51 protein-coding genes, 1 tRNA gene and 1 pseudogene (1 of these 53 running past the window's edge) are annotated in these 57,450 nt (G+C 64.2%); 34 read left to right on the top strand and 19 right to left on the bottom strand.

Annotated features, from left to right (window positions below; translation table 11 throughout):
* Positions 1-172 precede the first annotated feature (172 nt).
* On the bottom strand, positions 173-955 hold the full coding sequence (locus tag H1B27_RS12870) for a transporter substrate-binding domain-containing protein (protein WP_061881684.1): 783 nt from the start codon (positions 953-955) through the stop codon (positions 173-175).
* A 119-nt stretch (positions 956-1,074) separates the two neighbouring features.
* On the opposite strand from H1B27_RS12870, the gene H1B27_RS12865 reads away from it, so the two are divergent.
* Positions 1,075-1,572, top strand: coding sequence for a DUF1993 domain-containing protein (locus tag H1B27_RS12865; protein WP_061881683.1), 498 nt, complete (start codon positions 1,075-1,077; stop codon positions 1,570-1,572).
* A 283-nt stretch (positions 1,573-1,855) separates the two neighbouring features.
* On the opposite strand, the gene H1B27_RS12860 is transcribed toward H1B27_RS12865, so the two are convergent.
* The 6 genes from H1B27_RS12860 to H1B27_RS12835 all read right to left on the bottom strand — a co-directional run bounded on the left by H1B27_RS12860 (position 1,856) and on the right by H1B27_RS12835 (position 7,963).
* Entirely contained in the window at positions 1,856-2,335 is a 480-nt protein-coding gene (locus H1B27_RS12860; protein ID WP_061881682.1) for a hypothetical protein, read from the bottom strand.
* A gap of 169 nt (positions 2,336-2,504) precedes the next feature.
* Complete coding sequence (locus H1B27_RS12855) at positions 2,505-3,494, bottom strand: hydroxyacid dehydrogenase (RefSeq protein ID WP_197966303.1); 990 nt, start codon at positions 3,492-3,494, stop codon at positions 2,505-2,507.
* Between the two features lie 33 nt (positions 3,495-3,527).
* On the bottom strand, positions 3,528-4,628 hold the full coding sequence (locus tag H1B27_RS12850; RefSeq protein WP_197966302.1) for an ABC transporter ATP-binding protein: 1,101 nt from the start codon (positions 4,626-4,628) through the stop codon (positions 3,528-3,530).
* 20 nt (positions 4,629-4,648) lie between these two features.
* On the bottom strand, positions 4,649-5,560 hold the full coding sequence (locus H1B27_RS12845) for a carbohydrate ABC transporter permease (protein WP_197966301.1): 912 nt from the start codon (positions 5,558-5,560) through the stop codon (positions 4,649-4,651).
* The gene (locus H1B27_RS12840; RefSeq protein WP_061881678.1) at positions 5,560-6,498 is read right to left on the bottom strand and encodes a carbohydrate ABC transporter permease; all 939 of its coding nucleotides are present in this window, start codon (positions 6,496-6,498) and stop codon (positions 5,560-5,562) included. Before H1B27_RS12840 ends, H1B27_RS12845 begins: the two co-directional genes overlap by 1 nt.
* 124 nt (positions 6,499-6,622) lie before the next feature.
* On the bottom strand, positions 6,623-7,963 hold the full coding sequence (locus H1B27_RS12835; protein WP_194393933.1) for an ABC transporter substrate-binding protein: 1,341 nt from the start codon (positions 7,961-7,963) through the stop codon (positions 6,623-6,625).
* A 480-nt stretch (positions 7,964-8,443) separates the two neighbouring features.
* Here H1B27_RS12835 and H1B27_RS12830 point away from each other — a divergent pair, with 480 nt between their 5' ends.
* Both H1B27_RS12830 and H1B27_RS12825 read left to right on the top strand, forming a co-directional pair.
* On the top strand, positions 8,444-9,229 hold the full coding sequence (locus H1B27_RS12830) for a Spy/CpxP family protein refolding chaperone (protein WP_197966300.1): 786 nt from the start codon (positions 8,444-8,446) through the stop codon (positions 9,227-9,229).
* Positions 9,230-9,340: 111 nt separating this feature from the next.
* Positions 9,341-9,718, top strand: a complete 378-nt coding sequence (locus H1B27_RS12825) for a response regulator (protein WP_061881675.1) — start codon at positions 9,341-9,343, stop codon at positions 9,716-9,718.
* Between the two features lie 44 nt (positions 9,719-9,762).
* On the opposite strand, the gene H1B27_RS12820 is transcribed toward H1B27_RS12825, so the two are convergent.
* Entirely contained in the window at positions 9,763-9,966 is a 204-nt protein-coding gene (locus tag H1B27_RS12820) for a hypothetical protein (protein ID WP_061881674.1), read from the bottom strand.
* A gap of 146 nt (positions 9,967-10,112) precedes the next feature.
* Entirely contained in the window at positions 10,113-11,084 is a 972-nt protein-coding gene (glk, locus tag H1B27_RS12815) for a glucokinase (RefSeq protein WP_197966299.1), read from the bottom strand.
* A gap of 267 nt (positions 11,085-11,351) precedes the next feature.
* Here glk and pncA point away from each other — a divergent pair, with 267 nt between their 5' ends.
* From pncA to H1B27_RS12745, 14 genes are all read left to right on the top strand, one after another.
* On the top strand, positions 11,352-11,978 hold the full coding sequence (gene pncA, locus H1B27_RS12810; RefSeq protein ID WP_197966298.1) for a bifunctional nicotinamidase/pyrazinamidase: 627 nt from the start codon (positions 11,352-11,354) through the stop codon (positions 11,976-11,978).
* A 16-nt stretch (positions 11,979-11,994) separates the two neighbouring features.
* Positions 11,995-13,110: an alpha/beta fold hydrolase gene (locus H1B27_RS12805; RefSeq protein ID WP_197966297.1), complete on the top strand. Its 1,116-nt coding sequence runs from the start codon at positions 11,995-11,997 to the stop codon at positions 13,108-13,110.
* A 150-nt stretch (positions 13,111-13,260) separates the two neighbouring features.
* On the top strand, positions 13,261-15,294 hold the full coding sequence (locus H1B27_RS12800) for an NAD(+) synthase (RefSeq protein WP_061881670.1): 2,034 nt from the start codon (positions 13,261-13,263) through the stop codon (positions 15,292-15,294).
* Between the two features lie 36 nt (positions 15,295-15,330).
* Positions 15,331-15,714: a GrlR family regulatory protein gene (locus H1B27_RS12795; RefSeq protein WP_061881669.1), complete on the top strand. Its 384-nt coding sequence runs from the start codon at positions 15,331-15,333 to the stop codon at positions 15,712-15,714.
* A 107-nt stretch (positions 15,715-15,821) separates the two neighbouring features.
* Complete coding sequence (locus tag H1B27_RS12790) at positions 15,822-17,045, top strand: DUF1236 domain-containing protein (protein ID WP_197966296.1); 1,224 nt, start codon at positions 15,822-15,824, stop codon at positions 17,043-17,045.
* 452 nt (positions 17,046-17,497) lie between these two features.
* Complete coding sequence (locus H1B27_RS12785; protein ID WP_197966295.1) at positions 17,498-18,313, top strand: sugar phosphate isomerase/epimerase family protein; 816 nt, start codon at positions 17,498-17,500, stop codon at positions 18,311-18,313.
* A gap of 29 nt (positions 18,314-18,342) precedes the next feature.
* The gene (locus H1B27_RS12780) at positions 18,343-19,980 is read left to right on the top strand and encodes an ABC transporter substrate-binding protein (protein ID WP_061881667.1); all 1,638 of its coding nucleotides are present in this window, start codon (positions 18,343-18,345) and stop codon (positions 19,978-19,980) included.
* 1 nt (position 19,981) lies between these two features.
* Positions 19,982-20,965, top strand: coding sequence for an ABC transporter ATP-binding protein (locus tag H1B27_RS12775; protein ID WP_197966294.1), 984 nt, complete (start codon positions 19,982-19,984; stop codon positions 20,963-20,965).
* Positions 20,962-21,948, top strand: a complete 987-nt coding sequence (locus H1B27_RS12770) for an ABC transporter ATP-binding protein (protein WP_197966293.1) — start codon at positions 20,962-20,964, stop codon at positions 21,946-21,948. The genes H1B27_RS12775 and H1B27_RS12770 overlap by 4 nt, the downstream gene beginning before the upstream one ends.
* Entirely contained in the window at positions 21,948-22,877 is a 930-nt protein-coding gene (locus tag H1B27_RS12765; protein WP_197966292.1) for an ABC transporter permease, read from the top strand. Before H1B27_RS12770 ends, H1B27_RS12765 begins: the two co-directional genes overlap by 1 nt.
* A complete protein-coding gene (locus H1B27_RS12760; protein WP_197966291.1) occupies positions 22,874-23,731 on the top strand; it encodes an ABC transporter permease in 858 nt (285 codons plus the stop codon). Before H1B27_RS12765 ends, H1B27_RS12760 begins: the two co-directional genes overlap by 4 nt.
* A 360-nt stretch (positions 23,732-24,091) precedes the next feature.
* The gene (gene ilvD / locus H1B27_RS12755) at positions 24,092-25,942 is read left to right on the top strand and encodes a dihydroxy-acid dehydratase (RefSeq protein ID WP_197966290.1); all 1,851 of its coding nucleotides are present in this window, start codon (positions 24,092-24,094) and stop codon (positions 25,940-25,942) included.
* A 221-nt stretch (positions 25,943-26,163) separates the two neighbouring features.
* A complete protein-coding gene (locus H1B27_RS12750) occupies positions 26,164-26,487 on the top strand; it encodes a hypothetical protein (RefSeq protein ID WP_061881852.1) in 324 nt (107 codons plus the stop codon).
* Between the two features lie 532 nt (positions 26,488-27,019).
* Positions 27,020-27,109 (top strand) — tRNA-Ser (locus tag H1B27_RS12745).
* A 706-nt stretch (positions 27,110-27,815) separates the two neighbouring features.
* On the opposite strand, the gene H1B27_RS12740 is transcribed toward H1B27_RS12745, so the two are convergent.
* The gene (locus H1B27_RS12740; RefSeq protein WP_197966289.1) at positions 27,816-28,424 is read right to left on the bottom strand and encodes a sll1863 family stress response protein; all 609 of its coding nucleotides are present in this window, start codon (positions 28,422-28,424) and stop codon (positions 27,816-27,818) included.
* A gap of 416 nt (positions 28,425-28,840) precedes the next feature.
* Between H1B27_RS12740 and H1B27_RS12735 the strand changes: the two genes are divergently transcribed.
* From H1B27_RS12735 to H1B27_RS12720, 4 genes are all read left to right on the top strand, one after another.
* Positions 28,841-30,874 carry a VTT domain-containing protein gene (locus H1B27_RS12735; protein WP_197966288.1) on the top strand — a complete coding sequence of 678 codons (2,034 nt, stop codon included), beginning with the start codon at positions 28,841-28,843 and terminating at the stop codon, positions 30,872-30,874.
* Positions 30,874-31,548, top strand: a complete 675-nt coding sequence (locus H1B27_RS12730) for an endonuclease/exonuclease/phosphatase family protein (protein WP_061881642.1) — start codon at positions 30,874-30,876, stop codon at positions 31,546-31,548. Before H1B27_RS12735 ends, H1B27_RS12730 begins: the two co-directional genes overlap by 1 nt.
* Before the next feature lie 227 nt (positions 31,549-31,775).
* Positions 31,776-31,967: a hypothetical protein gene (locus H1B27_RS12725; RefSeq protein WP_061881641.1), complete on the top strand. Its 192-nt coding sequence runs from the start codon at positions 31,776-31,778 to the stop codon at positions 31,965-31,967.
* A gap of 370 nt (positions 31,968-32,337) precedes the next feature.
* A complete protein-coding gene (locus tag H1B27_RS12720; RefSeq protein ID WP_061881851.1) occupies positions 32,338-32,655 on the top strand; it encodes a DUF1476 domain-containing protein in 318 nt (105 codons plus the stop codon).
* Between the two features lie 17 nt (positions 32,656-32,672).
* Here H1B27_RS12720 and H1B27_RS12715 read toward each other — a convergent pair whose 3' ends face one another.
* A complete protein-coding gene (locus H1B27_RS12715) occupies positions 32,673-33,146 on the bottom strand; it encodes a GNAT family N-acetyltransferase (RefSeq protein ID WP_197966287.1) in 474 nt (157 codons plus the stop codon).
* A gap of 47 nt (positions 33,147-33,193) precedes the next feature.
* Positions 33,194-33,772: a TIGR00645 family protein gene (locus tag H1B27_RS12710; RefSeq protein WP_061881639.1), complete on the bottom strand. Its 579-nt coding sequence runs from the start codon at positions 33,770-33,772 to the stop codon at positions 33,194-33,196.
* Positions 33,773-33,987: 215 nt separating this feature from the next.
* On the opposite strand from H1B27_RS12710, the gene H1B27_RS12705 reads away from it, so the two are divergent.
* Positions 33,988-34,224, top strand: coding sequence for a hypothetical protein (locus tag H1B27_RS12705; RefSeq protein WP_210343316.1), 237 nt, complete (start codon positions 33,988-33,990; stop codon positions 34,222-34,224).
* Positions 34,225-34,257: 33 nt separating this feature from the next.
* Here H1B27_RS12705 and H1B27_RS40785 read toward each other — a convergent pair whose 3' ends face one another.
* On the bottom strand, positions 34,258-34,386 hold the full coding sequence (locus H1B27_RS40785) for a hypothetical protein (RefSeq protein WP_283808240.1): 129 nt from the start codon (positions 34,384-34,386) through the stop codon (positions 34,258-34,260).
* A gap of 790 nt (positions 34,387-35,176) precedes the next feature.
* On the opposite strand from H1B27_RS40785, the gene H1B27_RS12700 reads away from it, so the two are divergent.
* A complete protein-coding gene (locus H1B27_RS12700; RefSeq protein ID WP_061881637.1) occupies positions 35,177-36,100 on the top strand; it encodes a septal ring lytic transglycosylase RlpA family protein in 924 nt (307 codons plus the stop codon).
* On the opposite strand, the gene H1B27_RS12695 is transcribed toward H1B27_RS12700, so the two are convergent.
* On the bottom strand, positions 36,094-37,050 hold the full coding sequence (locus tag H1B27_RS12695; RefSeq protein WP_061881636.1) for an alpha/beta fold hydrolase: 957 nt from the start codon (positions 37,048-37,050) through the stop codon (positions 36,094-36,096). The two genes, H1B27_RS12700 and H1B27_RS12695, sit on opposite strands and share 7 nt — an antisense overlap.
* Before the next feature lie 154 nt (positions 37,051-37,204).
* Between H1B27_RS12695 and H1B27_RS12690 the strand changes: the two genes are divergently transcribed.
* From H1B27_RS12690 to H1B27_RS12650, 9 genes and pseudogenes are all read left to right on the top strand, one after another.
* Entirely contained in the window at positions 37,205-38,467 is a 1,263-nt protein-coding gene (locus H1B27_RS12690) for a D-alanyl-D-alanine carboxypeptidase family protein (RefSeq protein WP_197966285.1), read from the top strand.
* 2 nt (positions 38,468-38,469) lie between these two features.
* Positions 38,470-39,156 carry a dTMP kinase gene (gene tmk, locus H1B27_RS12685; RefSeq protein WP_131868692.1) on the top strand — a complete coding sequence of 229 codons (687 nt, stop codon included), beginning with the start codon at positions 38,470-38,472 and terminating at the stop codon, positions 39,154-39,156.
* Entirely contained in the window at positions 39,153-40,199 is a 1,047-nt protein-coding gene (locus H1B27_RS12680; RefSeq protein ID WP_197966284.1) for a DNA polymerase III subunit delta', read from the top strand. Before tmk ends, H1B27_RS12680 begins: the two co-directional genes overlap by 4 nt.
* A 109-nt stretch (positions 40,200-40,308) precedes the next feature.
* On the top strand, positions 40,309-42,309 hold the full coding sequence (metG, locus tag H1B27_RS12675; RefSeq protein ID WP_197966283.1) for a methionine--tRNA ligase: 2,001 nt from the start codon (positions 40,309-40,311) through the stop codon (positions 42,307-42,309).
* 13 nt (positions 42,310-42,322) lie between these two features.
* Positions 42,323-43,099, top strand: a complete 777-nt coding sequence (locus H1B27_RS12670; RefSeq protein WP_197966282.1) for a TatD family hydrolase — start codon at positions 42,323-42,325, stop codon at positions 43,097-43,099.
* A 13-nt stretch (positions 43,100-43,112) separates the two neighbouring features.
* Positions 43,113-43,823, top strand: a pseudogene (locus H1B27_RS12665) (MBL fold metallo-hydrolase); the annotation flags it as partial.
* Between the two features lie 138 nt (positions 43,824-43,961).
* Complete coding sequence (locus H1B27_RS12660; RefSeq protein ID WP_197966281.1) at positions 43,962-44,555, top strand: TRAP transporter small permease; 594 nt, start codon at positions 43,962-43,964, stop codon at positions 44,553-44,555.
* Between the two features lie 2 nt (positions 44,556-44,557).
* Positions 44,558-45,871 carry a TRAP transporter large permease gene (locus tag H1B27_RS12655; protein WP_197966280.1) on the top strand — a complete coding sequence of 438 codons (1,314 nt, stop codon included), beginning with the start codon at positions 44,558-44,560 and terminating at the stop codon, positions 45,869-45,871.
* A 39-nt stretch (positions 45,872-45,910) separates the two neighbouring features.
* On the top strand, positions 45,911-46,888 hold the full coding sequence (locus H1B27_RS12650; RefSeq protein ID WP_061881628.1) for a TRAP transporter substrate-binding protein: 978 nt from the start codon (positions 45,911-45,913) through the stop codon (positions 46,886-46,888).
* 59 nt (positions 46,889-46,947) lie between these two features.
* On the opposite strand, the gene H1B27_RS12645 is transcribed toward H1B27_RS12650, so the two are convergent.
* The 5 genes from H1B27_RS12645 to H1B27_RS12625 form a co-directional block, all read right to left on the bottom strand.
* Positions 46,948-48,609 carry an acyl-CoA synthetase gene (locus tag H1B27_RS12645; protein ID WP_197966279.1) on the bottom strand — a complete coding sequence of 554 codons (1,662 nt, stop codon included), beginning with the start codon at positions 48,607-48,609 and terminating at the stop codon, positions 46,948-46,950.
* A gap of 21 nt (positions 48,610-48,630) precedes the next feature.
* Complete coding sequence (locus tag H1B27_RS12640) at positions 48,631-50,520, bottom strand: TRAP transporter large permease (RefSeq protein ID WP_197966278.1); 1,890 nt, start codon at positions 50,518-50,520, stop codon at positions 48,631-48,633.
* A gap of 15 nt (positions 50,521-50,535) precedes the next feature.
* On the bottom strand, positions 50,536-51,567 hold the full coding sequence (locus tag H1B27_RS12635; protein WP_197966277.1) for a TRAP transporter substrate-binding protein: 1,032 nt from the start codon (positions 51,565-51,567) through the stop codon (positions 50,536-50,538).
* Between the two features lie 522 nt (positions 51,568-52,089).
* Positions 52,090-52,650 (bottom strand): hypothetical protein, encoded by a 561-nt coding sequence (locus H1B27_RS12630; protein WP_061881624.1) that lies wholly within the window; start codon positions 52,648-52,650, stop codon positions 52,090-52,092.
* A gap of 21 nt (positions 52,651-52,671) precedes the next feature.
* Positions 52,672-54,468 (bottom strand): caspase family protein, encoded by a 1,797-nt coding sequence (locus tag H1B27_RS12625; RefSeq protein ID WP_197966276.1) that lies wholly within the window; start codon positions 54,466-54,468, stop codon positions 52,672-52,674.
* A gap of 187 nt (positions 54,469-54,655) precedes the next feature.
* Here H1B27_RS12625 and H1B27_RS40995 point away from each other — a divergent pair, with 187 nt between their 5' ends.
* Positions 54,656-55,369, top strand: coding sequence for a methyltransferase family protein (locus tag H1B27_RS40995; protein ID WP_082822142.1), 714 nt, complete (start codon positions 54,656-54,658; stop codon positions 55,367-55,369).
* A gap of 410 nt (positions 55,370-55,779) precedes the next feature.
* On the top strand, positions 55,780-57,450 hold the 5' portion of the coding sequence (locus H1B27_RS12615) for a caspase family protein (RefSeq protein ID WP_197966275.1). Its footprint extends 213 nt past the window's final position; 1,671 of the gene's 1,884 nt are visible here — the first part of the coding sequence; the start codon lies at positions 55,780-55,782; the stop codon falls past the right edge of the window.

The raw sequence follows: 57,450 nt of genomic DNA, 5'->3' as shown, positions 1-57,450 counted from the left end.
GTTCCGGGTTCAATAGGCCCGGAGCCGGTCCAAAGTTTGGCCAGGGCAAGCGACAGGAGGATGCGGCCACAAACGCCTAAAGCATAACCCGGAAAAGCAGCGGTTTTCCGAAAAGATCTGCTCAAACAACAATCTAAAGCGCGATGACGATTCATCCTAATCGCATCGCGCTTTAGTCGAACCAGGCGGCGTAGATCTTCTTGTAGCTGCCGTCTTCCATGGCAATGTGCAGCCATTGGTCGACGAAGGCTTTCAGCGCCATGTCGCGCTGGAGCCAATAGGCCTTCTCGGAGAAGTCGAACGGCTTGTCGGGATGGACCGCGCAGAGCACCCCGGCATGCTGCTTCTGCTGGTAGCGGGTTTCGGACGCGTCCGTCATCATCAGGTCGGCGTTGCCCTTGGCAATTTCGTCGAAAATCACGGTGTTGTCGGCGAAGACAGTGATCTCGGCATCCCTGATGTTGGCACGCGCGAAGCGCTCATTGGTCCCGCCGGGATTGACGATGATTCGGATGCCCTTCTTGTCGATATCCGGAAGCGTCTGGTACTTGCCGACGTCGGCGCAGCGCGCGATCGGGGTCTTGCCCTCGCGCATGATCGGTGTAGAGAACAAGCCTTTCTTCTGCCGGTCGAGCGTGACCGAGACACCGCCCATGGCGATGTCGAATTGGTCGGCCTCGAAATCCTTCATCAGCCTCGGCCAGGCCGTGGGCACGAATTCGACCTTGACGCCGAGCGCCTTGCCGAGGGCCTGCGCCATGTCGACGTCGAAGCCGCTGAATTGCTGCGTGGTCTTGTCCAGATAGGTGAAGGGCTTGTAGTCGCCGGTCATGCCGACCCGTAGCGTGCCGCGCTTGACGATCTCGTCGAGGCGCGAAGGCGCGGCCTGCTGAGCCTGCGCCGAGACATTCACCAGCAACGCCACGGCCAAAGCCGTCCAGAACCGAACGATCATCTCTTTTCCACCCATACCCGAGCTGTCATTGTGCAGCCCTTGAGCGGTGGATTTAGACCAGATGCCTCTCGGTGGCGAGGCAGAATTGAATTGAAGGGAATCCAGAGGTGACGATCTCGATGTACGAGGCCTCAGTCGGCCTCTTCGTGCCCTATTTGCGCAACCTGTCCGCGCTGCTCGACAAGGGCGTCGCTGATGCGGAGGCCCGCAAGTTCAATCCGACGGTTCTGCTCGGCATGCGCCTTGCGCCGAACATGTATGATCTGGCGCAGCAGGTCGGCGAAGCCTGCCGCCACGCCACAGTCGCTCCGGCCTTGCTGGCCGATCGCGACCCGGTCACGCTGCCCGTGCTCGAACACGACATGGCCGGGCTTCAGGCGCGCATCGCGACGTCGATCGAGTTCATCGAAAGCCTGCCGCGCGCGGACATCGACGCGGCGGCGGAACGGAGTGTCTTCTTCAGGTTGAAGAACGGGACCGAGCTGCCTTTCACCGGGCGGACGCTGCTGCTGACGTTCAGCATCCCGCAGTTCTTCTTTCACGTCACCACGGCCTACGACCTCTTGCGGCACGCCGGCGTCGAGCTCGTGAAGAAGGATTATCTCGGACGGCGGTAGAGCTTGATCCACACCTCTCCCCGACGGCGGGGTAATCGCCGATGAGGTGTGGGTTGTGGGGCTCCGACTGTTTCTACAGCGTCATGGCCGGGCTTGTCCCGGCCATCCACGCCTCTCCACGCAGCACAAAGAACGTGGATGCCCGGGCCTTCGCCGCGCCGTGGCGGCTTCGGCCGCGCAGGCGGGACAAGCCCGGGCATGACGACCTCTGCCAAAGGTTCAAATACGATTGCCCTGTCTCCGACGGGGAGGAGGTGCAGACACATCCGGTCTGCAAGCTGCCTTACGCTTCGCCCTTGCGCTCGTAGTCGGCGAGCGAGCTTCGGCCGGCGATCTCGCTGCGCAGCTCTTCGAAGCGACGATGTGACTCGTCCTCCCGCTCGTCAACGAAGCGCACGGCGGCCTCGCTCGTCATCGGGCCGCTGACCACGGGGGCAGATTGCTCGCCGATGGTCTCGTGGACGTAGAACTGGCCGTCATCGCCGCGATGGACCGTCCATTTGAGGCGGATCGCGACCATCGGGCCGGGGCCAACCTTGCTGTAGCCGTCCGCATCGGTGTGCTCCGGCACTAGCGGCTGCTCATCGACCATTGGATGCTCGTCGACCGCATGATGTTCTTCGGCGGACGGCTCCTCACCGACGACGACCATCTCGGTCTCCCGGATGGTCTCGGTCTCACGAATGACGAGGACGGGCTCGGGGTGCTCCAGGATGCTGGCGATGGTCGCGAGCGCGTGGTCGGTCGGGTCGATCTCTGACAAGGGTTCATCCTCCAGCTCGACGCGGCCGGCCAGTCTGTCCCACTGCCGCCGCGGCGGGTCTTATTACGCGCGCTTGATTAAGGCTGAGTTGGGGCTCGATTTGCACCAAAATGGGACGCTTTCTGGCACTCCGAAGGCGGGCGCACCCGACGCCCGCCCGGAGCTCGGCTCAGCCCAGCACGTCCTGATTGATGACGTTTTGCCGGATGGGATCGCCGTCCAGCACACTCAGGATGTTGCGCGCAGTCTGCTCGCTCATGCGGCTCACCGCCTCGACGGTGACGCCGGCCACATGCGGGGCCATGATGACGTTTGCCAGCGCAAACAGCGCGTTGCTGACCGGCGGCGGCTCCACCTCGAAGACGTCGATGCCGGCGCCGGCGAGCTTGCCGGAGACCAGGGCGTCGTAGAGCGCTGTTTCCTTCACGATGCCGCCGCGCGCGGTGTTGATGAGGTAGGATTTCGGCTTCATCCGCCCGATCCGCGCCGCGTTGAACAGGCCGACCGTCTCCGGCGTCTTCGGGCAATGGATCGTGACGAAATCGGCGTTGGGCAGCGCGGCGTCGAGGTCGGTGACGGGCTCGCAGCCGGCGGCCTTGATTTCGGCGGCTTCCTTGTAGGGATCGTAGACCTGGACGTTCATCTCGAACGCCAGGCAGCGCTTGGCGGTGCGAGTACCGATGCGGCCGAAGCCGACGATCAGCACGGTCTTGCCGTAGAGATCGAACGGCAGCATGCCGAGCCGGTCGGCCCATTTGCCGTCCCTGACACAGGCGTGCATCTCCTGCGCGCGCTTGGCCAGCGTCAGCATCATGAACAGCGCCGCTTCCGCAACCGAGGGCGAGTTCGCGCTGCCCGCCACCATCAGCGGCACCTTGCGGCGGGAGAGGGCGGGCACGTCGACGGCGTCGTAGCCGACGCCGATGCGGGTCACCACCTTCATGTCTTTTGATGCCTCGAGCTCGGTCTCGCCGAAGGCGGTGGCGCCGAGGGCCACGCCGTGGACTGGGGCATGGCTCTTCAGCAAGGTCTCGAAGTCCTTCGCCGAGATCAGGTTCGGAAACTCGACGAGCTCGATATCGTCCCGCTGGGTGAGGAGGGCACGTGCCCCTTGCGACAAAGTTTGTGTAATGAAAATCTTCTTCTTGTTGGTCGCCATCGCTCCCCTGCCTGCTCGCGTTTCTTCACAGCGTCACAACACGACGCCGGTCTCTTCATTTAGCAGGTGCATGTTGTTGAGGTCCATCGCCAGGCGCATGGGTGCCCCGTCCTTGGCGCCGGCATTGGGATTGACGCGGCCGCAGACCGGCGTGCCGTCGAGCCCGAAATAGACCAGGGTCTCCATGCCCATCGGCTCGGTCACGTCGAGCACGGTATCGAAGGTCTCGACCCCGGACTCGAGATGCGCGTGCGACTCGGTGAGATGCTCGGGCCGGAGGCCCAGCAGCAGCTTGTCGGTGCGTGGCAGCGCGTTGTAACGCGCGGCGCGGGCCGGCGGCAGCGGGAAAGCGATGCGGTCGGTGAGGCGGATCTGAAGCGTGCTGCCGACATCTTCGAGCCGGCACGGAATGAAGTTCATCGCCGGCGAGCCGATGAAGCCCGCGACGAAGCGCGTCGCCGGCTTGTGGTAAAGCTCGTTCGGCGTGCCGATCTGCTCGATCCGGCCCTTGTTCATCACCACCACCCGATCGGCCAGCGTCATCGCCTCGACCTGGTCGTGGGTGACGTAGACCGTGGTGGTGCGCACCTTCTGGTGCACCTTCTTGATCTCGATCCGCATCTGCACGCGGAGCTTGGCGTCGAGATTGGACAGCGGCTCGTCGAACAGGAAGACCTTTGGATTGCGTACGATGGCCCGGCCCATGGCGACGCGCTGGCGCTGGCCGCCGGAGAGCTGCTTCGGCTTGCGGTCGATCAGGTCGGTGATGTCGAGGAGGCGGGCGGCCTCCGTCACCCGTGCCTTGATCTCGGCCTTGGGGTAGTGCTTCAGGCGCAGCCCGAACGACATGTTCTCCGCGACCGTCATGTGCGGATAGAGCGCGTAGTTCTGGAACACCATCGCGATGTCGCGGTCCTTTGGCGGCACGTCGTTGACGACGTCGCCGCCGATCATGATGTCGCCGTCGCTGATGTCCTCGAGGCCTGCGATCATGCGCAGCGTCGTCGACTTGCCGCAGCCGGAGGGGCCGACCAGCACGATGAACTCATGATCGGCGATGTCGAGGTCGATGCCGCGCACGGCTTCGACGTCGTCGTAACGCTTGACTACCTTCCGCAAAGCAACGTCAGCCATCGAACTTCAGCTCCTCGTCATCAACCCTTTGTCGCGCCGGCGGTCAGGCCGGCAATGTAGTAGTCCATCAGGAAAGCGTAGATGATCAGCGGCGGCGCGGCGCCGAGCAGCGCGCCGGTCATGATCTGCCCCCAGTTGAAGACGTCGCCCTTGATCAGCGTGGTGGTGATGCCGACCGGCAGCACGAGCTGGTCGACCGACGTCGTGAACACGAGGGGATAGAGGAACTGCGCCCAGGACACCGTGAAGGCGAAGATGGTCGCTGCGATCAGCCCGGGCAGGGCGACCGGGATGAAGATCCGCGTCAGCGTCTGCAACCAGGAGGCGCCGTCGATGAGCGCGGCTTCATCGAGCTCCTTCGGAATCGAGGCGAAATAGCCGATCATGATCCAGGTGCAGAACGGCACGGTCAGCGTCGGATAGATGAACAGCAGCACGTACCATCTGTTGAGCAGCGTGATGCCGGTGTAGTCCTGGACCAACGCCAGCATCTTGAACAGCGGAATGAACAACAGGCTGTCCGGGATGAGGTAGGTGAGGAAGACGCCGGTTGCCAGCGTCGTCGAGCCCCAGAACTTCATCCGCGCCAGTGCAAACGCCGCGGGGACGCTGATCAGCATGGTCACGAGGACGACCGCGAGCGAGACGATCGACGAATTCCAGAAGAAGCGCAGGAACTGGTTGGAGGTCAGGAGCTCGACATAGTTCGACAAGGTGGGGTGAAACACCCACCAGGGATTGGTCGCCGCCGATATTTCCGCGCTACTCTTGAGCGAGGTGATCAGCATGTAGATCGGCGGCGTCAGGAAGAAGATCGCGAACAGCACCAGGAAGAAATAGGACCAGCGCAGCGCCCAGGCGCGGTCCCGGCTCATGCTGCCGTACTTGATCTTCCGCGACGGTCCGGCCTTGTCGATTGCAAGCGTGCTCATCAGGCTTCATTCCCGCGTTTGGAGACATCGCGCAGGATGAAGATCGCTGCGACGGCGAGGATCGGCACCATGAACAGCGAGACGCTGGCGCCGAGTGGAATGTCGCTGCCCTCGATGCCGACCTTGAAGGCCCAGGTGGCGAAGATATGCGTCTGGTCGAGCGGGCCCCCCGAGGTCAGGATGCGCACGATGTCGAAATTGGCGAAGGTCACGATCAGCGAGAACAGCGCCGTGATCGCGATGATATTCCGCATCATCGGCAGCGTGACGTACCAGATCTTCTGCCACCAATTGGCGCCGTCGATCGCCGCGGCCTCGTAGAGCTGGTCCGGCACCGATTTCAGCGCGGCCAGATACATGATCATGAAGAACGGCGCGCCGTACCAGATGTTGACGAGGATGACGGAAAAGCGCGCCCAAACATTGTCGCCGAGCCAGTTGATCGGGCCGATGCCGAAGAATGAGAGCGTGTAGTTGAAGGCACTGTAGGAGGGGTCGAACAGCCACAGCCACGCCAGCGTGCTCATCGCCGGCGGGATCACCCAGGGCACCAGCAGCATGCCGCGCCATTTGCGCTGCCCCTTGGCCGGAATGTTGTGCACGAAATGGGCGACGATGAATCCGATCAGCGCCTTGAAGAACACGGCCGTGACGGCAAAGATGCAGGACTGCTTCACCACCATCCAGAAGGTGTCGCGCTTGAACAGGAACAGGAAGTTGCCGAAGCCGACGAACTTCTGCATCGACTTGTTCAGGGTGGCGAGATGGACGGAGTAGACGGCGGGATAGAGCACGAGGAGCGCTATCAGCAGGATCAGCGGCAGCGTCAGGAAGAACGCGACCGTCGATTTTCGTCCCAGGACATTGCGAAGGCTGGCCGGCTTGCGCGCGCGCGCCGCACGGACCGCTTGACCTTGCTCAACGACGACATCGGCCATGGCGTAGCTTTCTCGGAAATTGTCGACTGGCGAAGCCGGCCCGATCGGCCGGCTCCTCGATTGGCGGCACGCGGTGCATGGCGGCTCACGTCTCAAGCGCGAGCCGCCTGGCACACGCCCGGCATCAACTCCGCATGAAGCCCTCGCACTCGCCTTCGGCCCAGGCGAGCGTGGCCTCCATCTTTTCGCCCTGCGCATAGCGCAGTGCCATCTTGGTCAACGTCGCCTGGAAGTAGATCTGCTGTGCGATCTTGGGCGGCGCCGGAGACGCTGCGATCGACAGCGTCTGATGGTTGTTGGGGTTCGGATAGTGATACAGCGTCCCCTTCGGCGGCCCTTCCTCCGCCCAGGTCTTCAGCGTCGTCATGTTGGCGTAGGCGGGCAGATCGTAGCCGCCGCTCGCCGCGACGAACTTTTCGATCGATGACGGCTGCGACAGGTAGGTGAGGAGGCTCTTGGCCGCTTCCTTGTTCTTGCTGAAGCTCCAGAGACCCCAGAAGTACGGCAGGTAGGGTGCGAAGCGGCCCTTGGGCCCGGACGGCATGCCGTGCGTCCAGCACTGCTCGGCGATCTGCGGCGCGTCGCGCCTTGCGACCGCCCAGGCGCTCGGCGGATTCAGGATCATCGCGCCGCGGCCCGAGATCAGCCATTTGTTGTTCGAGGCATCGTCCCAGGACGGAGCGTCCGGCGGCAGGAAGGCGATCAGCTTCTTGTAGTATTCGAGCGCCTGACGAACGGCATCGGTCTTCACCGTGACGTCGCCCTTGGCGTTGACGAGCTCGGCACCGAACGACTGGAAGATCGCGCCTGCAGTGTCGACGCTGTCGGTGGTTTCGCCGAGGCCGATCCCGAATGGCACGCCGCCTTTGTGGCAGGCCTCGGCCGCCTTGAGGAAGGTCTCCAACGTCCAATTGTCCGCCTTTGCGGGCGCACCGACAGGGTACATCTCCTGCACGTCGATGCCGGCATGCTTCTTCATCAGATCGATGCGGGAGCAGGGTCCCTTGATCTGGCTTCCCGGGGTTGCGGGAACGGCGAGCCACTTGCCGCCGGCCTGGCCGAGATATTTGACGGTGCCGTTGACCTCGCCGTTCTGCTTGATGAGCGGCTCCATGACGTCGTTCACCGGCTCGAGATTTTCAGCGTAGGCGTGCGGCCACCAGGTCGGCATCTGCAGGATGTCGTGACCGGATTTTGCCTGGGCCTCGGCTGCGACCGTAAGTTGGATCTTGTTGTTGTTGCTGGTGATGTAGTCGATCGAGACTTCGACCTTCTCCTTTTCGCCCCATGCTTTGACCATGGCGGTGGAGGCATCGTTGGCATTCGGAACCCAATGGTCCCAGAAGCCGATCGAGAGCTTGCCGGCGGCGTAGGCGCCCCGGACGTAGGGCGCCGTGATCAGCGCCGCGGAGGACATTGCAGTGGCAGCCACAAATTGACGTCGCGTCAGTGTCTTGCGTGACATCTCGTTTCCTCGCCTGGGTGTTGTTGTTGGAGTTTCCTCTGAGAGACTTTATGAGTTTCTTGTTTTCGAATTTTCTTATTGATGCCGGCGGTCGACGTGAAAACTCACACCGCCCGGGGCAAATTGGTAGCGCGATCAGATCATGATTGATGGCGTCTGTCGAGAAAGCCTAGCGGCTCCGCGTCTAAAACTAACGTTGTGCCCGAGACGCGCGTCGCTGCATGTCAGGGCCATGCGTCGAACGTGAACCGCGAACGCACATTTTGCGACGCACACAGCGCACGGGCCAACCCGGAACGATCCGTTGCGCAATTACGCCGCAGTTTCGAATGAGCTTGCATAACCGCTTCGCGCGACAGACTTTTCCGGCGTGGACAGCAGTCGGCCGTGTCTGGACCGCAAAGCGCTGGAAACGATAGAGTTCTGCTGGTGGTTTGCTTCCGCCCGCCAAGACCAATTGGATCGACGATGGAGACGAGAATGATCAATGCGGCGCCGCCAGCGCGGCCTTACCTGCGACGATGGCTCGCGCTGGGGTCCATGCTCGCGCTGTTGCTCGGCGCAGCGACGTGGGCGAATGCTCAAGGATTGGTCAAAGGCGTTCAGGAAGGCGCTGCGGCCGGGAACAAGGCGGCAGGTCCGGTCGGTGGCGTGCTCGGCGGCGCAATCGGCGGCGTGGTTGGGGTCTTCACGGGCGTGCTCGGCGTCGGCAACAACAACGGCGGCAATCCTCCGCCGGCCGCCAGGGAGTCCAGCAAGGACGCCAAGCAGCAAGGCGCAGCCAAGGACAAGGATGCCAAGAGCGCCAAGCCGGGCAAGGGCGCCAAAGCGACCAAAGAGGCGAAGAACACGCCGCAGGACAAGGGCAACAAGGACGTCACGGTTCTCACCCAGCCCGGCACGCCGCAGCTGACCGCCGAACAGATCGTCGCCAACAGCGATTCCTACATCGAGCGGATCAAGACCCAGCTGAACCTCACGCCGGACCAGGAGAAGCACTGGTACGGCTTCTCGAGCGCGATGCACTACCTCGGGCATAATGGTGCAGAGCGGCTCAACCTGAGGGTTGCGCGCGCCAAGCGGGATCCGCCCGACGACATCATCGAGCAGATGCGCAACGAGGCCCAATTCCTGATTGATCGCGCCGCCGACCAGCGCAACGTTGCCGACGCTGCCGAGCCGCTCTATTCGAGCCTCGACGACAAGCAGAAGCAGGTCTTCATTCAGGAGATGGTGCACCTCAGTCACGAGCGGGGGCTGGACTGATCAAGTTGAATCGGTCCGGGCGGGGCCGAATTAACGGCGCCCGCCACGAATTCGTGAATCCTCCCCGCAATTCGATTATGATTAGCTTCGCAAGCTGACTGCGGGGTTGATATGGCGGACGGACTCTCCGTTTTCCTGGTCGAAGACGAGGCGTTGATCCGGATGATGATGGCCGACATGGTGGCGGAACTCGGCCACCACGTCGTCGCGGAAGCGGATAATGTGCGCGACGCCAGCGCCTTTGCCATGACCGCGCAATACGACATGGCCATCCTCGACATCAATCTCATGGGCGTCTACGTCGATCCCGTCGCCGATCTGATCGAACGTCGCGGAAAACCGTTTCTGTTCGCCACCGGCTACGGTCCGGAACTGCTGCCGTCCTTGCTCCGACGCAGGCCGATCCTGCGCAAGCCGATCGCAATGGATCAGCTCAAGGCGATGATCGATTCGATGTTTCCCGGGCCGTCAACCAAAACCCCAGGCTGACCGATCACGCCCGACGCGCACGGCCGCAGGGTGATTCAGCCGACTCAGTTGCGACCGTTCCTCAGCACCTTGGCAATGGTGTGGGCCGTCATGGCTGCGCGATCCGACGCGCGCTGAGCGGCCAGCCGGTCGCGCGCCTTTTCCTCGATCAGGAGTTCGATCAGGGCCAGCCGCTTGTCTTCGCTGTCCGCTTCGCTCAGCAGACGGTGATAGCGGTGATAGTCGAAACCCAGATCCTGCTTACGCATGTCACGCCCCCGCAACTACGCCACACACGGAGAGATTGTTTCGCATCTGAAACATGCACGCAAGCACGTTCCCGCCTGGAACCGGGCGCGTGCTGAATCATCTGTGAATTACTGGAATACGCCAGCAAGCGGAGCGTGATCGTCCGTCAATCCGCAGTGTGGTCGGCAAACATCTTCAGGCCGACGAAGCTCGCATCGGGCTTGATCACCAGCCTGGTCGGGATGTCGCGCAGATAGTCCTGGAAACGTCCCTTGGCTTCAAAGCGCGCCCGGAACGCGGAGGCCGCGAGGAACTCGCGAAAGCGCGGCACGATTCCGCCGGCGATATAGACGCCGCCGCGCGCGCCGAAAGTCACGGCGAGATTGCCGGCAACCGAGCCAAGGATGGCGCAAAACATCTCCAGCGTCGCGCGGCTGACGGGACAGCTGCCCTCCAGCGCAGCCTTGGTGATGGCGGCGGCGTCGCGATGCGGCACCTGGACGCCATCGATCTCGCCCAAGGCTTCATAGAGGTTCTGCAGTCCGGAACCCGAGAGGGCGCCACGTTCGATGGAGACATGGCCGAGGCGCCGGCGCAAGCAGGCGATCACACGTTCCTCGCGCTCGTTCTCGGCCGGCAGGGTCGCATGTCCGGCCTCAGTGACGACCGCCAGTCGCGAACCATGGCGTTCGATCAGACAGGAGACACCAAAGCCAGTTCCGGGCCCGACGACGAGCAACGGCTCTCCGGGCAGGCCATCGCCTCCGCCGAGCGGGATCAGATCGGCAGGCTGCAAGGCGGGCAGGGACCAGGCGACCACCTCGAAGTCGTTCAGCACGTGCACGCTGTCGAAGCCGAGCGCGGGCTGCAGCTCGTTGCCGTCGATGACCCAGGGGCTGTTGGTCATGACGCAGCGGTTGTTGGTGACGGGACCGGCAACGGCCAGCACCGCCCTTTGGGGCTGCTCGCCGCCTGACCGGCGCGCCAGGACATCCGCGATGGCTTCCCGTACCGTCGGGAAGTCGGCGACCTTCACGTAGTCGATCGGTCCGGTCTGATCGTTCCGGTTCAGCGCGAAGCGCGCATTGGTGCCGCCGATATCGGCGAGAAGAATGGTTCCTGTCTTGCCGATGCCCATAGCCCTGCGGCTTCCGCGGCCTTGCGGCCCTCGGGAACCTTCTCCTCCGTTCCTGATCCGATCCGCAAGCCGCGGACGGTCTGAGAATCCTCGCTTGGTTGTTCCTAGTCAACACGGACAAGGTCAAACCGTTGCATTCTGGGTAAATCCTGGCCGTCAGCGCGGTATCGCCGCACGCGGTCGGTGGTTGCTAAGCTGCGCCGGAAGATCGACATTGGGAAGGAGCGTCCGGCGCCTGACGCCGGGCGGATCGAGTGGGGCCTTGCAATGAAGATTTCCGACCGCGACGTGTTGCTGGTGATCGACGTACAGAACGACTTCTGTACCGGCGGAGCGCTCGCCGTTCCCAGTGGCGAGAAGGTCGTCCCTGCCATCAATCGGATCGCCCAGAAATTCGCCAATGTGGTGCTGACCCAGGACTGGCATCCGAGCGACCACGTCTCGTTCGCGTCAAACCATGCGGGCAAGCAGCCGTTCCAGGTCATCGAGCTCGACTACGGCACGCAGGTGCTATGGCCGGCGCACTGCGTGCAAGGCACGGCGGGCGCCGAATTTCATCGCGATCTCGACCTGACGCGGGCAGGCCTCGTGGTGCGCAAGGGCTTTCGCCGTGGCATCGATTCCTATTCGGCGCTGTTCGAGAACGACCATCGGACGCCGACCGGACTCCTCGGCTATTTGCGCGAACGCGAGCTGAAGACCGTCTTTGTCGCCGGTCTGGCGCTGGACTTCTGCGTCCGCTTCTCGGCGGAGGATGCGCGTAAGGCGGGGTTGGAGGTGGCCGTCATCGAGGATGCCTGCCGTGGCATCGATCTCGACGGCTCGGTGGCCGCGACCCATCAAAGTTTCAGGGACCGCGGCATCGCTGTCGTCAGCCTCGAGGCGTTCCTGTGAGGATATAGAGGTAGCCATGGTGGAGAGGACCGCCAGACAGCCACGTAGACCAGGGCATGCCCCTGACGATCCACGGATGTGGCCGTTTGCGGCGGCGCAGCTCGCCATGGATGCCTGTTTCTGGTGGCTGGAGCGCGGACCCGCGAAGCAGGGTGAGAGCAGGCTGCCATGGACGACGCCCAACAGCGTTGCCCTGGAGCTCGCAACGATGCAACTGCGCGATTGCTCGCGGACCCGGTCCGGCCAGCCGGCGCTGGTCTGCGCCCCCTATGCGCTGCATCGGGCCCTGATCGCCGATTTCGCGCCAGGCCATAGCGTGGTGCAGTCGCTGCAAGAAGGCGGTGTCGAGAGGATCTATGTCACCGACTGGCGGTCGGCCACCCCCAGCATGCGCTATCTCTCGATCGACAGCTATCTCGCCGACCTCAACGTCGCCATCGACGAGATCGGTGCGCCGGTCGATCTCGTCGGCCTTTGCCAGGGCGGATGGCTGTCGCTGCTCTACGCGGCGCGCTTTCCAGCCAAGGTGCGGCGGCTGGTCCTGGTCGGTGCTCCCGTGGACTTGTCGATCGATTCCTCGCTTTCGCGCCTCGCCCGCAACGCGCCCGAGCTGGTCTACGACCAGCTCGTCTCGCGCGGCGGCGGCAATGTCAGCGGCGAGGAGATGTTGCACTTCTGGTCCAAGGCGCCTGATAGCGACGATATCGCAGCGGCATTGCAGCGGGATCTCTCGGACGAGCAGGGCACCGCGCTGCTCGCGCGCTTCGACCGCTGGAACGCCGAGACGCTCAATCTGCCGGGCACTTACTATCTCCAGATCGTCAACGGAATTTTCCGGGAGAACCGGATTGCCGGGGGCAGTTTCGTCGCGCTCGGCCGCCCGGTTCATCTGAAGGACGTCAAGACGCCAATCTTCCTACTGGCCGGGCTCGACGACGATGTGGTGCCGGCGGCGCAAGCGCTCGCCACCGCCGGGCTCGTCGGCACACCGCCAGCCTTCATTGCGGCGGCCTCCGAGCCGAGCAATCATCTTGGACTGTTCATAGGCGCGCGCACCCACGCGCATGCCTGGCGCCGGATCGCCGGGTGGCTGCGCGACGATCTGCCCGGCGTGCTGGCCCGCAGCGCCTGAGCTCGCCGGCGCCGGGCGGGCCGCGCTGCAAGTCCGTTATGCATGCCGGCGGATGGCTCGCACGGGACCCGGTCGATGGGCTACATAGGATCCGGGGCTGAACGGCTTCGCCAGCGAAGAGATTGAAGAGATTTAAGGGTACGGCGCTCGATGACTTTCCACTCGATCTACGCTCACGGATTTGCGCGCGTGGCGGCCTGTGTCACCACGTCCCATGTCGCCGATCCCACGGCCAACGCCAGGGCTGTCCTGGCAGCGGCCGATGCCTGCCACGAGCAGTCGGCGGCGGTCGCGGTTTTCCCCGAGCTGTGCCTGTCCGGTTATGCGATCGAGGACCTGGTCAAGCAGGATCCGCTGCTCGATGCCGTCGAGCGCGGGCTCGCCGCGATCGTTGAAGCTTCCGCGGGGCTGATGACGGTCCTGATCGTCGGGGCGCCGCTGCGCTTTGGTCATCGCATCTACAACTGCGCTGTCGTCATCCATCGCGGCAACGTTCTCGGCGTGGTGCCGAAATCTTACCTGCCGACCTACCGCGAGTTCTATGAGGGACGGCATTTCGCCTCCGGCGCCGGCATCGCCGGCGAGACGATCGCCTTCGGCGGCCTGCACGCCCCGTTCGGCGTGGATCTCCTGTTCGCCGCCGAGGACGTCCCGGGCCTCACCATCGGCGTCGAGATCTGCGAGGACATGTGGATCCCGGTGACGCCGGCTTCGGAGCTCGCGCTCGCGGGTGCGAGTGTTCTGATCAATCTTTCCGGGAGCCCGATCACGATCGGCCGTGCGCGCTCGCGCGCACTGCTGTGCCAATCGACGTCAGCGCGCTGCCTCGCGGCCTACGTCTATGCGGCCGCCGGGGCAGGGGAATCGACCACGGATCTCGCCTGGGACGGCCAGACCTCGATCTTCGAGAACGGCGTGCTGCTGGCCGAGGGCGAGCGATTCCGCCAGGGCGGCCAGATCACGCTGGCCGACGTCGATCTTGACCTGCTCAGGCAGGAACGCGCGTTGATGGGAACGTTCGACGACAACCGCCGGCAGCGCGAGGCCTTTTACCGCAAGGTGACATTCGCGCTGAAGCCGCCGGCCGCTGACATCGGCTTCCTGCGCAAGGTCGAGCGCTTTCCGTTCGTGCCGAGCGACGAGAGCCTGCTCGAGCAGGACTGCTACGAGGCCTACAACATCCAGGTCGCCGGGCTGGTGCAGCGCATGCGCGCGACTGGCACCAAGCGCGTCGTGATCGGCGTATCCGGCGGGCTCGATTCCACCCATGCACTGATCGTGGCCGCCAAGGCGATCGATCTGCTCGGCCTGCCGCGCGAGAACATCCTGGCCTACACCATGCCGGGCTTTGCCACCGGCAGCGAGAGCAAGACCCATGCGCTGGCACTGATGCAGGCGTTGCGGACAAGCTGGCAGGAGCTCGACATCCGCACCACCGCAACCCAGATGCTGAAGGACATCGGTCATCCCTTCGGCAAGGGCGAGAAGGTTTACGACGTCACCTTCGAGAACGTGCAGGCGGGCCTTCGGACGGATTACTTGTTCCGGCTCGCCAACCATCACGGCGGCATCGTCATCGGCACCGGCGATCTCTCCGAACTCGCGCTGGGCTGGTGCACCTATGGTGTCGGCGACCAGATGGCGCATTACAACGTCAATGCGGGCGTGCCGAAGACGCTGATCCAGCATCTGATCCGCTGGGTGATCTCCTCCAAACAGTTCAGCGACGACGTCAATCGGACGCTTGGCTCGATCCTTGTGGCCGAGATCTCGCCGGAACTCGTGCCGGTCGAGGCCGGCGAGAAGCCGCAGAGCACGGAAGCGTCCGTCGGACCTTACGAGCTGCAGGACTTCAACCTGTTCTACACGCTGCGCTTCGGCATGCGGCCGTCCAAGATCGCCTTCATGGCGCTTCAGGCATGGAAGGACGTCGCCAAGGGCGAGTGGCCGCCAGCATTCCCGAATGATCGGCGCAAGGCCTATGATCTGGCGGAGATCCGCCGCTGGCTCGAAGTGTTCCTGCGCCGCTTCTTCGCGTTCAGCCAGTTCAAGCGCTCGGCCATGCCGAACGGACCGAAGGTCTCGGCCGGCGGCTCGCTGTCGCCGCGCGGCGACTGGCGTGCGCCGTCGGATTCGAGTGCGGCCGCGTGGCTCGAGGATCTCGAAAGGAACGTGCCGGATTGATCGGCGCGGCCGATCGGCGTTGTTGGGAGACGATCGATGTCGACCGGAGATGGGGCGCAAACGAGCGAAGAGGCCAAGGTCACCAACGGCCTCTACATTTTCGACATCGAAATGCGTGATGGCAAGCGCGGGCGGGCGCGAGGCGTGGTCGTGCTCTGCGAGGGCCGCATCATGGGCGGCGACAGCTACTTCTACTACACCGGCAGCTACTCTTTCCGGAACGGCAAGTGGCGTGGCGACTTGGTCGTCAACCAGCACGCCGAGGCGGTCGGCAGAACGCTTGCATTCGGCGGCAGGGAGGTCACCTGCGGCTTTTCCGGCGACTATTTTCCCGGCGGTGCGGACGTCGAAGGCATGGCACTGGTCGGCAAGACCAGCGTGACGTTCACGGCGCGACTGACACTCAAGGATGCGATGTGAGGCGCGGCCTGATCGGCCCGCTGGTGAAACGCTACGTTCCCACTCAGGAACCTTCGCAAGGACAGAACGTTCGCGTCTGTTGTTGCGAATTGTCGAGGAGAGGGACCATGCGCAAACACTTGATGCTATCGACTGCAGCCATCGGACTGCTCGCATCCGGATTCGCCTACGCTCAGGCGCCCGGTGAGCGAAGGGACGAGCCGAAACGAACCGAGGAACCCGCGAAAGGCGCTGCGCCGCAGCGCGGTGGCGCCGCCCAAGGCGCTCATGAGCGCGTTCAAGAGCGCGCGCAGGGCGCTCAAGAGAGACTGCAGGGAGCGGGACGGGAGGACAAGGGCGGCGCGGCCAGGCGCGAGGCCGACGACAAGCGCCAGCCGACCCCTTCTGCCGAGCGCGATCAACCGAAGGGGAAGGATCAGGCACGAGACTCTCGCGAACCTTCACGCGATCGCAACCGCGAGGCTGAGAGCGCGAAGCCGGGACGCGATAGCGGCAAGAGCAGCGCGGAAACGAAGCAGGACAAGTCTTTGCCGCAGAAATCAACCGCCGAGTCCGAGAAGTCCAGGACCGCCCCAACTGCTCAGCAGAACGAGCGCAACCAGGCTCAGCCGCCGCGCAATGCCGCCGAGCAACAGCAGCCAGCGCAACAGACCAACCGGCCGGCAACCGCGACGGATACGAGCCGGACGGCTCCGGCCAACAATGCGCAGACCGCGCCCAGCACATCGGGCACGCAGACCAATCAGACCACCCAGACCAACACGCAGGTCAATCAGCAGGCCCAGGTGACGACCGAGAAGCAGGTGCGGATCTCCGAAACGATGAGCCGGACACGACTCGCGCAACCGGAGCGCAATCTGAACATCTCGATCCGGATCGGCGAGACGATTCCGCCGCGCGTGCGTCTCCACCGGCTGCCGCCCGAGATCGTCTCGATCGAGCCCGAATATCGGGACTACGAATATTTCGCAACGGACGACGAGGTGGTCATTGTCGAGCCCCGGACGCATCGCATCGTCAGCCAGGTGCCCCGCGATCCGTCGCGGGCGCGTGCACAAATGGGCGGCAGTGCCTCGTCGAGCATGGCGGCGGCCGGCGGAAGCCCTTTGAACTGCCAGATCATGCGGCGTGACGCCTCGGGCAATGTCGCCCAAGCGGAACCCTCGACCGTTGGCTCGACTGCGCGCACCGATTCCTTGAGCGTGACGGTCCAGATGCCCGACGGCGGCTCGTCCGCGCCAATCGCGCTCGGCGCTCCCGCGGGCAACATCGTGGTCGCAACGCAAGGGCAGGGCGACTGCACGGTGACGATCGAGCCTCAGACGCGCTGACTACGACGACGCTGAAACGACAACGCGCCGCCCGGCAGAAACCAGCCGGGCGGCGCGATGCGTTCGATGTCGAAAGTTTCGAGGTCCGGAGTGCCTAGGAGTCCGGACCTCGTCACCTTGCCCCAGCCTTAGATCCCCCGCCCCATGTGGTCCCCCAACCCCGAGGTGCGCGATCAGAAGGTGATGCCTCTTGAAGTGCCGCCGATCGATGTCGCGCGATGTACGCGAGATCTGAATAGGATTCAAATCCGGATCACTACGGACACGATCGAACTTGCTGCTTTGGGAATCTGCAGATGCCTGCATTGACGGCAGCACCGCTGCTCAACATCGTTGCTTGCAATGCGCAGGATGTCCACATCTCGTCAGCGCCGCCGAAGACACATTCACGGGCCTGTCATTGAACTGGTCTAGCGCTGCTCCCGTCATCGCCGACGGTCAAGGAGCAAGCCATGTCGAAGCCGGTGCTGGGCGCCGCATTGTCCATCAAATCGATCCCCGCGCATCGCGACTGGCTTCTCGAACGGCAGCGCGATCTCGAGATCCAGGATTTTTTCCGCGCCGATCTGCTCGACAGCGATTGGCGGAGCACGGCGGGCGAGATCAAGCAGATGCTTTCCGGCCATACCGGCCGGCTCGGCATCCACGGCCCGTTCTGGGGTTTCAAGATCGACAGTCACGATCCGATGATCCGCCAGGCGGTGACCAAGCGCCTGCTTCAGGGGCTCGATGCCGCCGAGTTCCTCGGCGCGACGCAGATGGTGATCCACTCGCCGTTCACGACATGGGATCACAACAATCTCGATCTCTATCCCGAAAGCCGCGGCAACATCGTCGAACGCGTCAAGGCGACGCTCGCCGAGGTGATTGCGCGCGCTGAGACCATCGGCTGCGAGATCGTCATCGAGAACATCGAGGACAAGGATCCGCGCGACCGCGTGCGCCTCGCCAGGGCGCTCGAAAGCAGCAAGGTCCGAGTCTCGCTCGACACCGGGCACGCCAACTACGCGCACATCTCCACCGGAGCGCCGCCGGTCGACTACTATGTCGAGACCGCCGGCGACATGCTCACGCACGTGCACCTCCAGGACACCGACGGCTTTGCCGACCGGCACTGGGCGCCGGGCGAAGGCAATATCCCGTGGGTGGCCGTGTTCCGCGCCCTTGGCCGTCTGACGTCAAATCCGCGGTTGATCCTCGAGCTCCGCAATCACGACGACGTCCGCGCCGGCGCCGCCCATCTCGCCGCGCTCGGCCTCGCCGAATAACCGTCATCACAAAGGGCAGGGTCATCATCATGAGCAAGCTCACCCGTCGCAGCATCCTGAAATCCGGTGGCGTTGCCGCGAGCACGCTGCTGCTTCCGCGCTTTGCGATTGCGCAAGGCGACAACCGTCCGTCGGTCACGATCGCCGTGCAGAAGGTCACCAACTCGAACGTGCTCGACGTGCTGCGCGAGCAGTCCAATGTCGGCGAGCGTGTATTCTTCTCCTCGATCTGGGAGGGCCTGATCTCCAAGAACTGGCGCGGCAATCTCGAAGCCGTGCCCGGCCTTGCCACCGAATGGCGCCGCATCGACGATCAGACTGTCGAGGTGAAGCTGCGTCAGGGCGTCAAGTTCCACAATGGCGACGAACTGACGGCAGACGACATCGTCTTCACCTTCAGCCGCGAACGCATGTTCGGCGAGACCGAGGCCAAGAACCGCTCCACCATCAAGGCGTTCGAGAAGATCCCGACGCCGCGGCCGGGCAAGGAGCTGCCGCCGGATGTGCCGGCCGTCGCCCGCCGCATCTGGCCGGACCTCGTGCGCGTCGATGCCGTCGACAAGTACACGGTGCGCTTCTACAACGCGACGCCCGACGTCACCATCGAGGGCCGGCTGTCGCGCTACGGCTCCGACATCATGAACCGCCGCGCCTGGGATGAGTCCGCGAGCTATCTCGACTGGGCGCGCAAGCCTGTTACCACCGGCCCCTACAAGGTCGTCGAGCTCAAGCCCGACGTCTCGCTGACGCTCGAAGCCCACGACGAATATTGGGGTGGCCGTCCGCCGCTCAAGCGCATACGCTTCCTCGAAGTGCCTGAAGTCGCGAGCCGCATCAATGGCCTGTTGTCGGGCGAATACCAGTTCGCCTGCGACATCCCGCCGGACCAGATCGCCGGCATCGAGAAGAACGCCGCATTCGAAGTGCAGGGCGGCACCATCCTCAATCACCGCCTGACCGTATTCGACAAGAACCACGCTCAGCTCGCCAATCCGCTGGTGAGGCGCGCGTTCACCCATGCGATCGATCGCCAGGCCATCGTCGACAGCCTGTGGGCTGGCCGCACCCGCGTGCCGAAGGGCCTGCAGTGGGAATTCTACGGCGACATGTTCAATGCCGACTGGAGCGTGCCGGCCTACGACCCGAAGCTCGCGCAGGATCTGTTGAAGCAGGCCAACTACAAGGGCGATCCGATCCCGTATCGCCTGCTCAACAACTACTACACCAACCAGGTCGCAACGGCGCAGATCCTGGTCGAGATGTGGAAGTCGGTCGGCCTCAACGTCCAGATCGAGACCAAGGAGAACTGGTCGCAGATCATGGAGCGTGGACCCGCGCGCGCCGTCCGCGACTGGTCGAACTCGGCCGCGTTCAACGATCCCGTGTCCTCGCTGGTCGCCCAGCACGGGCCGAACGGCCAGCAGCAGCAGATCGGCGAATGGACCAATGTCGAGCTGAACAAGCTGTCGGAGTTCCTGGAGACCTCGACCGACCGGCCTGCGCGCAAGAAGGCGTTCCGCCGCATGCTGGAGATCGCCGAGCGCGAAGACCCCGCCTACACGGTGCTGCACCAGAACGCGACCTTCACCGCCAAGCCGAAATCGATCAAGTGGAAGGCATCTCCCGCCTTCGCGATGGATTTCCGCGCCGGCAATTTCGAGGCCTGACGTGCCGCAGCTGGTCAGCATTGCAGGCCTGAGCGTCGCCTTCAGCGGCGTGCCGGTCCTGCGCGGCGTCGATCTGACCTTGGAGAAGGGCGAGGCCCTCGGCCTCGTCGGCGAGTCCGGGTCGGGCAAGTCGGTCACATGGCTCGGTGCGCTGGGCCTCCTGCCGCGCCATGCGCAGGTCTCCGGCTCGGTGCGGCTCGAGGGACGAGAGATCCTCGGCGCGTCGGCCGCCGAGCTCGATCGCGTGCGGGGCGGACGCATTGCCATGATCTTCCAGGATCCGGCGAGCGCGCTCAACCCGGTGCTGACCATCCGCAAGCAACTCTGCGAAGCATTGGCCCTGCATCGTGATCTCCAAGGCAACGCCGTGAAGGCGGAAGCGCGCCGGCTGCTCGATCTCGTCGGCATTCCCGATGCGGCGCGGCGGTTAGAGGCCTATCCGCACGAATTCTCCGGCGGCCAGGTCCAGCGCATCATGATCGCGATGGCGCTCGCCGGAAATCCGGACCTTTTGATCGCGGACGAGCCGACCACGGCGCTTGATGCCACCATCCAGGCCCAAATCCTGGAGCTGCTCTCCACGGTCCGCCGCGAGCTCGGCATGGCGATGGTGCTCATCAGCCACGATCTCGGCGTCGTCGCCGAGAATTGCGACCGTGTCGCGGTGATGTATGCCGGCCGCATCGTCGAGCAGGCGCCCAGCAACCAGCTCTTCGCCGATCCCGTGCATCCCTATGCGCAAGGGCTGATCGGCGCGCTGCCGCCGCTCGATGGACCACGCCGGCGTCTCGTCGCCATTCCCGGGACGGTGCCTGATCCGGCGCACATGCCGAGCGGCTGCGCCTTCGCGCCGCGCTGCACGCTGGCGGCCGAGCCGTGCGGCCTTGCCGCTCCGAGCCTGGCGCCGATCGCGGCTGACCGCAGCGTCGCCTGCATCCGGGCCGAGGCCTCGCGCCGCGCGCTGCTTGGGGTTGCGGCTGAATGAGCCCGCCGCTCGTCGAGGTGTCCGCGATCTCGCGCAGCTATGCCATGCGCTCCGGAATGTTCGGCCGCAGCACGGCCGTGCATGCGGTCGATGGCGTGTCGCTCACGATCGCCAAGGGCGAAACGCTGGGTCTCGTCGGCGAGTCCGGCTCGGGCAAATCGACCACGGGACGTATCGTGCTCGGCCTTGAGCCGCCCGATAAGGGCGAAGTGCGTTTCCAGGGCAAGCCGATGGCCGCTGCCGGGACGGCCGCCTGGCGCGCGCAGCGGGCACGCATGCAGATGATCTTCCAGGATCCGCTCGGCGCGCTGGACCGGCGCCTGCCGGTGGCGACGCAAATCCGCGAGCCGCTGGACATCCATGGCCTCGGCACGCCCGCCGAGCGCGAGGACCGCGTCCGCGAGTTGCTGCGCGCGGTCGAGCTGACGCCGGCGCATGGTGCGCGCTATCCGGGCGCACTGTCCGGCGGCCAGCGCCAACGTATCGTGCTGGCGCGGGCGCTCGCCACCAAGCCTGATTTCCTGGTCTGCGACGAGCCGGTCAGCGCGCTCGATGTCTCGATCCAGGCGCAGGTGGTGAACCTGCTCGCCGGTCTCCAGGCGCAGCTTGGGCTGACGCTGCTATTCATCAGCCACGATCTGCGCGTCGTCAGGCAGATCAGCAATGTCGTTGCCGTGATGTATCTCGGCCGTATCGTCGAGATCGGCAGCGCCGACGACCTGTTCGCGCGGCCCGAGCATCCCTACACCCAGGCGCTGGTCTCCGCATCGCCGGCACCGGGCCGCCGCAGCGCCGGCCGCATCGTCCTGTCGGGCGATCCGCCGAACCCGGCGGCACGGCCGAGCGGCTGCGCCTTTCATCCGCGCTGCCCGCGCGCCATCGCGCGCTGTGCGAGCGAGGTGCCGGCACTCGCGGCCGTCGGCGGCAACAGGCAGGTCGCCTGTCATCTCGTCGCGGGCGCCGCGACACGGGACGCAGCCTGATGGGACGCTATTTCGCCATTCGGATCGGGCGCGCGGCTCTGACGATCGTGCTCGTCGTCACCTTTGCCTTCGTCGTGTTGCGGCTGTCAGGCGATCCCGCGCTGATGATCCTGGGGCCTGAGGCGCCGCCGGAGGTGCTCGCGGCGTTTCGCAAGGCCTGGGGCCTCGATGATCCCATCTGGTTCCAGTATCTCGATTACTTCGGGGCCATCGCCAAGGGCGAGCTCGGCCGCTCCATGCGCGACGGACGGCCCGCGATCGAGCTCGTGCTGGAGCGGATTCCGGCGACGCTGGCGCTGACCTTGCCGGCCTTCTTCTTCAAGGTCGCGCTCGGCGTTCCCGCCGGCATCTACGCCGCGCTGCATCGCGGCTCGGCGATCGACCGCGCCGTGATGATGACGGCGGTCGCCGGCTTCACGGTGCCGAGCTTCGTGCTCGCGCTGCTGCTGGTGCTCGTGTTTGCCGTGCAGCTCGGCTGGCTGCCGTCGGGCGGGCAGGACAGCTGGCGTCACGCCATCCTGCCGATCGCAACCCTTAGCCTTGGCGGCGCCGCGGTGCTGGCGCGCTTCACCCGTAGCGCGATGCTGGAAGTGCTCGGCCAGCCCTATATCCGGACCGCCTCGGCCAAGGGCGTGCCGTGGCGAAGGGTGGTGACGTCGCATGCGCTGCCGAATGCGGCGATCCCGACCGTCACCATTCTGGGCTTCATGGTGGGCACGCTGATCGCCGGCGCGGTGGTGGTGGAGAGCGTGTTTGCCTGGCCGGGGGTAGGGCGCCTGCTGGTGGTCGCCGTCGCCAATCGCGATCTCGCGGTGGTGCAATGCATCCTGTTGCTGGTCGCGATGACCATGGTGACGTCCAACCTGATCGTCGACTTCCTCTACGGCTTCCTCGACCCGCGGCTGCGCAGCAAAGGAGCGCATGCATGAGCGAGGCGACGCTGAAGGACACCACACTGCGCCGCATCAACCTGCCGGCGATCCCGATTTCGGTCGCGCTCGCGATCGGCTGGATCGTCGCCATGCTCGTCGTTGCGGCCTTCGCCGAGAAGCTTGCGCCTTACGGCTTCACCCAGCTAGACCTGCGCAATCGGCTGGCGGCGCCAGGCAATCCCGCGCACTGGCTGGGCACCGATGAGCTCGGCCGGGACGTGCTGTCGCGGCTTCTCGTTTCCATCCGCATCTCGCTGCTGATCGCCTTCGGCGCCACCGCGATCTCGGCAATCGTCGGCACCACGCTAGGCTTCCTCGCTGCGCATTTCCGTGGCGCCGCGGAGCAGTTCGTGCTGATGCTGACCGACTTCCAGGCCAGCATGCCGTTCCTGATCATGGCGCTGGCGGTGCTGGCCTTCTTCGGCAATTCGCTGCCCCTGCTGATTGGCCTGATGGGCCTGTTCGGCTGGGAGCGCTATGCCCGTATCGCCCGCGGCCTTGCCATCTCCGCCAACGCGCAAGGCTATGCGGCGGCGGTGCGCCAGTTGGGGGCGACGCCGTCGCGGATTTATCTCCGGCATATCCTGCCCAACATCGCCTCGACCCTGATCGTCTCGACTACGCTGGTCTTCCCTGAGGTGATCCTGATGGAATCCGGCCTGTCCTTCCTCGGCCTCGGCGTGCAGCCGCCGATGACCAGCCTCGGCAACATGGTCGGCTATGGCCGGGAATACCTGACCCGCGCGCCCTGGATCATGCTGGCGCCGGCCACCACCATCGTGATCACCACGCTGGCCGTCTCCGTGATCGGCGACTGGCTGCGCGACCGGCTCGATCCGACATTGCAATAGCATGAGAGGCGTCCGGCGGTTACGCGCCAGTGCGACACTCTCAGTCGTCGTCCCGGACAAGCGTAAGCGCAGATCCGGGACCCATACCCACTGGCGGACGCGGTTGCGGGGACTGGGAGCGATCAGCTTCGCGCCCCTACCGCTCCCTGTGGGTATGGGTCCCGGATCGGCGCGCGCTCGAAGGCGCGCTTGTCCGGGACGACAACTGAGGGCGCGGCAGGAGCCCGCGCCGGGAGCAGGGGAGCCCTGTCCGCCCCAAGTTCCCGTTGCGCCTCGCCATCCCGTGCGCTATCCGGCCGGAAAGGCCTGAGGCGGCTCCACATTTTCCCGCCCGGCCCAAACCCGAGGACGGAAACCGCCATGCCAGCCTATCGCTCCCGCACCACCACTCACGGCCGCAACATGGCGGGTGCCCGCGGCCTCTGGCGCGCCACGGGCATGAAGGACGGCGATTTCGGCAAGCCGATCATCGCGGTCGTCAACTCCTTCACCCAGTTCGTGCCGGGCCATGTCCATCTCAAGGACCTCGGCCAGCTCGTGGCACGTGAGATCGAGCAGGCCGGCGGCGTCGCCAAGGAGTTCAACACCATCGCGGTCGACGACGGCATCGCCATGGGGCACGACGGCATGCTCTACAGCCTGCCGTCGCGCGAGCTGATCGCCGACAGCGTCGAGTACATGGCCAACGCGCACTGCGCCGACGGCCTCGTCTGCATCTCCAACTGCGACAAGATCACGCCCGGCATGCTGATGGCCGCGCTCAGGCTCAACATCCCCGCCGTGTTCGTCTCGGGCGGGCCGATGGAGGCCGGCAAGGTCAAGCTGGCCGGCAAGACCAAGGCGGTCGACCTCATCGACGCCATGGTCGCCGCCGCCGACTCCAAGGTCAGCGATGACGACGTCAAGGTGATCGAGCGCTCGGCGTGCCCGACCTGCGGCTCCTGCTCGGGCATGTTCACCGCCAACTCCATGAACTGCCTGACCGAGGCGCTCGGCCTCGCGCTGCCCGGCAACGGCTCGGTGGTCGCCACCCATGCCGACCGCAAGCGCCTGTTCGTCGAGGCCGGCCACACCATCGTCGATCTGGTCCGCCGCTATTACGAGCAGGACGATGCATCCGTGCTTCCGCGCAACATCGCCAACTTCAAGGCGTTCGAGAACGCGATGACGCTCGACATCGCCATGGGTGGCTCGACCAACACCGTGCTGCATCTCCTGGCCGCCGCCCATGAAGGGCAGGTGGCGTTCACCATGCAGGACATCGATCGCCTCTCGCGCCGCGTGCCCGTGCTGTGCAAGGTCGCGCCGTCGGTCGCCGACGTGCATGTCGAGGACGTGCACCGCGCCGGCGGCATCATGGGCATCCTGGGCGAGCTCGACCGCGCCGGGCTGATCGACACTTCGGTGTCGACCGTGCATGCGCCGACCATGAACGAGGCGCTGGAGCGCTGGGATATCAAGCGCACCAAGAGCGAGACGGTGCGCACCTTCTACCGTGCTTCGCCCGGCGGCATCCCGACCCAGGTCGCCTTCAGCCAGGAGCGCCGCTACGACGAGCTCGATGCCGACCGCGAGAAGGGCGTGGTGCGCGACCTCGCGCATGCCTTCAGCAAGGACGGCGGCCTCGCGGTGCTCTACGGCAACCTCGCGCAGGACGGCTGCATCGTGAAGACCGCCGGCGTCGACGCCTCGATCCTGAAATTCTCGGGCCCCGCGCGCGTGTTCGAAAGCCAGGACGCCGCGGTCGAAGGCATTCTGGGCGGCAAGGTCATCGCCGGCGAGGTCGTGGTCATCATCTACGAAGGCCCGCGCGGCGGCCCCGGCATGCAGGAGATGCTGTATCCGACCAGCTACCTGAAATCGATGGGCCTCGGCAAAGCTTGCGCGCTCGTCACCGACGGACGCTTTTCCGGCGGCTCGTCCGGCCTGTCGATCGGCCATCTGTCGCCGGAAGCCGCCGAAGGCGGCAACATTGGCCTGGTTCGCACCGGCGACATCATCGCCATCGACATTCCAAACCGCAGCATCACGCTGGAGGTCTCCGACGAGGAGCTCGCCAGCCGCCGCGCAGCGGAAGAGGCGAAGGGTGATGCCGCCTGGCAGGCGACGGGCCGCAAGCGCAACGTCTCGACCGCGCTGCAGGCTTATGCCGCGCTCACCACCAGCGCCGCGCGCGGCGCGGTGCGCGAGGTCAAGCGCCGCTCGAACTGAGCGCACGCTGCGTTTGCGCGGCACGCAGATGGTCAACGAGTTCTGAACGGCCGGCGAAAGCCGGCTGTTCGCATTAAGGATGCCTCGACGAAGTTCGGCAGCCGAGGATTTTGCGGCGTATACTGCGGCACCTTCGCAAATTCATTTCGGGCAACTGGGGCGCCACCACAATGTCTCGTACTCTCGCCGTCGTCTTCTCGACTGCCGTCGCCGCGGTTTCCATGACGGGCGCAGCCTCCGCCGGCTGCTACAATTGCTACACGCCGCCGCCCTGCACGACCTGCTATCAGCAGCAATATGTGCCGCCGCAATACCGCGCGGTCGACGAGACCGTGATGGTCTCGCCGGGCGCCGTGGTCGCGCACCGCACGCCGGCGCAGTACCGTACCGTGATGGTGCCGCAGACCGTGATGGTCGCGCCCCCGGGCGTCCAGTACGAGCGCATCCCCCCGCAATACGCCACGCGCCAGCGCGTCGAGATGGTCTCGCCGGGCTATTCCTACTACGCCCCGGTCCAGATGGGCTGCGCGTCCTGCGGCTACTGAGCCGACACGGACGAGCATCACGCGGCGCTCCCTCGGGGGCGCCGTTTTCTTTTCCGGTGCTGCTCAGAGCGCGAACAGGCAGAACTTCCGTGATCGCCGGCACAATCGGATCGTTGACACGGATACGCCCGATCCGCAGGCCGCGGAAACAGCAACGCCGCCTGCTTGAAATATGGCAGGCGGCGTTGCTCCAGCCCCAGGGAGGGAAATGCAAAATCCCCGGTTAAAGGTGGGTCTGCATGGCGCGTGCCAAGGTTCATGTGCCAGCCTGGGACAGCCATCGAGCCGCCGACCCGCTGCGAGTCGACGGCTGTCGGTCGCGTATTCCGGGGATATGCGCACCGTTTCCGTCGGCCGCCGGCGAGGCCGCCTGTTGATCAGTCTCGATGATGCGGCGACGATCTGTTCAAGAACGGGATTGCCTTGTTTCGGCTTGATCATGCGGGAGCGGCGACGCGGTTCAGAACCGGATTGTACGTGTTCGCCTTGCGTTCAACGCCACCATTGGCTAAGTGCTTGAGCCCGCTGACGGGGAAGGGTGGCCGAGTGGTTTAAGGCACCGGTCTTGAAAACCGGCGTGCCCGCAAGGGTACCGTGGGTTCGAATCCCACCCCTTCCGCCAAAAAATCAGCAAGATCAGGTGTTTGAGCTGAGTTCGACCGACCGGAGCACGAGCGAACGTACAATCGTTTCGGTACGGCCAAGATAGCGGTCGATATCGTCGGATGGCTTCTGCCGGTGGTGGTGCTCGCAATCACATCAGGTTGGTCTGGCAAAACGAGCCCGCTTCATAGCCAACCATCAAGGCTACCACCGACCAGCATGCGCGTCTCGAGACGCGCAAGATGCCGTTCATCGGGTATTCAGCGCCTCCGTCATACGTTGTGGGGAGGAGACGGATCATGATCATCAGCGTTGCCGCGGCTGCGCTCGCCCTTCACTTCGGGACCCCGGCGGCACAGGACATTTCACCCGAGATTCAGACTGTCCAATATCATGTCCCCGTTAGGCCGCCACCGTGCGGTCATGGTTGGGATGTGAGCGCCCGTGACGGCATGTGCTATCCAAACGGGTACCTTCCTCCTCAGGAACAGGCTGCGCGGCAGTACTACTATCGCGGTGGTGGAGGCTACGGCAGATATCGTGTTCCCTGTGGTCATGGCGCAGACGTCGATGTTCGAGACGGTCAATGCTACCCCAACGGTACGGTACCGCCGCAGTTTCAGCAGGGTCGACAGGGGTACTATGGCTACGACGACTACGAACGCCGCCCCAGACGCCGCTATTATTGAGAAGCCGCGCCAGCGGTGAACTGGCGGGCCTCGGCTTCAGCTCTTCGTATCAGCGCCCTTCAGCGCATTCCACGCGGCTTGGTTCGCTTGATCGAACGCCTTCCGGGATTCGGCGAGCGCGGCGCTCAGGACTGACCAGGATTCGCTGCCGGCCTGCTTCAGCCTCTGCAGACGTGCTTCCGCTTCGGACGCGTCCGATTTCATCTGCTTGAGTGCGGCATCGACGTCGGCGGTGCGCGCCGTAGTCACTTTGCCCGCGGCCTCGCGGAATTTGTCCGCCGCTTCGCGCCAGGCCTTGGCCTGTGCCGCCGCAACGTCCTTGAACGTGGCCTGCTGCTGCTCGAGCTGTTTGCCAGCGTCTTCGAAGAAGGTCTTCATTTGGGCTTCGAATCCAGCCCATTGCTTTTCGAGATCTGTCTTGGCACTAGCCCAAGCGGCTTCGCCCGCCTCCGCCTGGGTCTTGAGCTGCGCCTGAAACTCATCGCGACGCTTCTTCAGGTCGGACAGGAATTGATCAGTCTTGACCTTGGATTCAGCCTTGGCCTGGCCGGCCTTGACCTCGAAGGAAGCCAATGCGGCATCCATTTCGTCGATCCGCTCCTTGGCCCAGTTGAGGTAAAAATGCATGCTGCTCTGCTGTGACATGGCCGCCTCCGTTGACTTGCGAGGTCAGAATTCCAGAGCTCGGGCTGGCCCGTATTGACCTGTCTCAATGACCTTGTGGTCTGCATTCGGCGCTCTCCGCCTTCGAGATGTCGTTCGCTCAGCTTCAGGAACTTGGTCCCGTCCGGTCTGTTGTTCGAACTCTCGACCACATGGAGAGCATGCTTGGAAGTACCATCATCGGAGAATTCGACCACGCGTCGTGGTGCCGAGCTTGCGGTTGAGCACGTCATGCAGGGATGCGGCAACGGCCTTTGCGCTCCGAACCGCGATCGTGGGAACCCCTTGAGCATCCAAGGTGTTTAGATGCGAATGCGAATTGCGAGGTCCACCTGCTTCAGAGTTCATCGATCCTGATCCCCGGCGACACCGTCTGGCGGCGGTGCGAAGCGCGGCGTGTGGCGGTTCTGAACGATGCTGCCGCTTATTTCGCGGCCCTGCGGGAGACGCTGCTGGAGGCGCAAGATCTCGTCTATATCGTCGGGTGGGACATTCACAGTGAAACCCGGCTGGTCGGAGCTTCCGGACGCACGGATGACGGCTTGCCTGAGGAGCTTGGTCCATTCCTGCGCGCGCTGGTCCAGCGACGTCCCGGCTTGCGCGTCAACATTCTCGTCTGGGACTTTGTCTCGTTTTACGCCTCGGAACGGGAATGGAATTCGGCTGCGAAATTCACCGCCGGCACGGACGGCCGCGTGCGGTTTCATCTGGACGCCACGCTGCCGTTCGGTTCGGCCCAGCACCAGAAGATCGTCTGTATCGATGGCTTGCTGGCGTTCGTCGGCGGGCTGGATCTGACGATCAGGCGGTGGGACACGAGTGATCATCGCGCCGATCTCGCCATGCGCTGCGACCCCCAGCGCAAGCCATACCCGCCGTTTCATGATGTTCAGTGCCTGGTCGACGGGGATGCCGCGGCAGATCTGTTCGACCTCGTGGAGCAGCGCTGGCGTGCAGCCGGTCAACCGGTGGACGTACTGCACGCAGCGGAGGGCAGCGCTTGGCCGGCGAACGTGCCGGTCGAGGCCGAGGACTTGCCGGTCGGTATCGCCAGGACCGAGGTGGTCTGTCCGGCAGGTTCGACCATCAGGGAAGTCGAACGCTCCTTCATTGCGGCGATCCGGTCGGCGACCAGCTTCGTGTACATCGAAAATCAGTTCACCAGCGCGACCAGGATGGCGCGCGAACTGGCGGAGCAGATGCGCCGCGTGCCGTCGCTCCGAGCCCTGATCGTCGCTCCGAAACTGCATTCCTCGTGGCTGGAATCCCAGGCCATGCAAAACGGCCGCGGTGCCTTCATCGACTGCTTCAGCGAGGCCGGCGTGGCCGATCGCATCCGCTTCGTCTACCCGGTCTCGCGCAGCGGGAATAAGGAAGCCGCCGTGATGGTGCACAGCAAGCTCATGATCGTCGATAACAGGATTTTGCGGATCGGTTCGGCCAACCTGAACAACCGGTCGATGGGCGCGGACAGCGAATGTGACTTGATCTTTGAAGCCGCGACCGAGGAGCATCGGGATTTCATCACATCGGTCCGCCGTCGCCTGATCGCCCATTTCTGCGATCTCGATGAGCACGCGATCACAACAAACGAGCATCGACTGTTCGCTCTGCTGGGCGAGCTGTCAAAAGCGCGTGGCGCCAAGGCGTTGCGGAAAGTCGAGTCTTCGGCTCTAACCAGTACGCTGGCCACCTTGGTTCAGCCCGTGGCGGACCCTGAGCTGCCTCTTCATCTGGAGCGCGCGGCATCTCGCATGTGGAGAACGAAGACCTTAATCGGGATCGCCTCGATCGTCGTGGCGCTTCTTGGGCTGGCGCTGGCCTGGTCGTACACATCCTTGAGCGGTTTCGCCGATGAGAGCCGCATTTCGACGCTCCTATCTGCCTATTCGCAATCCATCTGGGGACCATTGTTCGCGATCGCAGCTTTTGTCGTCGGCGGGCTGGTCGTGTTTCCGATTCTCGTCCTCATCGCCGCAACTGCGGCCGCACTCGGGCCATGGCTAGGTTTCTTCACGGCAATGGCTGGCGCCTTGCTCAGCGCCCTTGTCCTTTTCTCAATCGGACGGGTACTCGGTCGAGAGCGCCTCCAGCATCTGCTTGGACGACGCGCAGCGCGCATCCAGGAACGCATTGTCGGTAGAGGTATTCTGGCCGTCGTCGTCATCAGGATGATTCCCGTCGCGCCATATTCGATCGTGAATGTCGTGGCCGGTGCGAGCACGCTGCCGCTTCGCGACTTCATGGTTGGAACGCTGCTGGGTATCACGCCCGGGATTCTCGCCATGGCCGTTCTGGGAGCTCAGATCGCGGATCTGGCCAGGAATGCGTCCTGGAGCAACGTTTTGCTGCTCGCACTGGCGTTTCTGGGCTGGCTCGGGTTCTGCGCGGGCGCGCAATTCCTCGCGACCTGGCTCGCCGGGAGGCGCTGATGGCGCCGATGCGCTTCATGACATGGAATGTGCACGGCACGTTCAGTCTCAATCCGAAGTTCGATCTGGAGGGTGTTTGCTCCATCATTCGCAAATGGTCGCCGGATGTCGTCGCGCTTCAGGAGGTGGATTCCCGATCCCGGTCAGACGATCCGTTTGGGAAGCTCGCGCGTGTGGTCGGCGATCATCGCGTCCACGCCAAGTCGATCGTCACGGAGGATGGTGATTACGGTCAGATGCTCCTGAGCCGCTTTCCGTTCTCCGGTGTGCCTGACATCGTCGACGTGTCGTATCGGGAGCGGGAGCCACGCCGAGCGATTGCCACGGGATTGCTGACGCCTTTTGGCGACGTCCGCGTGGTCGCCACTCATCTCGGCCTGAGTATCCACGAGCGTTATGCGCAGGCTCAGGCCCTGGTGAGCCTGGTGAAGCCTGGAAGAACTGTCGTCCTCGGCGATTTCAACGACTGGTTCTGGGTGAAATCGGTGCGGCGCGTGCTGGCGCAGGCCTGCCCCAACCGTACGCGGCTGCGAACCTTCCCGGCACGCTTACCCTTGCTTCGGCTCGACCGGATCTATGCAACGCGCGATAGCCGGTTCGGGAAAGTCTGGACCGACGACGAGGCGAGGGCCTATTCGGACCATTTGCCTGTGATCGCGGACATCGAGATCTGATTTGCCGGCGCGCCCGTTTCATTTCTCCTCTCGCCGTGGCCCAAAAAGGGGAACCCGGTCAGACGATGTTCCGAGGGATGAACGGGCTCTTGCGCCCTTGAAAAAGCGTTGCGGCAGCAGGACTTATCTGCTGTGCATGGGGTTGTTTTCGCAAATCTTCATGGATGGGCCTATGCCCTTCAACGGGACCATACGGAACTTCTGCCTTGCCGCCGCGTTCATTCGGCATGACTGAAGACCTTTCCTTTCGACGCAAACCCCTGACCCCCGAACAGCGCCAGGCGCGCGATGCGGCGCGCCGGATCGAGGCCGAGAAGGCCATGCGCGACCATGAAGCAGCGCAGAAGGCGTTTTACGCCAACAAGGAACGGCTGAGGGCCGAGCGCCTGGCGCGTGAAGCGGCGGCGCCGAAGGGCTGAGCGGACGCGCGCTTGCTGCCCAATCCTTGAATCTTTTCTCCTTTCTCCCGGCGGCCTTTTTGGCCGCTTGTGTCGCTTGGACACTCAGGGCCAGCTCAGCGTCAGGACGGCCTCTGCCAAGGCCCGCGGCGCGACGCTTCGGCCGCGCTGCGACAAACGTCGGCGACCTTCAGCAGTTCGTTTCTACGCATCGCCGGCCTGGCCGGGTTGATTGGCGTGGGGCTGGTGCGTCCCGTGCACCCGCGTGCATCGGCAGGCTTGACGGCGTTCGGCTTCCGGGAGGAAGCTTCAAATGATCCTGACCTGAAGCACGGAGACCTTCGCTCCCAGCAAGTCCGATCCTCATCAGCGAACCAGAATGGAGCTGACCATGACCACGTTCGACAAGCGCGAGCAGGGCTTTGAAGCCAAATTCGCTCACGACGAGGAGTTCATGTTCAAGGCCACCGCGCGGTCCAACAAGCTGCTCGGGCTGTGGGCCGCAGGCCAGCTCGGGCTCAGCGGGGATGCCGCCGCAGGCTACGCGACCGCGCTGGTGACGGACCACCTGGAGAGCCGGACGATCGACGATATCGTCGGCAAGGTGTCAGGCGATCTCGCAGACAAGGGCGTCGCGCGCGAGCAGGTCGCGCAGAAGCTTCAGGAGTATATGCACCAGGCCGTTCAGCAGCTCCAAGCAGAATCCTGAGCGTGTGCAACTGGCGCTCACAGCTCCATGTGGACGATTTCGATGGGCTCGCCGCCCAGGCCGTGAGAGAATTGCCCTCTGCCCGTGCTTCTGAATCCGTATCTTCGGTAGAAGGTCTCGGCGTTGATTGTGGCTTCAAGACGGATCGGTCCGTCATGGCCGAGCCGCGCCTGGGCGACGCCGATCTCGAGCAGCCGCTGACCGAGCCCGGAGCCGGCCGCTTCGGGCAGCACGAAAAGGCGGGTGACCTCGCCGGGCTCCGCATCGACAAAGCCGACGACGATCCCGTTGCGAAGGCCGACGGTCATTCGTCCCTTGGCGATGAGATCCTCGTAGAACCGGGGTGTCCGTTCGCCCATCCAGTTCTCGATCTGAGCCTGCGAATAGCACCCACGCGACAAACCCGCGATCGAGGCTTTGGTGATGTTGAACACCGTTTCCGCATCGTCACGACGGGCGGTCCTGAAAGACACCTCGCTATCGGCTGACATGAAACCTCTCAGGGCAGGTGGCGGGTTGCAGGCTGCGCGGGCGGTCCTCACTCCACACGTTTGCGCATCCCGGACTCACTGAGCTTGTCGACATAGGCAATGCCGATCGCCGAGACCACGAAGGTGAGGTGGATCAGCACCTGCCACATCACGCCGGTTTCGGTGAAGCCGGCGCGGTTGGAGCCGAGATTGCCGGCCTCGATGAAGGTGCGGAGCAGCGCGATCGAGGAGATGCCGATGATGGCCATCGCGAGCTTGATCTTCAGGACGCTCGCATTGACGTGGCCGAGCCATTCCGGCTCGTCTGGATGGCCCTGGAGGTCGAGCCGCGAGACGAACGTCTCGTAGCCGCCGACGATGACCATCACGAGCAGGTTGGAGATCATCACGACGTCGATCAGCGCCAGCACGCTCATCATGATCTGCTGCTCGGTGAGGTCGAGGGCGTGCCAGGAGAGGTCCCAGAGCTCCTTGAGGAACAGCGCGATGTAGACGCATTGCGCCACGATCAGCCCGAGATAGAGCGGTAGTTGCAGCCAGCGCGAGCCGAAGATGATCGTCGCCAACAGGCCGAGCTGCGGCGAAGGCGGGCGGGGGCCAGTTTTGGGTTCAGGCTCAACCGACATTCAGGCTGCAATCTCGCATGGGAGGATCTCGCCGTCATGCACCCCGACGAGATGGCCGGCGTAAGACGCGACGCGCCGGTGCCGCCTTCCATGGACAGTGCTGTTTCGTGCTACCTTGCCGATCGGCCGCCGGGTGACGGCCGGCGAGCTGGAGGTGGGGAGTGTCTCGGAGCGGCCTTGGCAAGTGGTCCGGCGCAGTCGCGTGCGCGGGCGCCATGCTGGTTGGTGCAGGCGGCGCCGAGGTCTCGGCGACGCCGCTGACGCCGTTTCGCTACGAGGCGCAGGCGCAGCGTCATTGCCCGCATGACAGGGTGGTCTGGCTCGACTTCAGGAAGGGCGTCTACTACCGCAAGGGTCAGAAGCGCTATGGCCAGGGATTTGACGGCAGCTTCGTCTGCCTGAGCGAGGCGCGCGGCGGCTTCTATCGCCGCTCACTGCTGGGTCTGCGCTGAGCGGCAAGTGATCCAGGCTTGCCGACGCGCCGGCTATTTCTGCGCCGGCAGCTTGATCGGCACGTGCTGGCAGGTGCTGACGATCCGGGGACTTCCATCCGGATAGGTGCGGTCGCCGCGGATCAGGGATTCCAGGACCAGGAAGAATTTCTCGGCAAGCATCTGCGTCACCCTCGTTGGTGATGGCTCTCCCAATTGGTCGAGGCGCCGAACGCAGAAATTCAATCAACTGAATGGGAGCGGGACAGTGGCGCTTGCCGCGCCGCGGTGCAGCGATGTCGTAGATCGGGAAGCAAGGCCCTCAGGCAAATGCCAGGGCCACGAGGCTCGAGCAGAGCAGCACCAGGCCGCCCGCGGTCAATGCCAGGAAACCATCGGATACGAGGTCATGGTTGCGCATGGGACACCTGCTGCTCTCGTCTACGATGCTCGGTCGGATCCATCAAAATCGTCCGAACGGGCCGCCTTGAAGGAGGTGACGCTTACCGCCCGCGCGAGTGCCCTTCAGGCCCTCGTGCGGTAACCTTCGAACGCATGGGCCAGGAAGATCCCCGCGCTTACCAGACCCATCAGTGCCGAAACCGTCTCGATCATCGTTAAATTCCAATCCGCCCCTGCCAGCCGAGAAAACGCGTGCGGCCTTGCACAGTCAAAAGAATTTCGGTGAGCGCCGCGACAATGGGGGTGGGGTGAGGATTTGGCGCAACAGCTTGTCCAGCGGTGGCACAGAGCAGGGCGCCCAGGTTCCGTAAATCCAGCGGGAGAAGCGAACCTGCCGTTTACCATGCCGGCGTGATCGCTGTGGGCTCCCCATTTCCGCCGTGTTCGGGTTGCGTTATCCTTACTACTTCCGATGCGGTGGTGGGCCGCCTTGGAATCACAGGACCGGATAGCGCCCTCCGTTGCCAAAGCGGGTTGGGCACGCCTCCGGCGGAATGGTATTTTGGGGCGCATGGGGATCCGACGGTCAGATTCGGTTTTGCGGGCCGCGCGTGGTGTTGCGGCGGTCGCGACCTGCCTCGCGCTCGCCAATTGCGCCTCGTCCAACAAATTCGCCAGCCGCGTCGATCCGAAATACGGCGTGTCCTCGAGCCCCCGGGTGGTGGCCTGGGGCGAACCGGTCCCGAAGGGCGGCGGCACCTACCGTGTCGGCAAGCCCTATGTCGTGGCGGGCCGGACCTACGTGCCGGAGGAGGACGTCAACTACCGCGCCGAGGGCATGGCGTCCTGGTACGGCGATGATTTCCACGGCCGCTTGACCGCCAACGGCGAAGTGTTCGACATGACCTCGCTGACCGCGGCGCATCCGACCCTGCCGATGCCGTCCTATGCCCGGGTGACCAATATCTCGAACGGCAAGTCGCTGATCGTCCGCGTCAATGACCGCGGGCCCTATCACGGCAATCGCCTCATCGACGTCTCGAACAAGGCTGCCGAACTCCTTGAATTCAAAGGCAATGGTGTCGCCAAGGTCCGCGTCGAATATGTCGGCCGGGCGCCGCTTGAAGGCTCCGACGACCGCCAGCTGATGGCCACTTTGCGCACCGGCGTTCCGGCACCGTCGCCCTCGATGGTCCGTGTCGCTTCAGCAAAGCCGTTCGTGCCGGAGCTGCCGTCATCGAGCCGCGGCTCCATCCGCGGCGAGGTCCCGATGCCGGAAGGACGCCCCTACAATCTCGGCAACACCTCGGCCGACATGGCATCGCTCAATGCGACCTCGGAAATGTCGGCCTCGAGCCGCGGCCGGGGCCGGCCGCTCCAGAACGCCCGCGCGGTGTCCTATGACGAGGACCGCCGCTACCTCGCCGAGGGCGCGCCCTCATCGGATGGCGCCGCCGAGGCGCGCAACATCCTGAGCGGCCGCGGGCTCTACTGAGCCGCGCTCGCCGTCAGGAATTTCACCAGCGCCGCGTTCACCTCATGGGGCCGCTCCTGCTGCACCCAATGGCCGGCGCCCTCGAGGATCAGCCTGCCCTTGAGATTGGGCAGCACCCGCTCGAGTTCGTTGACGCGCTTTGCGCCGATGAGGCCGGTGATCACCGCGTCTTTTGAGCCTGCGATGAAGAGGGAAGGCTGGTGGATCTGTGCGTCCTGCCAGGGCGCGGTCAGCTCCCAGTTGCGGTCGATGTTGCGGTACCAGTTCAGCCCGCCGCGGAAGCCGGACTTGCGGAAGGCTTCGGTGAAATAGGCCAGATCAGTCTCGCTGAGCCAGCCGGGCAGCGGCTGCTCGGCGCCCGCATGGCCGAGAAAGCCCTTGTCCTCCTGCACGAACATGGCCGCGGTGGGATCGGCGAGGCCACGTCCGCCGAGCACGATGCGCATGGTGCGGGCGACGTCGCGCTCAAGCTCGGCCTCGGCGACGCCCGGTGTTTGGAAATACTGCCAATAGAAATTGGTCACGCCACCCTGGCGCAACAAATCGAGCGGCCTGCCGCGCCCGCGGAACGGTGGCGGCACGCTGAGGCCCGCGACCGCAGTGAAGATGTCGGGCCGGAACAGTGCCGCGTGCCAGGCGACCGGCGCGCCCCAATCGTGGCCGACCACCATCGCCCTGGTCTCGCCGAGTGCCTGGACGAGGCCGACCACGTCACCGACCGTGTCGAAGATCGAATAGGCTGCAGCATCGGGCGGCGCTGAGCTTTGGCCGTAGCCGCGCATGTCGGGCGCGACGACGTGAAAACCGGCCTCGGCGAGCGCGGGGATCTGGTGGCGCCAGGAGTAGGACAGTTCCGGCCAGCCATGGCACAGCACCACCAGCGGTCCCTGGCCGGCTTCGCGGACGAACAGCTCGACCCCGTTGGCCTTGATCATGCGGGTTGAGGACATTCGCTTTTCCGCCTTGTTTCAGGGGTTTGCTCGGGAAATATGAGATGCCACGATAGGGGCGCGAGGAGAATCGTGCAATCTCACGGGCAAGCATCCAACCGCGTGTTGTTCGCATCTGTTCCAGCTGTTAGAACGCCTCCCTCAGGGCTTCGCCATGGCATTTCGTCTTCCTTTGCTTCGTCGCAACCGGCTCACCGCCGGCACGCTGGCGCGCGGGCTGATCGCTGCGGCCCTGGTGGCGGGGATCGGCTGGGGCGGGGCGCTCTATGCCGCCAACCAGAGCGTCCAGGGCGCCAAGAAAGCGGAAGAGACCGGCTTCGATGGCGATGCCCCGACTGCGATCCTGATCGAAGCCTCCAGCGGCAGCGTGCTGTTCGAGAAGAACGCCGACGAGCTGCGCGCGCCCTCGAGCATGATGAAGCTGATGACCGCGGAGGTCGTCTTCGATGCCATCAAGAAGGGCGACATCAAGCTGACGGACGAGTACCGGATCAGCGAGAACGCCTGGCGCCGGGGCGGTGCGCCCTCGGGCGGCTCGACCATGTTCGCGGCCATCAACAGCAAGGTCTCGGTCGACGATCTCCTGCACGGCGCGATCATCCAGAGCGGCAATGACGCCTGCATCGCGCTTGCCGAGGCCATGGCGGGCAATGAGCGGATCTTTGCGGCCGACTTCATGACCAAGCGCGCACGCGAACTCGGTCTCACCAGATCGACCTTCGCCAATTCCAACGGCTTGCCCGACCCCGGCAACAAGATGACGGTGCGCGAGCTCGGCATGCTCGCCCGTCATATCATTCTCGACTTTCCCGACTTCTACAAACTGTTCGGCGAGAAGGAGTTCACCTGGAACAAGATCCGCCAGTTCAACCGCAATCCGCTGCTCAATTCGATGGAAGGCGCTGACGGTCTCAAGACCGGCTACACCAAGGAAGGCGGCTATGGCATGGTGGGCTCGGCCGTGCAGAACGGCACGCGGCTGATCGTCGTCGTCAATGGCCTCGAAGACCCCGAGGATCGCGCCACGGAAGCCAAGAAGATGCTGGAATGGGGCTTCCGCAATTTCGAGACCCGCATCCTGTTCGCGGCGGAGCAGCCGGTCGGTTACGCCAAGGTGTTCGGCGGCGAGAGCCGCTCGGTCAAGCTCGTCGCCAGGACGCCGGTGAAGGTGATGGTGCACAAGAACGGCAGCGACAAGTTGATTGCGCGCATCGTCTATAGCGGTCCGGTGCGCGCGCCGATCGAGGCCGGCCAGCGGGTCGGCGTGGTCAGGGTCTGGCGCAGCGGCAACATCGCGGTCGAGACGCCGGTCTATGCGGCGGAAGCGATCGGAACCGGTTCGACCATGCGCCGCGCGATCGACGGTGCCAGCGAGCTCGTGATCGGCATGTTCCGCGCAGGCGCCGAGAAGCTCTGATCATGAGTGAGAGTGCGGTACAACGGCCGTCCGGACGTGGACGCTTCATCACCTTTGAAGGCGGCGAGGGCGCGGGCAAGTCGACCCAGATCAAGAAGCTCGCTGACCGCCTCAAGGCGGCAAAGCTGCGCATCCGGGTCACGCGTGAGCCGGGCGGCTCGCCAGGCGCTGAGATCATGCGTCACCTGGTGCTGTCGGGTATGGGCAAGCTGCTCGGCCCTGAGGCGGAGACGCTGCTTTTTGCCGCCGCGCGCGATGACCATGTCCGCACCGTGATCCTGCCTGCGCTCAACCAGGGCACCTGGGTGCTCTGCGACCGCTTCGCCGACTCGACTCGGGCCTATCAGGGCAGCCTCGGCCGCGTTCCCGAGGGCCTGATCAACGCCATGCAAAGGGTCACGATCGGCGATCTCAAGCCTGATCTCACCATCATCCTCGATTTGCCGGTCGAGATTGGCCTGCAACGCGCTGCCGCGCGCCGCGGCAGCGGCACGCCTGACAGGTTCGAGGCCGAGAAGCTCAGCTTCCACGAGGGCCTCCGCGAAGCCTATCGCAAGATCGCGGCGGACGAGCCCGCGCGCTGTGTGCTGATCGACGCCAATTCCGATCCTGACACGGTCGCAGCCCGAATCTGGACGGCGCTGCGCGATCGTCTTCTTCCCACGCCGGCTTCGGTGATTTCGGCATGAGCCCGCGTCAGGCCGAACGCGAAACCGCCATTCCCCATCCGCGTGAGACATCGCGGCTGTTCGGCCATCGAGAGGCCGAGGCCGCGCTGCTGGCGGCCTATCGCAGCGGGCGCATTCCACATGCCTGGCTGATCGGCGGGCCGCAAGGCATCGGCAAGGCAACGCTGGCCTACCGCATGGCGCGCTTCGTGCTCGCTCATTCTCAGCCGCTCGCGTCCGCCGTGCAGCGCGCCGAGAGCCTTGCGATCGAGCCTGACGACGCGGTCGCGCGGCAGGTGGCCGCCGGCTCGCATGGTGGCCTGCTGGCGCTGGAGCGAACCGCCAATGATCGCGGCGTGATGCGCACCGTGATCACTGTGGACGAGACGCGCGAGACGATTGCGTTCTTCGGCTCGACCGCGGCAGCCGAAGGCTGGCGCGTCTGCATCGTCGACACCGTCGACGAGCTCAATCCAAACGCGGCCAATGCGCTTCTGAAGATCCTCGAGGAGCCGCCCCAGCAATCGCTATTCCTTCTGGTGAGCCACGCGCCCGCGCGTGTGCTCGCCACGATCCAGTCACGCTGCCGCAAGCTGCGCCTGCGGCCGCTCGCCACGGATGACGTGATCGCGGCCACAGCTTCGGCGGCCGAGCTCGATCCGAACGATCCCGCGCTGCGCGAGGCGGCCGAGGCCTCCGAGGGAAGCGTCGCACGGGCGCTGACGCTGCTCGGCGGCGACGCCCTGAAACTTCAGCAGCGTACGGCAGCGCTGCTCGCGCGCCTGCCGCAGGTCGATCCGCGCGAATTGCACACGCTCGGCGATTCGCTCGGCACCAGCGACCGCGTCGCGCTTGCCGCCTTCATCGACGGCATCGACCGCTGGATCGCGGAGCGGCTGCATGCGGATGAGGCCAATGCCAACCAGAACCTGCCGCGCCTTGCGCGCCTAGCTGAGGTATGGGAAAAGATCGTCCGCGCCGCGCGCGACACCGAAACCTACAATCTGGAGCGCAAGCCCTTGGTCTTCTCGGTGTTCGGCTGGCTGGCGGACGCAACGCGCTAGAGCATGATCCGGAAAAGTGTGGAGCGGTTTTCCGAAAGATCATGCGCAAAACAACAACCTAACGCAGGTTCGTTTCCAGATTTCGGACAGGCCGGTAAAGGAATTCGTGGTGGCAACGCGAGCTAAGAAGACCGTCAAAGGCAAGAGCAGCAAGAAGAAGGCTGCCAAGAAGGCCGTAAAGAAAGCCGCCGGGAAGGCCGTGAAGGCGCGCGCGGCCAAAGCCGCCAAAAAGACCAAGAAGTCCAAGAAGGCCGCCGCCAGGAAGGGCGTGACGAAGAGCGCTGCAAAGACGACGAAGAAGGCCGGCAAAAAGGCCGCGAAGGGGCAGGTCGTCGCCAAGAAGGCTTCGAAGAAATCTGCTGTCAACAAGCCGGCCAAGGCTTCGGCAAAGGCTCCGGCGAAGAAGGTTGTGAAGAAGGCGGCTGCACCTGCCGTGACCGCCGCGCCGTCTCCTGTCGTCACGCCGCCGAGGGCTGTGACGCCCAAGGTATCGAAACCCAAGAGCCCGCGTGCGCCGAAGCCGGTCGCTGCACCTGCCGTGACTGCCGCGCCCGTTACCGCCCCCGCGCGCGACAACGTCTTCTACATCACGACCGCGATCGCCTATCCCAATGGCAGCCCGCATATCGGTCACGCCTATGAGGCGATCGCGACCGACGCGCTGGCGCGCTTTGCGCGGCTCGACGGCAAGGATGTGTTCTTCCTGACCGGCACCGACGAGCACGGTCAGAAAATGGTTCAGACCGCGGCCGGGGAGGGCATGTCCGCCGCCGCGCTCGCGACCCGCAATGCCGGCCGCTTCAAGGAGATGGACGAGCGTCTGAACGTGTCGTTCGACCGCTTCATCCGCACCACCGAGGAGCAGCATCACCGCTCCAGCCAGGAGATCTGGCGGCGCATGGAAGCGAACGGCGACATCTATGCCGACACCTATTCGGGCTGGTACTCGGTCCGTGACGAGGCCTATTACGCCGAGGATGAGACGCGCGTGAACGACGACGGCGTGCGCTTGGGCCCGCAGGGTACGCCGGTCGAATGGGTCGAGGAGAAGAGCTATTTCTTCCGCCTGTCGGCGTACCAGGACAGGCTGCTCAAGCTCTACGCGGACCACCCTGATTTCATAGGTCCGGACTCCCGCAAGAACGAGGTGGTGAGCTTCGTCAGGGGCGGCTTGCGCGATCTCTCGATCTCGCGCACCACCTTCGATTGGGGCGTGAAGGTGCCCGGCGACGAAGGACACGTGATGTATGTCTGGGTCGACGCGTTGACCAACTACATCACCGGCGTCGGCTTTCCCGATGAGAGCGACAGGAACTGGCGCTACTGGCCGGCGGACGTGCACATCATCGGCAAGGACATCATCCGCTTCCATGCGGTGTATTGGCCGGCCTTCCTCCTGTCGGCCGGAATCCGGCTGCCGAGGCGGGTCTATGCCCACGGCTTCCTGTTCAGCAGGGGCGAGAAGATGTCGAAGTCGGTCGGCAACGTCGTCGATCCCTTCAATCTCGCCGACCAGTACGGCGTCGACCAGATGCGCTATTTCTTCCTGCGCGAGGTGCCGTTCGGCCAAGACGGCAACTACAATCACGAGGCCATCGTGGCGCGCATCAATGCCGATCTCGCCAACGACCTCGGCAACCTCGCGCAGCGCTCGCTCTCGATGATCGCCAAGCAGTTCGGCGGCGTGCTGCCCGAGCCCGGCGACTTCAGCGACAACGACAAGGCGATTCTGGCAATGGCCGACGGCATGATCGCTGCGTCGCGCGAGGCCATGGCGACGCAGCAGATCCATCAATGGCTCAACGCGGTCTGGGCCGTGGTCGCGGAGGCCAACCGCTATTTCGCGGGCGAGGCGCCGTGGGCGCTCGCGAAGACGGATCCTGCCCGGCAGAAGACGGTGCTCTACGTCACCGCCGAAGTCGTGCGCCAGATCGCGATCCTGGCTCAGCCCGCGATGCCGACCGCCTTAGCCAAGCTGCTCGACAGCCTCGGCATCCCCGAGACCGAGCGCGGTTTTGCCATGCTCGGCGGTGCCAGGCGCATCGCGCCCGGTTCGACGCTGCCCGCGCCGACGCCGGCGTTCCCGCGCTACGTCGAGCCGGCGGCCTGAAGGCGCTCGCGTGATGCTGGTCGACAGCCACTGCCACTTGGATTTTCCGGACTTTGCGGAAGATCTCGACGGGATCGTGTCGCGGGCGCGGGCGGCCGGCATCACGCGCATGGTCACAATCTCGACGCGGGTGCGCCGGCTGAAGGATCTGCTCGCGATCGCCGAACGCTATGACGACGTCTATTGCTCGGTCGGCACCCATCCGCACAACGCGGACGAGGAGGACGGCATCGCGCCGGACGAGTTGATCGCGCTGACGCAGCATCCCAAAGTCGTCGCGCTCGGCGAAGCCGGGCTCGATTATTTCTACGACAACGGCTCGCCGGAAGCGCAGGCGAGGGGCTTTCGCGCTCACATCGCCGCCGCCCGCGCCACCGGCCTGCCGCTGGTGATCCACACCCGCGAAGCCGACGAGGACTGCGCACGCATTCTGGAAGACGAGGTGGCAAAGGGATCGTTTCGCGCCGTGCTGCATTGTTATACGGGCGGACGCGAACTGGCACTGAAGGCGGTGTCGCTCGGCCTCTATATCGGCTTCACGGGAATCCTGACCTTCAAGAAATCAGAAGCCTTGCGCGCGCTTGCGGCCGAGCTGCCATCGGACCGTATTCTGGTTGAAACGGACTCGCCTTATCTTGCGCCCGGCAAGTTTCGAGGCAAGCGCAACGAGCCGGCCTACGTCGTCGAGGTGGCAAAAGTGCTCGCCGAGACACGCGGCGTGTCGTTTGACGAGATCTCGCGCCAGACAAGCGAAAACTTCTTCCGCCTGTTCTCGAAGGTGAGAGCTTGAGACTGGGGGCCACATGACGTTGACGCTGACGATCCTGGGCTGCGGCTCCTCTGCCGGCGTGCCGCGCCCGGCGCTCGGCTGGGGCGCCTGCGATCCCAACAATCCAAAGAACCGCCGTCGCCGCTGTTCGCTGCTGGTCGAACGGACGTCCGAGCACGGCACGACACGCATCGTGATCGACACCTCGCCGGATCTGCGCGAGCAGTTGCTCTCGACCAATGTCGATCACATCGACGCAGTGTTCCTGACGCACGAGCACGCCGACCAGACCCACGGCATGGACGATCTACGCTCAGTCGTCATGCACATGCGCCGTCGTATCCCGACCTACTTCAACCAGTCGACCGCCAAGGACATCCTGTCGCGATTCTCCTATTGCTTCATCTCGCCGGAGGGCAGCGACTACCCGCCGATCCTGACTCGGCATTCGATCGAGGCGGGCGAGAGCCAGACCATCCTGGGTAAGGGCGGCGCCGTGACGATGACAGCCTTCCTGGTGCAGCACGGCAACATTCCCGCGCTCGGCTATCGCATCGGCGATGCCGCCTACACGCCCGACCTCAACGACATCCCGCGCGAGAGCTGGGGCGCACTGGAAAATCTTGACCTCTGGATCGTCGATGGCCTGCGCTACACCAGCCATGTCAGCCATTTCAGCATCAACGACGCGCTGTCCTGGATCGAGCGGTTCAAGCCGAAGCGCGCGGTCATCACCAACATGAGCCGGCCGGCATAGACCTTGCTTGCGTTTGCCCCATCATGTTGATCTAACGTCTGAAAGACAGGCGCTGGGCAGGGCGATATTCAAACGGAACCGGCACTACCCAAGTGCAATCGGTCGGTCGAATCGCCTCGTGTGAGGATGGGGATCGCGTTGGCAGAGGACGATGTGGCGGCTCAAGGACCGGTGCGACGCGCTCTGGACCTGCTTTATCTCGGCGCGGGCTACGCCGCGGGCGTCTTCCTGGTCGCGATCTTCGCAATCATGATGGCCATGTCGGTCGGGCGCCAATTTGCGATCAACATTCCCGCCGGCGACGATTTCGCGTCCTGGTGCATGGCCGCGATGGCTTTCCTCGGTCTCGCGCACACCTTCAAGCGCGGAGAGATGATCCGCGTCGGCCTGCTGCTGGAGCGTCTGCACGGGCGGACCAAGCAGATCGCCGAGATCACGGCGCTCGGTATCGCCACCGCCTTCATCCTCTATTTCACCCGCTATGCCGTGCAGATGACCTACGATTCCTGGCGCTTCAACGATGTGGCGCAGGGCGTCGTCGCGCTGCCGCTCTGGATTCCGCAGCTCGGCTTTGCCGGCGGCCTTGCGATCCTGTCGATCGCGCTCATCGATGAGATGGTCAATGTCGTCGGCGGCGGCCGCCCAAGCTACGAGAAGGGCTCGCCGGATGAGACGCCGGACGAATTCATCGAGCGCATCTCGCAGGGCGGCGGAGGTTGACCATGGCCAATCTCGGTATGATCGAGCTGTCGTTCGTTCTGCTCGGCGTCATGATCCTGCTGCTGGGAAGCGGCGTGTGGATCGCGGTCTCGCTTGGACTTGTCGGCTTCGTGGCGATGGCGCTGACGACGAGCCTCCCGCTCGGCGCCGTGCTCGCCACCACCACCTGGAGCGCCAGCTCGTCATGGACGCTGGCCGCGCTGCCGCTGTTCATCTGGATGGGCGAGATCCTCTTCCGCACCAAATTGTCGGAAGAGATGTTCCGGGGGCTGTCGCCCTGGGTTCAGTGGCTGCCGGGACGCCTGACCCATGTCAACGTGATCGGCTGCGGCATCTTTGCGGCGGTGTCGGGCTCTTCGGCGGCGACCTGCGCGACGATTGGAAAGATCGCGCTGCCTGAGTTGGACAAGCGCGGCTACGACAAGAACCTCAGTCTCGGTTCGCTCGCAGGCGCGGGCACGCTCGGCCTCTTGATTCCGCCCTCGATCCCGATGGTGGTCTACGCGGTCACGGCGAACGTCTCCGTGCTTCAGGTGTTTCTCGGCGGGTTCCTGCCGGGCGTGCTCGTGATGGTGCTCTATTCGGGCTACATCATCATCTGGTCGCTGCTCAATCCCAAGAAGGTCCCGCCGCGCGATCCGCCGATGCCATTCCGGCAGAAGCTTCAAGAATCGGCGAAGCTCGCACCCTGCCTACTCCTGATCCTGGCCGTCTTCTTTTCGCTGGTGCTGGGCTTCGCGACAGCTACGGAATGCGCGGCATGGGGCGTCACGGGCGCGCTGCTGCTGGCGTGGTGGAGTGGCACGCTGACGCGGAAGAACTTCCTCGAGAGCATCATGAGCGCGACGCGCCTGACCTGCATGATCATGCTGATCCTGGCAGGCGCGGCCTACACCACGGCCGCGATGGCCTATACGGGCATTCCGGCCGCGCTCGCCACCTGGGTCCAGGGGCAGCAGCTCACGCCGAGCATGCTCGCGCTATATCTGAGCATCATGTACATCATCCTGGGATGCCTGATCGACGGCATCTCGATGATCGTTCTGACCGCCGTCATCGTGCTGCCGATGGTCAGGCAGGCCGGGCTCGACCTGGTCTGGTTCGGCGTCTATCTCATCATTCATGTGGAAATGGCGCAGATCACGCCGCCGGTCGGATTCAATCTGTTTGTGCTCCAGAACATGAGCGGTCGTGATACGTTCACCGTTGCGCGGGCAGCCTTTCCGTTCTTCGTCCTGCTGCTCGCTTCCGTGTTCATCATCACTGAGTATCCACAGATCGTGATGTTTCTGCCCAAGCTCGCTTTCCCAGACTGACCGCATCCGGTTTTCAAGTTTACTGTGAGGAGAAGTCCAATGATGTCTCGTTTAGTCCGCGCATCCTTGATCGCCGGCGTCGTGATGGCTGCGACACCGGCCTTGGCCCAGACCAAATGGAATCTGCCGGCAGCGTATCCTGCGGACAATCCGCACTCCGAAAATCTGGTCGCTTTCGCCAAGGATGTCGAAGCCGCAACCTCCGGCAAACTCCAGATCACGGTTCATCCGGGCGCCTCGCTGTTCAAGGCACCCGACATCAAGCGCGCGGTGGTGACCGGGCAGGCGCAGATGGGTGAGGTGCTGCTGTCGATTCACGAGAACGAGGACCCGATCTTCGGCATCGACGTCGTGCCGTTCCTGGCGACCAGCTTCCCGGACGCGATGAAGCTGTACCAGGCCTCCAAGTCCGCGATCGTCAAGAAGCTCGATGCGCAGGGTCTCAAGCTGCTGTTCGTCGTGCCTTGGGCGCCCCAGGGCGTCTATGTCAACAAGCCGCTCGCGACGATCGAAGACATGAAGGGCTTGAAGTGGCGGGCCTATAATGTCGGGACCGCGCGGATCGGCGAATTGGTCGGCGCGCAGTCGGTCACGATCCAGGCGGCGGAATTGCCGCAGGCGCTGGCGACGGGCGTGGTGAATTCCTTCATGTCGTCCGGCGGCACCGGCTACGACTCGAAGGCCTGGGAGTCGCTCAAATATTTCTATGACGTGCAGGCCTGGATTCCGAAGGACTATACCTTCGTCAACAAGGCCGCGTTCGAGGCGCTCGACAAGCCGACCCAGGAGGCCATCCTCAAGGCCGCCGCGACCGCGGAAACCCGCGGTTGGAAGGCCTGGCAGGACAAGAGCACCTGGTATCTCGATCAGCTCAAGGCGAAAGGCATGAATGTCGAGCCGCCGAGCCCGGCGCTCAAGGCCGGCTTCCAGAAGATTGGCGAACAGCTCACGGCCGACTGGCTCAAGAAGGCTGGGGCCGACGGTCAGGCAGTGGTCGACGCCTACAGGAAGATGTGAGGACTGAGAGAGCTTCCGCCCGCCGTGATCGCGCGGGCGGAAGGCTCTGCAGACCCTGTTCAGGCCGAGATCGCCTTCGCTGATCCGACCTCGTTGCGCAGCAGGAATTTCTGAATCTTGCCGGTCGAGGTCTTCGGGATGGGTCCGAACACGACCGCCTTCGGCGTCTTGAAGCCGCTCATATGCGAACGGCAGAAGGCGATGATGTCGGCCTCGCTGGCGCTGGCGCCGTCCTTCAGTTCGACGAAGGCGCAGGGCACTTCACCCCATTTCGGATCAGGTTTGGCGACCACGGCCGCGAACAGCACGGCCGGGTGCTTATAGAGGATGTCCTCGACCTCGACGGAGGAGATGTTCTCGCCGCCGGAAATGATGATGTCCTTGGAGCGGTCCTTGATGATGACGTAGCCATGCTCGTCGAGCACGCCGAGGTCGCCGGTGTGAAACCAGCCGCCTTCGAACGCTTCTCTGGTCGCCTTCTCGTTCTTGAGATAGCCCTTCATCACGATGTTGCCGCGGAACATGACCTCGCCGATGGTCTCGCCGTCGCGCGGCACCTCCTGCATGGTCTGCGGGTTGATGACGGTGACGGCTTCCTCGAGCGGGTAGGGCACGCCCTGCCGGCGCTTCATCCGAGCCCGCTCGGCCGCCGGAAGCTCGTCCCAGCCGCGCTGTTCGGCGCAGACGGAGGCGGGGCCGTAGACCTCGGTCAGGCCGTACACGTGTGTCAGCTTGATGCCGATGCTTTCGGCGCCCTCCAGCACCGCGACCGGCGGCGCAGCGCCGGCGATCAGGCCGACGACGCGGCGGGCCGCATTGCCGGTTGACGTTTCCTTGGGCGCATCGGGGGCGTTGATCAGCGTGTTGTACACGATCGGCGCGCCGCACATGTGGGTGACGCCGTGCTGCTTGATCAGCTCGAAAATCTTCGTTGGCTCGACCTTGCGCAGGCAGACATTGATGCCGGCGGCGGCCGCAATGGTCCAGGGGAAGCACCAGCCGTTGCAGTGGAACATCGGCAGCGTCCAGAGATAGACCGGATGCTGGCCGAGATTGCCGGCGAGGATGTTGCTGACGGCATTGAGGTAGGCGCCACGATGATGGGTCACGACGCCCTTGGGATTTCCGGTCGTGCCGGAGGTGTAGCTCAGCGCGATCGCGTCCCATTCATCGCTCAGCCTGACCGCCACGAAGCCGGGATCGCCTTGCGCAACGGCTGCCTCATACTCGATCTCGCCGATGCGCGTGCCGTCCTTGAACGATGCGTCGTCGACGTCGACCACGAGCGGCTTGGGGCCCTTCATCTGCGCCAGCGCATCGGTGATCACGCCGGAGAATTCGGGGTCGACCAGGATGATCCCGGCGCCGCCATGGTCGAGCTGGAACGCGATCGAAGGCGCATCGAGGCGGATGTTGAGCGCGTTGAGCACCGCGCCGGTCATGGGCACGGCGAAATGCGCCTCGTTCATCGCCGGAATGTTCGGCAGCATCGCCGCAACGGTGTCGCCGACGCCGATGCCCTTGCCCGCCAGCCACGACGCAAATCGCCTGCAGCGTTCATAGGTCTGCGCCCAGGTGAAGCTGCGGCCCTCATAGACGGTGCTGACGTGATCGGGATAGACGGCGGCGCTGCGCGCGATGAAGCTCAGCGGGCTCAGCGGCACATAGTTGGCGGGTGTCTTGTCGAGGCCGATATTGTACGCGTTCTGCCGCTCACTCATCGACACACTCCTCAAATCGCGTCAAAGAAATCCGATCGAGATCCAGGGGAAGATCGCGACGATGATCAGTCCCACCAGCAGCGCCAGCAGATAGCCCCAGATCGGCCTGATTCCCTCGGCCGGATCGACCCGTCCAATGGCGCAGGCCGCATAATAGCCGACGCCGAACGGCGGGGCGAATAGCCCGATACCCATGGCGAGAATGATCACCATGGCATAGTGCACCTCGTGCACGCCGACGGCGCGGGCAATCGGGAATAGCAGCGGTCCGAACAGCACGATGGCCGGAATGCCCTCCAGCACGCTGCCGAGGATGGTGAAGGCGAGGATCGAGACGGCAATGAAGGTCGCCGCTCCGCCGGGCAGCCCCGTCATGGCCGCCGCCAGCGATCGCGAGAAGCCGGATTGGGTCAGGCCCCAGGCCATGCCGGTCGCCGTGCCGATGATCAAGAGGATCGCGCCCGACAGCGCCGCCGTCTCGACCAGCATCGGAAACAGCCGCCGCCAGTCGAAGCGGCGGTAGACGAGGAGGCCGACGAGGGCGCCATAGACGATGCCGATGGTGGAGACCTCGGTCGCGGTCGCGATGCCCTCGACGACGGCGTAGCGGATCACGAAGGGCAGCGCGAGCGCGGGCAGGGCGACGATGAAGGTCCTGCCGATCTCGGACGCCGTCGCGCGGCGGATGTGGCTCATGTCTTCGCGGCGGTAGCGCCACCACACCAGCATGCACAGCGTGACCGCGAGCACGACGCCGGGCAACAGGCCGCCTGTGAACAGGGCGGCGATCGAGACGCCGGTGACCGAGCCGATCGTGATCAGCACGAGGCTCGGCGGAATGGTCTCGGTCTGGGCGCCCGTCGCCGCAAGAAGCGCGACGAGGTCGCCAGGCTTGGCACCACGCTCTTTCATCTCGGGAAACAGCACGGGCGCGACGGCGGCCATGTCGGCGGCCTTGGCCCCGGAAATGCCGGAGACCAGATACATCGCGCCGACCAGCACGTAATGCAGGCCGCCCCTGACATGGCCGAGCAGGCTCGCCAGGAACGCCACCATGGCCCGCGCCATGCCGGTCATCTCGATCAGGAGGCCGAGGAACACGAACAGCGGCACCGAGAGCAGGATGAGGTGGCTCATGCCCTCGTCCATCCGCCCGACCAGCACCATGACCGGCGTGCGCGTGGCGAGCGCGAGATAGCCAAAGATCGCCAGGCCAAAGCCGAACGCAATGGGAACACCGGCAAAGACGCAGAAGCCGGCAACACCGACGAAGAATATGACGAGGTTGAGATTGCCGAGCTGCCGCAGGAGCGGCTCCGACAGCCAGAACAGGCCGATTGCGGCAGCAACGGTGACGAAGGCAGTTGCGACCATCCGGTAATCGGCCGCGCGCAGCAGCCGCAGCAAGGCAAAGGCCGCCATGAGGCCGATGCCGGTCGGCAGCGCGGCGGCGCGCCACATGTTGGAGATCTGGAGCGCCGGGGTGGTTATGTAGCTCTCTTCGTAGGCATAGTCGAAGGACGGCCAGACGATCAGCGCCAGGAACGCCAGCGCCGCGCAGGTTGCGACCAGATCGAGATAGGCCCGCATCGCAGGCCTGGTGCTCGCGACGACCGCGGTCATGCGCATGTGCTCGGAGCGGCGGAAGGCGACCGCCGCGCCCAGCATGGCCAGCCACAGGAACAGGATCGAAGCGAGCTCGTCGGACCAGATCAGCGGCCGGTGCAGGCCGTAGCGCGCGACCACCCCGGCGAACAGGATCACGATTTCGGCGACGACGAGAATCGCCGCCGGGACTTCGACGAGGAGGCCGAGCACGCGTTCCGTTGAGCCCAGAAATGAAGGTCGGCGAGGGGACTGCACAGCCACCTCGCCCGTTACTTCGGTCACCTCGACCTCGATATGAGCCATGACGGCCCCGACGCGTTACGACAGCTTGCCGACGGCCTTCTCCAGGAGGTCCCAGGCCTGGTCGCCGTATTTGCCTTTCCACTCGGCATAGAAGCCGGCGGCGCGCAGCTTGTCCCGGAACGGCGCAACAGTCGGCTGGTTGAAGGTCAGGCCCTTGCCCGCGAGCTCCTGCTGCAGGCTGGCATTGAGCTTGGCGGTGTCCTCGCGCTCCTTCACGGCCGCGGCGTTGATGTTCTTGGCGACGATGGCGCGCACGTCCTGCGGCAGCTTTTCCCAGGCCCTGCGGTTGGCCAGGAACCAGAAGCCGTCCCACATGTGGTTGGTCAGAGAGCAGTACTTCTGAACCTCGTAGAGTTTTGCCGTCGATATGATCGCGAGCGGGTTCTCCTGGCCCTCGACGATCTTGGTCTGAAGTGCCGAATAGACCTCGCTGAAATTGATCGAGGCGGGCGCGGCATCGAACGCCTTGAACATCGAGGTCCACAGCGGCGACACCGGCACGCGGATCTTGAAGCCCTTGAGGTCGTCCGGCCCGGTGATCGGCTTGGTCGACGACGTGGTCTGGCGGAAGCCGTTGTCCCAGATCCTGTCCATGACCTCGAGGCCGGCCTTCTTGATCTCGCCGCGGACATGGGCGCCGAGGTCGCCGTCCATGGCCTTCCAGACCGTGTCGTAGTCCGGGAACGCGAAGCCGATGCCGTTGATGGACGCCGCCGGCACCAGGGTCGACAGGATCAGTCCTGACAGCGTGAAGAACTCGACGCCGCCGGAGCGGATCTGGCTCAGCATGTCGGTGTCGGACCCGAGCTGGTTGTTCGGGAAGATCTGGAGGTCAAACTTGCCGCCGGTCTCGCTCTTGATCGCCGCAGCCATCTCCTTGGCGCGTACGTTCATCGGATGGGTGTCGGGCAGGTTGTTGGCATATTTGTAGGTGAACTCGGCGCTCTGGGCTCGGGCCACATGGGGCGCACTGAGGCCGCCCAGGACCGCGGTCGCGGCGGAGGCCTTGAGAAGCGTGCGTCGGGAAAAGCGCGTCGAAAAGACCATGGGTCTGCTTCCTCGGAAGGTTTGTTGTTGTTCTGAGATGCAAACCTATACGGACGGTCGGTCTTCAGGTCATCTGCGATCTCGCGAGGCCTCGCTTATTGCAGCCGGACAACGTCACGGCAATATCGGCTTTCGGCACGCAGGCCCGATTTCAAAATCTGAAAAACAACCCCATGCACAGTAGCCGTCAAGAGCTCGGGCGACGTCGAGGCCCAGACCAAAAACCGCGATCAAGTGAAGATGCGATAGCAGGAGTTTCGTCTAAACAATTGATCTGATTGTAGATAAGTATATTCCATAATATACCTTATGCGAATCCTAGATAAGCCGCGCAAGGTTCCTGCCTGCTGAGCCTTCTCGCCCTTGAGTCTGGCCGCACCGAGCCGTAGGCCATGATCGCCTTGGACGCGTTCAGCCAATGTCCGCCATTCGATTGGTCGAGTGCAGCTTGGCGCGGTGTGCGTCGCGCCCTTTGTCGAAGAGTCACTTGCGTGAGCGACTCCTGGTCAATTCCAATGGCGCCTAACCGCCAAATCTCTTGACGAGCTTTGAGCCCTTGGCCGTTCTGATCTGCTGGCTGGTCAAGTCGCTTCCCGCGCTCAATCCCTTCACCATGAGGTTCTTGACGCGCTGCGCCGCCTGCTTCTCGTTGGAATAGTCGATCTCGACGTGATCGAGCTCCATCAGATGGCCGAGTTCGTGCGCCCAGGCGCGTCCATTGGCGTGGTCATTGCCATACCACTGGACGAAGCTCGCGGGCTCGGGAGAGCCATTCGGGTATGAACCTCCGCCGGCGTTCAGACTTGCGATCGCATTGACCAGGAAGATGTGGATCGCATTGTCCGGGTCGTGCCGGGATGCGAGAACGCCCAGCAGGACCTCATCGCTGCTGCGCCTGCTCGGCGCCATGTCGAGCGGTTTTTCCATGATGCAATCGCTGATCACGAAGGCGATCTTCGCCTTCGACCAGATCGTATTGACGACATCGAGCGCCTTCTTCGCTGTGTCGCAGTCCCATTGCGCAGGCTCGAGGACGCCCCTGTTGGCGAATGGTGTGACGTAAAGTCTAAGCGGAATGGACATGCGCCGGGCTACCGAGCAATCTTACGGCAGGAAGAACGGTATGAAGCCGATTCCGCCACCACCACCACCGCCTCCGCCGCTGCCTCCGCCCGCGTTAGCCTCGGGCCTCGGCGGCCTTGCGGGCCGTGCCGGAGCTTCTTCGGGGTCCCTGCTCCTGCGCTCGAGCTTTACGGATGGTGTCGGACGGGTCCTGCGCTTCTCGCACTCATCGTCATTATTCAGGAAGTAGCCCGCGGCGCAGGTGATCTTGGCGCACCGATCTCCATCGCGTTTCTGGCCGGATCCGCAAACTATCGGGCAAACCCGCGCCGATTTAAGCTTGATCGCGTCGAGCGCCTCAGGGCTAGCAGCCTTGGCATCGAACGTGGTGCCGGCATTCTTGTTGTACAACTCGAGCGAACGCCGTGAGGCCGCGTCCCAGTCGCCATCGGCCGGTCCGCTGAAGCAACCGACCCGGCGCAACTCGGCTTGTACCGATTTTGCAAGCTCGGCCTTGGACGGCGGTGTCGGCGCCGACGTCTGTGGAGCCGGCAGCGCGGCCACTTTCGAATCCGAATTCGGGCGGGCCTCTTGCGATGGGTCGGATCCAGCCTGAGCGCCAATTCTCCCGACGGCTATTTCAGCTTCCCGGCGACGCTGCTCGGCCTGCGCGGCCAATTGTTGCGCGGTTTCTCTGGCCTTCTCCGCCTCGGCACGAGCGTCCTGCGCTGCTTTCAAGTCCGAGGCGGCTTTGGCCAGTTGTGTCTGCTGGGCGCCCTGGTTGACGAGCCGCGCCTGCTCCTGCTCGGCCTGGCGCGCCTTTTCCGCTGCGGCGGCGCGCTTATCTTCCGCATCGATCTTGGCGAGTTGCAGCTTGGCCAGATTTGCGTAGTAGCCGTCCGGATACTGGGCAAGGAAGTAGTTCAGCGCATCCTTGTTGCCGATCTGCAGCGCGAGCTCGTAATCGTGCCGAATTTCGGCACGCGCCGAGACCGGTGGAGTTGCAGGCAGCGGCGGCGGGGCCGGTTGAGGCGCTGCGGCGGCCGCTTCCTTGGCCGGTGCCGGCACGAGCGGCACATCATCGCCACCAAGCGTACCGTACACATAGGGCTCCTGCTTGTTGCCGGTCGCCTTCATGACGTCGTCGCGGACGAAGCCGAACACCCTGCGCAGGTCCATGCCCGGAGTAGCGATATATTTCACCAGTGCCGAGGCATAGGGACTGTTCTTGCTGCCACCGTCGGACGCCGTCGAGCCAGCCTTGGCAGCGAAAGCAACCAGCGTATTCGAGGTCGCCGGCTCGATCCTGGCGAGGCCCCGGCTAACAGCCCGCGAGCCGACCGTCCGCCTCATCTTGTCGGCGAAAGGATTGTTGCGGCAAGCATCGAGGATCACGAGCCGCAGCTGCCGTGCCGGCTCGATCGCCAGCAGCACTCGCTCGAGCGAAAAGGCCTCGTCGTACACATCTGTGTCGCGCTCGAGCGTCGCATCCGTGGGGATCAGGTAGTTCGTACCTTCGAGCTCGATCCCGTGGCCCGCGTAGTAGACGACGGCGACATCCGAGTCGCGCGCCACATCGGCAAAATCACGCAGCGCACGCCGCATCTCCGATGCCTGGAGATCCGTGCGGGTCTGGACGACGCTGAATCCCGCTCTCTTCAGCGTCTCCTCAACGATCGCAGCATCATTGGCTGGGTTGGCAAGCGCTGCGGCGTTCTTGTAGGCCGAGTTGCCGATGACGAGCGCGACACGGTTCGCGGCCCATGCCGGCTGACAGACAATCAGCGCAGCGAGAAGAAACAGGGTACGGCGCAATGCCACAGATCGGTGCAAATGCATGGCAGTACTACTTTTTGATCTTCTTCCATCATTTGTGTCGTCACGACGGAAGCGGTTCAATGCGATCTCATGATCCGGTTGTGGAACCCACAGGGGCGGCACGACTGCGCAGGCTGGCCGGTCAATTGACCTCACCGCAAGCCTGCCGTCTAATGAGGCAAGTTTCTAACACGCGAGATCACTCCCGGTGACTGACGCGAAGCTCGATCAGGCGGGAACAGCGCGGAAGGAGATTGCCGGGCGCGGGGGCAATGCCCTGTTGGATTGGACCGCCAGGGCAGTTGTCGTGATCATCTATGGCGGGTCTGCTTTTATGGGCGCTGCCAGCGTCCCTCACCTGCTTCCGCCGGACAATATCCACGACTGGCTTTCGCTTGCGGCCAGAATTGCCAACATCCTGTTCCTCGGCCTCGTCGCGCTGACGACCATCACCCGGCTGGTGCCGATCATGAAATCGCAGGGCATCGAGACGCGGGTCTCAGCCTTGCTGGGGACTTTTTTGAGCATCGTCCTCGCATTTCTTCCGAAGGCGGAACTCGGCCCCGTCTGGTCGGCCGTGTCCTCGACGTTGGTCTTGGTGGGTACCTCGCTCTGCATCGTGGTGCTCCGCTGGCTCGGCAGATCCTTCAGCATTCAAGCGGAGGCCAGGCGTCTTGTGACGGATGGGCCTTATCGGATCGTCCGGCATCCTCTCTATCTCTGCGAGGGGATTGCCCTCGTCGGCGTAACACTCCAGGTCCTCTCACCGCTTGCGGTCCTCATCGCCATCGTGATCGTGACGATCCAATGCCGGCGGATGATCAACGAAGAGCGGATCCTGAAGCGGGCATTTCCCGAATATGACGCCTACCGCACGACAACTCCTTTTCTGATCCCCACGTGCCGGGCGATCGGCCGATAGGCCGGGGCCAGGCACCCGCCAAGGCGATCGATCCGCACGCCTGACACCACGCTTCACATCCGCTCGATCTGCAACCGGTGGAGTTCGATCCGAACCGACTTTCGGCCGTCTTCAGCGCTTCAGGCAAACGATCAAACAGATCAGTAAAAGTAGACATATCAACAATTTACCTCAAGGAACCGGAGTGCGAAGAGCGCCGGCGGGACCGCTCGCCGGCCCCCAACAATCGTCCGAGGCCCTTGAACGCGTTCACTGGAATACGCGACCAACATCAGGAATGGAGCGGGCTCGAGACTGTTCCCTGCACGAGCCAGGCGGTCGCCAGGATCTATGAGTTTAGTCAGCATTCTGCGCGGCCATGCCAACTTCGTTGACGCTACCATTCTTCGGCTGATGTTGGACGTCGCGCCATGAGCAATTACACGCAGATCAAGTTGTACGCTCTTCTTCTTGTTGCCTCGCTGTTCCTAATTGCTCAGCCGGCTTTCGCGACAAAGCGCGTGGCCCTGGTGCTTGGCAATGCCACATATCAAAACGCTCCCCTGCTCCCCAACCCGGCCAACGACGCCGGCGCCATCGCTGCGACGTTGAGAGCCGCAGGGTTTGACGTGGTCGACTCGAGGCTCAACCTCGCAGCGACGGACATGAAGCGAGCCCTGAGGGATTTTGCAGATCAGGCGCGCGACGCCGACATCGCACTCGTCTACTACGCAGGCCACGGGATCGAGATCGATGGCACGAACTATCTGATCCCAACCGACGCCAGGCTTGAACGTGATACGGACATCTATGACGAGGCGTTCTCGCTCGACCGTGTCTTGCTGGCGATCGAGCCTGCAAGGCAGCTACGGGTCGTGATCGTCGACGCGTGCCGCAACAATCCTTTTGCCGACACGATGAGGCGAACGGTCGCCTCGCGATCGATCAGCCGCGGGCTCGCCAGGGTCGAGCCAACGGTCTCCAATACGTTGATCGCCTTCGCCGCGAAGGCCGGGTTGACGGCGCTCGACGGCAATAGCCAGAACAGCCCGTACGCGGCCGCACTGGTCAAGTATATCGCAAAGCCGGGCCTCGACCTGCGCAGGGCCTTTGGGTTCGTCCGCGACGACGTCCTGCAAGCCACGGGCAACCGGCAGGAGCCTTACGTCTACGGCTCGTTGGGCGGCGAGGACGTTGCGCTCGTGCCTGCTCCAAAGGCCGTAGAGCCCACGCCCGCAGTGGCCAACCCCCAGTCGGAGGTTCGCCGTGACTACGAACTGGCGCTGCAGCTCAACAATAAAGACGCTCTGGGCGCATTCCTGACCCAGCATCCAGACGGATATTACGCAAGCCTCGCCAAACTTCAGCTCAACCAGATCGAGGCAGAGGAGGCACGGGTTGCGGCAACCGAAAAGGCGCGCCAGGCCCAACAGCAGCAAGCCCGGCTTGCCTCCGAAGGCGCCCTGCGCGCAGAGCAGGAAAAGGCGGCCGCTGATCTGAAGGCTGCGGAGGACGCCCGCATTGCGGCCGAAAGAACAAAACTGGCGGCGCAGCAGCAAGCGGCCGATGCCGAGCGGAAGCGGACCACATCCGAGGGATCGATCAGCACCGCGCTCACTCGGAACAAGGCCGCCGTCGAGAATTCCACCACGGTGAGTCCGCCTCCAGCTGCTGTGGCCGCTCAGAGTGACACAGACACGAAGGTCGCCGCTCTGAGCGCCGGGCCGCAGCAGGCCGATCCGGCCAGGGCCGATATCCCTCAGGCCGATCTCGCCAGGTCGGTACAGAGCGAATTGAGCCGCGTCGGATGCTTCACCGGTGCCGTCGATGGCGAATGGAATGCCGCTTCGCAGCGCTCGCTCTCGCTCTTCAACCGCCACGCGGGAACCAAGTTCGACGCGAAGCTTGCGAGTCTCGACGCACTTGACGCAATCAAGCTCAAGTCGTCGCGGGTCTGTCCGCTGGTCTGTGAACGCGGCTACAAGGCTGACGGCGACCAGTGCAGCAGGATCACCTGCGCCGAGGGCTCGTTCCTCAATGACGACAATGAATGCGAGAGGCGGCGCGGCAAGAAGCCTGTTGCAAACCGCAATACGGGCGAG

Source organism: Bradyrhizobium diversitatis (assembly GCF_016031635.1).
Taxonomy (GTDB): domain Bacteria; phylum Pseudomonadota; class Alphaproteobacteria; order Rhizobiales; family Xanthobacteraceae; genus Bradyrhizobium; species Bradyrhizobium diversitatis.
The sequence above is the reverse complement of the archived record's forward strand: the minus strand, read 5'-3'. Positions and strand labels throughout refer to the sequence as shown.

Bases quoted from the DNA above. Each gene is read 5' to 3' on its own strand.
- H1B27_RS12640 (WP_197966278.1), bottom strand. From the start codon at position 50,520: ATGGCTCATATCGAGGTCGAGGTGACCGAAGTAACGGGCGAGGTGGCT.
- H1B27_RS12760 (WP_197966291.1), top strand. From the start codon at position 22,874: ATGAGCGAGGCGACGCTGAAGGACACCACACTGCGCCGCATCAACCTG.
- H1B27_RS12660 (WP_197966281.1), top strand. From the start codon at position 43,962: ATGGGGATCGCGTTGGCAGAGGACGATGTGGCGGCTCAAGGACCGGTG.
- H1B27_RS12795 (WP_061881669.1), top strand. From the start codon at position 15,331: ATGTCGACCGGAGATGGGGCGCAAACGAGCGAAGAGGCCAAGGTCACC.
- H1B27_RS12680 (WP_197966284.1), top strand. From the start codon at position 39,153: ATGAGCCCGCGTCAGGCCGAACGCGAAACCGCCATTCCCCATCCGCGT.
- H1B27_RS12720 (WP_061881851.1), top strand. From the start codon at position 32,338: ATGACCACGTTCGACAAGCGCGAGCAGGGCTTTGAAGCCAAATTCGCT.
- H1B27_RS12670 (WP_197966282.1), top strand. From the start codon at position 42,323: ATGCTGGTCGACAGCCACTGCCACTTGGATTTTCCGGACTTTGCGGAA.
- H1B27_RS12790 (WP_197966296.1), top strand. From the start codon at position 15,822: ATGCGCAAACACTTGATGCTATCGACTGCAGCCATCGGACTGCTCGCA.
- H1B27_RS12865 (WP_061881683.1), top strand. From the start codon at position 1,075: ATGTACGAGGCCTCAGTCGGCCTCTTCGTGCCCTATTTGCGCAACCTG.
- H1B27_RS12635 (WP_197966277.1), bottom strand. From the start codon at position 51,567: ATGGTCTTTTCGACGCGCTTTTCCCGACGCACGCTTCTCAAGGCCTCC.
- H1B27_RS12750 (WP_061881852.1), top strand. From the start codon at position 26,164: ATGACGGGCGCAGCCTCCGCCGGCTGCTACAATTGCTACACGCCGCCG.
- H1B27_RS12625 (WP_197966276.1), bottom strand. From the start codon at position 54,468: ATGCATTTGCACCGATCTGTGGCATTGCGCCGTACCCTGTTTCTTCTC.
- H1B27_RS12645 (WP_197966279.1), bottom strand. From the start codon at position 48,609: ATGAGTGAGCGGCAGAACGCGTACAATATCGGCCTCGACAAGACACCC.
- H1B27_RS12650 (WP_061881628.1), top strand. From the start codon at position 45,911: ATGATGTCTCGTTTAGTCCGCGCATCCTTGATCGCCGGCGTCGTGATG.
- H1B27_RS12715 (WP_197966287.1), bottom strand. From the start codon at position 33,146: ATGTCAGCCGATAGCGAGGTGTCTTTCAGGACCGCCCGTCGTGACGAT.
- tmk (WP_131868692.1), top strand. From the start codon at position 38,470: ATGAGTGAGAGTGCGGTACAACGGCCGTCCGGACGTGGACGCTTCATC.
- H1B27_RS12850 (WP_197966302.1), bottom strand. From the start codon at position 4,628: ATGGCTGACGTTGCTTTGCGGAAGGTAGTCAAGCGTTACGACGACGTC.
- H1B27_RS12830 (WP_197966300.1), top strand. From the start codon at position 8,444: ATGATCAATGCGGCGCCGCCAGCGCGGCCTTACCTGCGACGATGGCTC.
- H1B27_RS12785 (WP_197966295.1), top strand. From the start codon at position 17,498: ATGTCGAAGCCGGTGCTGGGCGCCGCATTGTCCATCAAATCGATCCCC.
- H1B27_RS12695 (WP_061881636.1), bottom strand. From the start codon at position 37,050: ATGTCCTCAACCCGCATGATCAAGGCCAACGGGGTCGAGCTGTTCGTC.
- H1B27_RS12740 (WP_197966289.1), bottom strand. From the start codon at position 28,424: ATGTCACAGCAGAGCAGCATGCATTTTTACCTCAACTGGGCCAAGGAG.
- H1B27_RS12780 (WP_061881667.1), top strand. From the start codon at position 18,343: ATGAGCAAGCTCACCCGTCGCAGCATCCTGAAATCCGGTGGCGTTGCC.
- H1B27_RS12725 (WP_061881641.1), top strand. From the start codon at position 31,776: ATGACTGAAGACCTTTCCTTTCGACGCAAACCCCTGACCCCCGAACAG.
- H1B27_RS12690 (WP_197966285.1), top strand. From the start codon at position 37,205: ATGGCATTTCGTCTTCCTTTGCTTCGTCGCAACCGGCTCACCGCCGGC.
- H1B27_RS12765 (WP_197966292.1), top strand. From the start codon at position 21,948: ATGGGACGCTATTTCGCCATTCGGATCGGGCGCGCGGCTCTGACGATC.
- ilvD (WP_197966290.1), top strand. From the start codon at position 24,092: ATGCCAGCCTATCGCTCCCGCACCACCACTCACGGCCGCAACATGGCG.
- H1B27_RS12630 (WP_061881624.1), bottom strand. From the start codon at position 52,650: ATGTCCATTCCGCTTAGACTTTACGTCACACCATTCGCCAACAGGGGC.
- H1B27_RS12710 (WP_061881639.1), bottom strand. From the start codon at position 33,772: ATGTCGGTTGAGCCTGAACCCAAAACTGGCCCCCGCCCGCCTTCGCCG.
- H1B27_RS12825 (WP_061881675.1), top strand. From the start codon at position 9,341: ATGGCGGACGGACTCTCCGTTTTCCTGGTCGAAGACGAGGCGTTGATC.
- H1B27_RS12655 (WP_197966280.1), top strand. From the start codon at position 44,558: ATGGCCAATCTCGGTATGATCGAGCTGTCGTTCGTTCTGCTCGGCGTC.
- H1B27_RS12835 (WP_194393933.1), bottom strand. From the start codon at position 7,963: ATGTCACGCAAGACACTGACGCGACGTCAATTTGTGGCTGCCACTGCA.
- H1B27_RS12855 (WP_197966303.1), bottom strand. From the start codon at position 3,494: ATGGCGACCAACAAGAAGAAGATTTTCATTACACAAACTTTGTCGCAA.
- H1B27_RS12805 (WP_197966297.1), top strand. From the start codon at position 11,995: ATGGTGGAGAGGACCGCCAGACAGCCACGTAGACCAGGGCATGCCCCT.
- H1B27_RS12770 (WP_197966293.1), top strand. From the start codon at position 20,962: ATGAGCCCGCCGCTCGTCGAGGTGTCCGCGATCTCGCGCAGCTATGCC.
- H1B27_RS12840 (WP_061881678.1), bottom strand. From the start codon at position 6,498: ATGGCCGATGTCGTCGTTGAGCAAGGTCAAGCGGTCCGTGCGGCGCGC.
- H1B27_RS12800 (WP_061881670.1), top strand. From the start codon at position 13,261: ATGACTTTCCACTCGATCTACGCTCACGGATTTGCGCGCGTGGCGGCC.
- H1B27_RS12730 (WP_061881642.1), top strand. From the start codon at position 30,874: ATGGCGCCGATGCGCTTCATGACATGGAATGTGCACGGCACGTTCAGT.
- H1B27_RS12820 (WP_061881674.1), bottom strand. From the start codon at position 9,966: ATGCGTAAGCAGGATCTGGGTTTCGACTATCACCGCTATCACCGTCTG.
- H1B27_RS12700 (WP_061881637.1), top strand. From the start codon at position 35,177: ATGGGGATCCGACGGTCAGATTCGGTTTTGCGGGCCGCGCGTGGTGTT.
- H1B27_RS12705 (WP_210343316.1), top strand. From the start codon at position 33,988: ATGCTGGTTGGTGCAGGCGGCGCCGAGGTCTCGGCGACGCCGCTGACG.
- H1B27_RS12845 (WP_197966301.1), bottom strand. From the start codon at position 5,560: ATGAGCACGCTTGCAATCGACAAGGCCGGACCGTCGCGGAAGATCAAG.
- H1B27_RS12870 (WP_061881684.1), bottom strand. From the start codon at position 955: ATGATCGTTCGGTTCTGGACGGCTTTGGCCGTGGCGTTGCTGGTGAAT.
- glk (WP_197966299.1), bottom strand. From the start codon at position 11,084: ATGGGCATCGGCAAGACAGGAACCATTCTTCTCGCCGATATCGGCGGC.
- H1B27_RS40785 (WP_283808240.1), bottom strand. From the start codon at position 34,386: ATGCTTGCCGAGAAATTCTTCCTGGTCCTGGAATCCCTGATCCGCGGC.
- pncA (WP_197966298.1), top strand. From the start codon at position 11,352: ATGAAGATTTCCGACCGCGACGTGTTGCTGGTGATCGACGTACAGAAC.